Annotated in this window: 41 protein-coding genes and 1 riboswitch (1 of these 42 running past the window's edge); of the genes, 20 read left to right on the top strand and 21 right to left on the bottom strand. The window is 68.5% G+C overall.

Annotated features, from left to right (window positions below; translation table 11 throughout):
• Positions 1 to 390: 390 nt before the first annotated feature.
• Together SCNU_RS13460 and gltB are read right to left on the bottom strand one after the other, a co-directional pair.
• On the bottom strand, positions 391 to 1,845 hold the full coding sequence (locus SCNU_RS13460; RefSeq protein ID WP_009679930.1) for a glutamate synthase subunit beta: 1,455 nt from the start codon (positions 1,843 to 1,845) through the stop codon (positions 391 to 393).
• Positions 1,838 to 6,436, bottom strand: coding sequence for a glutamate synthase large subunit (gltB, locus tag SCNU_RS13455; protein WP_009679929.1), 4,599 nt, complete (start codon positions 6,434 to 6,436; stop codon positions 1,838 to 1,840). Before gltB ends, SCNU_RS13460 begins: the two co-directional genes overlap by 8 nt.
• A gap of 211 nt (positions 6,437 to 6,647) precedes the next feature.
• Here gltB and SCNU_RS13450 point away from each other — a divergent pair, with 211 nt between their 5' ends.
• The 4 genes from SCNU_RS13450 (at position 6,648) to SCNU_RS13435 (ending at position 11,702) form a co-directional block, all read left to right on the top strand.
• Positions 6,648 to 7,643, top strand: coding sequence for an alpha/beta hydrolase (locus tag SCNU_RS13450; protein ID WP_009679928.1), 996 nt, complete (start codon positions 6,648 to 6,650; stop codon positions 7,641 to 7,643).
• A gap of 124 nt (positions 7,644 to 7,767) precedes the next feature.
• Entirely contained in the window at positions 7,768 to 9,222 is a 1,455-nt protein-coding gene (locus SCNU_RS13445) for a catalase (protein WP_009679927.1), read from the top strand.
• Positions 9,223 to 9,296: 74 nt separating this feature from the next.
• Positions 9,297 to 11,069 (top strand): DUF2207 domain-containing protein, encoded by a 1,773-nt coding sequence (locus tag SCNU_RS13440; RefSeq protein WP_009679926.1) that lies wholly within the window; start codon positions 9,297 to 9,299, stop codon positions 11,067 to 11,069.
• Between the two features lie 69 nt (positions 11,070 to 11,138).
• Entirely contained in the window at positions 11,139 to 11,702 is a 564-nt protein-coding gene (locus SCNU_RS13435; RefSeq protein ID WP_009679925.1) for a LemA family protein, read from the top strand.
• A 34-nt stretch (positions 11,703 to 11,736) separates the two neighbouring features.
• On the opposite strand, the gene SCNU_RS13430 is transcribed toward SCNU_RS13435, so the two are convergent.
• Entirely contained in the window at positions 11,737 to 12,000 is a 264-nt protein-coding gene (locus SCNU_RS13430; protein WP_040518429.1) for a hypothetical protein, read from the bottom strand.
• 34 nt (positions 12,001 to 12,034) lie between these two features.
• On the opposite strand from SCNU_RS13430, the gene SCNU_RS13425 reads away from it, so the two are divergent.
• Complete coding sequence (locus SCNU_RS13425; RefSeq protein ID WP_009679923.1) at positions 12,035 to 12,427, top strand: YccF domain-containing protein; 393 nt, start codon at positions 12,035 to 12,037, stop codon at positions 12,425 to 12,427.
• Between the two features lie 201 nt (positions 12,428 to 12,628).
• On the opposite strand, the gene SCNU_RS13420 is transcribed toward SCNU_RS13425, so the two are convergent.
• The 5 genes from SCNU_RS13420 to SCNU_RS13400 form a co-directional block, all read right to left on the bottom strand.
• Positions 12,629 to 14,332 carry a SulP family inorganic anion transporter gene (locus SCNU_RS13420; RefSeq protein WP_009679922.1) on the bottom strand — a complete coding sequence of 568 codons (1,704 nt, stop codon included), beginning with the start codon at positions 14,330 to 14,332 and terminating at the stop codon, positions 12,629 to 12,631.
• On the bottom strand, positions 14,322 to 14,951 hold the full coding sequence (locus SCNU_RS13415) for an MBL fold metallo-hydrolase (RefSeq protein ID WP_009679921.1): 630 nt from the start codon (positions 14,949 to 14,951) through the stop codon (positions 14,322 to 14,324). Before SCNU_RS13415 ends, SCNU_RS13420 begins: the two co-directional genes overlap by 11 nt.
• Entirely contained in the window at positions 14,948 to 16,036 is a 1,089-nt protein-coding gene (locus SCNU_RS13410) for an S-(hydroxymethyl)mycothiol dehydrogenase (RefSeq protein ID WP_009679920.1), read from the bottom strand. Before SCNU_RS13410 ends, SCNU_RS13415 begins: the two co-directional genes overlap by 4 nt.
• 18 nt (positions 16,037 to 16,054) lie before the next feature.
• Entirely contained in the window at positions 16,055 to 16,630 is a 576-nt protein-coding gene (locus tag SCNU_RS13405; protein ID WP_009679919.1) for a Rho termination factor N-terminal domain-containing protein, read from the bottom strand.
• Between the two features lie 129 nt (positions 16,631 to 16,759).
• The gene (locus SCNU_RS13400; protein ID WP_009679918.1) at positions 16,760 to 17,917 is read right to left on the bottom strand and encodes an N-acetylglucosamine-6-phosphate deacetylase; all 1,158 of its coding nucleotides are present in this window, start codon (positions 17,915 to 17,917) and stop codon (positions 16,760 to 16,762) included.
• Positions 17,918 to 18,111: 194 nt separating this feature from the next.
• Between SCNU_RS13400 and SCNU_RS13395 the strand changes: the two genes are divergently transcribed.
• Entirely contained in the window at positions 18,112 to 18,687 is a 576-nt protein-coding gene (locus tag SCNU_RS13395) for a DUF2812 domain-containing protein (RefSeq protein WP_009679917.1), read from the top strand.
• A 58-nt stretch (positions 18,688 to 18,745) separates the two neighbouring features.
• Positions 18,746 to 19,225 (top strand): TY-Chap domain-containing protein, encoded by a 480-nt coding sequence (locus tag SCNU_RS13390; protein ID WP_009679916.1) that lies wholly within the window; start codon positions 18,746 to 18,748, stop codon positions 19,223 to 19,225.
• A gap of 159 nt (positions 19,226 to 19,384) precedes the next feature.
• On the opposite strand, the gene SCNU_RS13385 is transcribed toward SCNU_RS13390, so the two are convergent.
• Complete coding sequence (locus SCNU_RS13385; protein ID WP_009679915.1) at positions 19,385 to 23,131, bottom strand: nSTAND1 domain-containing NTPase; 3,747 nt, start codon at positions 23,129 to 23,131, stop codon at positions 19,385 to 19,387.
• 221 nt (positions 23,132 to 23,352) lie between these two features.
• Between SCNU_RS13385 and SCNU_RS13380 the strand changes: the two genes are divergently transcribed.
• Together SCNU_RS13380 and gdhA are read left to right on the top strand one after the other, a co-directional pair.
• Entirely contained in the window at positions 23,353 to 24,030 is a 678-nt protein-coding gene (locus SCNU_RS13380; protein ID WP_009679914.1) for an MspA family porin, read from the top strand.
• Positions 24,031 to 24,252: 222 nt separating this feature from the next.
• On the top strand, positions 24,253 to 25,596 hold the full coding sequence (gene gdhA, locus SCNU_RS13375) for an NADP-specific glutamate dehydrogenase (RefSeq protein WP_009679913.1): 1,344 nt from the start codon (positions 24,253 to 24,255) through the stop codon (positions 25,594 to 25,596).
• Between the two features lie 70 nt (positions 25,597 to 25,666).
• Here gdhA and SCNU_RS13370 read toward each other — a convergent pair whose 3' ends face one another.
• The 7 genes from SCNU_RS13370 to SCNU_RS13340 form a co-directional block, all read right to left on the bottom strand.
• Entirely contained in the window at positions 25,667 to 26,395 is a 729-nt protein-coding gene (locus tag SCNU_RS13370) for a hypothetical protein (RefSeq protein WP_009679912.1), read from the bottom strand.
• Positions 26,396 to 26,554: 159 nt separating this feature from the next.
• Entirely contained in the window at positions 26,555 to 27,259 is a 705-nt protein-coding gene (locus tag SCNU_RS13365) for a hypothetical protein (RefSeq protein WP_009679911.1), read from the bottom strand.
• A gap of 85 nt (positions 27,260 to 27,344) precedes the next feature.
• Positions 27,345 to 28,079, bottom strand: coding sequence for a (2Fe-2S) ferredoxin domain-containing protein (locus SCNU_RS13360; protein ID WP_009679910.1), 735 nt, complete (start codon positions 28,077 to 28,079; stop codon positions 27,345 to 27,347).
• Entirely contained in the window at positions 28,076 to 28,891 is an 816-nt protein-coding gene (locus tag SCNU_RS13355; RefSeq protein ID WP_009679909.1) for an ABC transporter ATP-binding protein, read from the bottom strand. The genes SCNU_RS13360 and SCNU_RS13355 overlap by 4 nt, the downstream gene beginning before the upstream one ends.
• A complete protein-coding gene (locus SCNU_RS13350; protein ID WP_009679908.1) occupies positions 28,888 to 29,928 on the bottom strand; it encodes a FecCD family ABC transporter permease in 1,041 nt (346 codons plus the stop codon). Before SCNU_RS13350 ends, SCNU_RS13355 begins: the two co-directional genes overlap by 4 nt.
• A complete protein-coding gene (locus tag SCNU_RS13345; RefSeq protein ID WP_009679907.1) occupies positions 29,928 to 30,893 on the bottom strand; it encodes an ABC transporter substrate-binding protein in 966 nt (321 codons plus the stop codon). Before SCNU_RS13345 ends, SCNU_RS13350 begins: the two co-directional genes overlap by 1 nt.
• 29 nt (positions 30,894 to 30,922) lie before the next feature.
• A riboswitch (cobalamin riboswitch) is annotated at positions 30,923 to 31,108 on the bottom strand.
• Positions 31,109 to 31,164: 56 nt separating this feature from the next.
• Positions 31,165 to 31,968, bottom strand: a complete 804-nt coding sequence (locus SCNU_RS13340; RefSeq protein WP_009679906.1) for a thioesterase family protein — start codon at positions 31,966 to 31,968, stop codon at positions 31,165 to 31,167.
• A gap of 50 nt (positions 31,969 to 32,018) precedes the next feature.
• On the opposite strand from SCNU_RS13340, the gene SCNU_RS13335 reads away from it, so the two are divergent.
• The 6 genes from SCNU_RS13335 to SCNU_RS13310 all read left to right on the top strand — a co-directional run bounded on the left by SCNU_RS13335 (position 32,019) and on the right by SCNU_RS13310 (position 37,952).
• Positions 32,019 to 32,576, top strand: coding sequence for a TetR/AcrR family transcriptional regulator (locus SCNU_RS13335; RefSeq protein WP_040518428.1), 558 nt, complete (start codon positions 32,019 to 32,021; stop codon positions 32,574 to 32,576).
• Between the two features lie 95 nt (positions 32,577 to 32,671).
• Complete coding sequence (locus tag SCNU_RS13330; protein WP_009679904.1) at positions 32,672 to 33,223, top strand: TetR/AcrR family transcriptional regulator; 552 nt, start codon at positions 32,672 to 32,674, stop codon at positions 33,221 to 33,223.
• A complete protein-coding gene (locus SCNU_RS13325) occupies positions 33,220 to 34,770 on the top strand; it encodes an MFS transporter (protein ID WP_009679903.1) in 1,551 nt (516 codons plus the stop codon). Before SCNU_RS13330 ends, SCNU_RS13325 begins: the two co-directional genes overlap by 4 nt.
• 65 nt (positions 34,771 to 34,835) lie before the next feature.
• Entirely contained in the window at positions 34,836 to 35,960 is a 1,125-nt protein-coding gene (gene galT / locus SCNU_RS13320; protein ID WP_009679902.1) for a galactose-1-phosphate uridylyltransferase, read from the top strand.
• Position 35,961: 1 nt separating this feature from the next.
• A complete protein-coding gene (locus SCNU_RS13315) occupies positions 35,962 to 37,086 on the top strand; it encodes a galactokinase (protein ID WP_009679901.1) in 1,125 nt (374 codons plus the stop codon).
• A 5-nt stretch (positions 37,087 to 37,091) separates the two neighbouring features.
• Positions 37,092 to 37,952 (top strand): SCO6745 family protein, encoded by an 861-nt coding sequence (locus SCNU_RS13310; protein WP_009679900.1) that lies wholly within the window; start codon positions 37,092 to 37,094, stop codon positions 37,950 to 37,952.
• A 15-nt stretch (positions 37,953 to 37,967) separates the two neighbouring features.
• Here SCNU_RS13310 and SCNU_RS13305 read toward each other — a convergent pair whose 3' ends face one another.
• Positions 37,968 to 38,432 carry a carboxymuconolactone decarboxylase family protein gene (locus SCNU_RS13305; protein ID WP_009679899.1) on the bottom strand — a complete coding sequence of 155 codons (465 nt, stop codon included), beginning with the start codon at positions 38,430 to 38,432 and terminating at the stop codon, positions 37,968 to 37,970.
• Between the two features lie 98 nt (positions 38,433 to 38,530).
• On the opposite strand from SCNU_RS13305, the gene SCNU_RS13300 reads away from it, so the two are divergent.
• On the top strand, positions 38,531 to 39,358 hold the full coding sequence (locus SCNU_RS13300) for a sigma-70 family RNA polymerase sigma factor (protein WP_009679898.1): 828 nt from the start codon (positions 38,531 to 38,533) through the stop codon (positions 39,356 to 39,358).
• A 373-nt stretch (positions 39,359 to 39,731) separates the two neighbouring features.
• Here SCNU_RS13300 and SCNU_RS13295 read toward each other — a convergent pair whose 3' ends face one another.
• Both SCNU_RS13295 and SCNU_RS13290 read right to left on the bottom strand, forming a co-directional pair.
• On the bottom strand, positions 39,732 to 41,081 hold the full coding sequence (locus SCNU_RS13295) for a lipase family protein (RefSeq protein WP_009679897.1): 1,350 nt from the start codon (positions 41,079 to 41,081) through the stop codon (positions 39,732 to 39,734).
• The gene (locus SCNU_RS13290; RefSeq protein ID WP_040518427.1) at positions 41,078 to 42,346 is read right to left on the bottom strand and encodes a hypothetical protein; all 1,269 of its coding nucleotides are present in this window, start codon (positions 42,344 to 42,346) and stop codon (positions 41,078 to 41,080) included. The genes SCNU_RS13295 and SCNU_RS13290 overlap by 4 nt, the downstream gene beginning before the upstream one ends.
• 288 nt (positions 42,347 to 42,634) lie before the next feature.
• Here SCNU_RS13290 and SCNU_RS13285 point away from each other — a divergent pair, with 288 nt between their 5' ends.
• From SCNU_RS13285 to SCNU_RS13275, 3 genes are all read left to right on the top strand, one after another.
• Entirely contained in the window at positions 42,635 to 43,837 is a 1,203-nt protein-coding gene (locus tag SCNU_RS13285) for a CaiB/BaiF CoA transferase family protein (RefSeq protein WP_040518444.1), read from the top strand.
• Between the two features lie 88 nt (positions 43,838 to 43,925).
• Positions 43,926 to 44,651: a hypothetical protein gene (locus tag SCNU_RS13280; RefSeq protein ID WP_009679894.1), complete on the top strand. Its 726-nt coding sequence runs from the start codon at positions 43,926 to 43,928 to the stop codon at positions 44,649 to 44,651.
• Between the two features lie 180 nt (positions 44,652 to 44,831).
• Positions 44,832 to 45,713 (top strand): crotonase/enoyl-CoA hydratase family protein, encoded by an 882-nt coding sequence (locus SCNU_RS13275; RefSeq protein ID WP_009679893.1) that lies wholly within the window; start codon positions 44,832 to 44,834, stop codon positions 45,711 to 45,713.
• A 43-nt stretch (positions 45,714 to 45,756) separates the two neighbouring features.
• Here SCNU_RS13275 and SCNU_RS13270 read toward each other — a convergent pair whose 3' ends face one another.
• Together SCNU_RS13270 and SCNU_RS13265 are read right to left on the bottom strand one after the other, a co-directional pair.
• On the bottom strand, positions 45,757 to 46,533 hold the full coding sequence (locus SCNU_RS13270; protein WP_009679892.1) for an SDR family NAD(P)-dependent oxidoreductase: 777 nt from the start codon (positions 46,531 to 46,533) through the stop codon (positions 45,757 to 45,759).
• 183 nt (positions 46,534 to 46,716) lie between these two features.
• On the bottom strand, positions 46,717 to 47,427 hold the full coding sequence (locus tag SCNU_RS13265) for a TetR/AcrR family transcriptional regulator (RefSeq protein ID WP_009679891.1): 711 nt from the start codon (positions 47,425 to 47,427) through the stop codon (positions 46,717 to 46,719).
• A 96-nt stretch (positions 47,428 to 47,523) separates the two neighbouring features.
• Here SCNU_RS13265 and SCNU_RS13260 point away from each other — a divergent pair, with 96 nt between their 5' ends.
• Positions 47,524 to 47,844 carry the beginning of an FAD-dependent monooxygenase gene (locus SCNU_RS13260; RefSeq protein ID WP_009679890.1) on the top strand. 861 nt of this gene lie beyond the right edge of the window, so 321 of the gene's 1,182 nt are visible here — the first part of the coding sequence; the start codon lies at positions 47,524 to 47,526; the stop codon falls past the right edge of the window.

Here is a 47,844-nt window from a genome sequence, read left to right as displayed (position 1 = left end):
CCGAACTCCAGCAGACATCTGCAATTATATTGCGGCCACCCCGTCCCCGGAGCAACCCCACCAGCCTAACATGATCTTCCGGCTCTCCCTAATCGGTGATTCCTAGTGGAATTCACTGAAGAGTTGAAGCAATCGGACCAGATCTGGCCGACCCCGCACGAAATCGCCGCGATTTGATCGCGGCGATCGAAGTTCGGGAGTTCGTCTTCGCGGCCGGGCCGCTCTGACTCCAAATAAGTTACGCACACATGGACGCGAGGTCAAATTCGCGGCGGTGTGACCTGCGACAAGTTCTGCAGGCGGTGAACGCGGGAACGACAGGAGAGAACGACAAAGGGCGGCCCAGCCTTTCGGCCGGACCGCCCCTTGGGCGAACTATCGCTGGGTGAACTATCGCTGGGCGACGAGCGTCGGAACGATCGGCGACGGCAGCTGGGTCGAGCCCATCAGGTAGGCGTCGGCGCCGGCCGCAGCCGAGCGGCCCTCGGCGATCGCCCACACGATCAGCGACTGCCCGCGACCGGCGTCGCCGGCGACGAACACTCCCGGCAGTCCGGTCGCACCGAAGTCGTCTCCGCGCGCGACATTGCCACGGGCGTCATAGGTGGCACCCAGCTTGTCGAGCAGATCGCCACGCTCCGGGCCGACGAAGCCCATCGCGAGGAGGACGAGATCGGCCTTCAGCTCGAAGTCGCTGCCCTCCACCTTCTCGAATCGGCCGCCCGCCATCTTGACCTCGTGGGCCTTGAGCGCGGTGACCTTGCCGTTCTCACCGACGAACTCCTCGGTGTTCACGCTGTACACCCGCTCGCCGCCCTCTTCATGGGCGGACGAGACGCGGTACATCAGCGGGTACGTCGGCCACGGGGTCGACTCGGCTCGCTCGATCGGCGGCTTCGGCATGATCTCGAACTGGTGCACCTGGGCGGCACCCTGACGAAGCGACGTGCCGAGGCAGTCGGCGCCGGTATCACCGCCGCCGATGATCACCACGTGCTTGCCTTCCGCGGTGATCTGCCCGTCTACGACGTCGCCGTGCTGGACGCGGTTGGCCTGCGGCAGGAACTCCATCGCCTGGTGGATGCCGTCGAGCTCGCGGCCCGGGACCGGCAGATCGCGGCCGATGGTGGAACCGTTGGCCAGGATCACCGCGTCGAAGTCACCGCGGAGCTGCTCGACGGTGAGGTCGACACCGACGTTGACGCCCGTGCGGAACACCGTGCCCTCGGCCTCCATCTGCTCGAGACGGCGATCGATGAACCGCTTCTCCATCTTGAACTCGGGAATGCCGTAGCGGAGCAGACCACCGATGCGGTCGGCGCGCTCGAACACCGTCACGTCGTGGCCCGCACGCGTCATCTGCTGAGCGGCGGCCAGGCCGGCCGGCCCGGATCCGACGACCGCGACCTTCTTGCCCGTCCGCTCGGTCGGCAGGACCGGGGTGACCGTGCCGTCGCCCCACGCCTTCTCGATCAGCTCCACCTCGACCTGCTTGATGGTCACGGCAGGCTGGTTGATGCCGAGGACGCACGACGCCTCGCACGGCGCCGGGCACAACCGCCCGGTGAACTCCGGGAAGTTGTTGGTCGCGTGCAGCCGGTCCATGCCCGGACCCCACTGGTCGCGGTACACCAGGTCGTTCCACTCGGGAATCAGGTTCCCGAGCGGACAACCGTTGTGGCAGAACGGAACACCGCAGTCCATGCAGCGGCTCGCCTGCGTCTGCAGCGTGCCCTTGTCGAACTCGGTGTAGACCTCTTTCCAGTCCAGCAGTCGCAGTTCGACGGGCCGACGGACCGGTGTCTCCCGCTCGGTGTGCTTGAGAAAACCCCTCGGATCAGCCACGTGCCGCCTCCATGATCGCTTCGTTCACATCTCGTCCGGAGCGCTCGGCGGCGTCGATGGCGACGAGCACCTTCTTGTAGTCGCGGGGCATCACCTTCACGAAGTGCCCCTGGGCGACGGCCCAGTCGTCGAGGATGGCGGCGGCGACCGGCGAGCCGGTCTCGTCGCGGTGCTCCGTGAGCAGTCCCGACAGCACGGCGAGGTCTTCGGCGTCGAGCTCCTCGAGGTTCACCAGTTCTGCGTTGAGGTTCGCCTCGAACTCACCGTGCGGGTTGTAGACGTATGCCACGCCGCCGGACATGCCCGCAGCGAAGTTGCGCCCGGTGCGGCCCAGGATCACGGCGGTGCCGCCGGTCATGTACTCGCATCCGTGGTCGCCGACGCCTTCGACGACGGCCTGGACACCCGAGTTGCGGACGCAGAAGCGCTCGCCGACCACGCCGCGCAGGAAGACCTTGCCCGCGGTGCCGCCGAAGGCGATCACGTTGCCGCCGATGATGTTCTCCTCGGCGACGAACCCGGCCGGCGCGTTACGCGGCGGTCGGACGACGATCTTGCCGCCCGACAGCCCCTTGCCGACGAAGTCGTTCGCGTCGCCTTCGATGCGCATGGTGATACCGCGCGGCACGAAGGCGCCGAAGCTGTTGCCCGCCGAACCGGTGAAGTCGATCGAGATCGTCCCCTCCGGCAGTCCCTGGGCGCCGTAAGCCTTGGTGACCTCGTGGCCCAGCATGGTTCCGACGGTCCGGTTCACGTTGCTGATCGGCGACGCGAGCGTCACGCGTGTACCCGATTCGATTGCGGCACGGGCTTTCTCGATCAGCTCGTTGTCGAGCGCCTTGTCCAGGCCGTGGTCCTGCTTACCGGAGCAGTAGAGATCCTGATTCATGAACGGCGATTCCGGCATGGTCAGGATCGGCGACAGATCGAGCTTGCCCGCCTTGTGGTTCTTCCAGTGCGCCAGCGCCTTGTGCGTGTCGAGCGCCTCGAAGTGGCCGACCGCGTCCTGCAGGGTGCGGAAGCCCAGGCGTGCGAGCAGCTCGCGCACCTCCTCGGCGATGTACAGCATGAAGTTCTCGACGAACTCCGGCTTGCCCGAGAAGCGTTCGCGCAGAAGCGGATTCTGTGTCGCAACGCCCACCGGACAGGTGTCGAGGTGGCAGACGCGCATCATGATGCATCCCGAGACCACCAGCGGCGCGGTCGCGAAACCGAACTCCTCACCGCCGAGAAGCGCGGCGATCATCACGTCACGGCCGGTCTTCAGCTGGCCGTCGACCTGCACGACGATGCGGTCGCGCAGTCCGTTGAGCAGCAGCGTCTGCTGGGTCTCGGCCAGGCCGATCTCCCACGGTGCGCCCGCGTGCTTCAGCGAGGTCAGCGGGCTGGCGCCGGTGCCGCCGTCGTGTCCCGAGATCAGGACGACGTCGGCGTGCGCCTTGGAGACGCCCGCGGCGACGGTGCCGACACCGAGCTCGGAGACCAGCTTCACGTGGATGCGGGCCTGCGGGTTCGCGTTCTTCAGGTCGTGGATCAGCTGCGCGAGATCCTCGATCGAGTAGATGTCGTGGTGCGGCGGCGGCGAGATCAGGCCGACGCCCGGCGTGCTGCCGCGGACCTCGGCGACCCACGGGTACACCTTGTGCGGCGGCAGCTGACCGCCCTCACCGGGCTTGGCACCCTGCGCCATCTTGATCTGGATGTCGGTGCAGTTGCTCAGGTAGTGGCTGGTGACACCGAAGCGTCCCGAGGCGACCTGCTTGATCGCGCTGCGGCGCCAGTCGCCGTTCTCGTCGTGAACGAACCGGCGCGGGTCCTCGCCGCCCTCACCCGAGTTCGACCGACCGCCGAGGCGGTTCATCGCGATCGCGAGAGTCTCGTGCGCCTCGGCCGAGATGGAGCCGTAGCTCATCGCACCCGTCGAGAAGCGCTTGACGATCTCGCTCGCCGGCTCCACCTTGTCGATCGGGATCGGATCGCGATCGCCGAAGTTGAAGTCGAACAGACCGCGGAGCGTGCCCAGCTGGGCCGCCTGGTCGTCGACCATCTTGGTGTACTCCTTGAACACCGAGTACTGGCCGGTGCGCGTGGAGTGCTGCAGCTTGAACACCGTGTCCGGGTTGAACAGGTGGTACTCGCCCTCGCGACGCCACTGGTACTCGCCGCCGACCTCGAGCTCGCGGTGCGCGCGCTCGGCCGGGCGGTCGGTGAAGGCGAGCGCGTGCCGCCGGCCCACCTCGCCGGCGATCTCGTCGAGACCGATGCCGTCCAGCTGGCTGTTGAGTCCGGTGAAGAACTCGTCGACGACGTCCTGTCCCAGACCGATGACCTGGAACAACTGCGCGCCGGTGTAGGAGGGCACGGTCGAGATGCCCATCTTGCTCATCACCTTCAGGACGCCCTTGCCCGCCGCCTTGATGTAGTTGGCGCGCGCCTTGCAGAAGGTGGCCTCGTGATCGAGGTCCTCGGTGCCGGGAACCTCGAGGCTGCCGGACTCGAGCATGTCCTCGATGGTCTCGAACGCCATGTACGGGTTGATGCCGCTGGCACCGAACCCGATGAGCAGCGCCATGTGGTGCACCTCGCGGGCGTCGCCCGACTCGATGATGAGGCTGGCGCGGGTCCGGGTCCGCTCACGCACCAGATGATGATGCACGGCAGCGGTCAACAGCAGCGACGGGATCGGCGCGAGGGTCTCGTCCGACTCGCGGTCGGAGAGCACGATGACGCGAGCGCCGTCGGCGATCGCCGCCGACACCTTGCTGCGGACGCCGTCGAGTGCCCGGCGCAGCCCCTCGCCGCCCTCCGCGACCGGGTACAGGCCGTGGATGTGCACCGACGGGAAACCCGTCGCCGGATCGATCTCGATCAAGCGGGCGAGATCGTCGTTGTCGAGGATCGGCTGGCTCAGCACGATCTGCTTGGCCGAGCCTGCTGCGGGGTTCAGCAGGTCGCGCTCACCGCCGATGCGGCCGCCGAGGCTGGTGACGACCTCCTCGCGGATCGCGTCGAGCGGCGGGTTCGTGACCTGCGCGAACATCTGCTGGAAGTAGTCGAACAGCATCCGCGGACGGTTCGACAGGACCGCGACGGGCGTGTCGGTACCCATCGACCCGAGCGCTTCACCGCCGGTCGCCGCCATCGGCGAGATCAGCAGCTTCAGGTCTTCGGTGGTGTAACCGAAGACCTGCTGGCGCAGCGTCACGCGGTCGTGCGGCATGTGCTTGTGCGGCGGCGCAGGCAGGTCCGCCAGCGCGACCTGACTGCCGTCGAGCCATTCCTGGTACGGCTGCTCGGCCGCGAGGGAGTCCTTGATCTCCTCGTCGGCGACGATCCGTCCCTGGGCGGTGTCGACCAGGAACATCTTGCCGGGCTGCAGTCGCTGCTTGGCGACGACGTCGGCCGGATCGATGTCGAGGACGCCGACCTCGGAACCCAGCACCACCAATCCGTCCTTGGTGACCCAGATGCGCGACGGGCGCAGACCGTTGCGGTCCAGGACGGCGCCGATCACGGTGCCGTCGGTGAAGCACACCGACGCCGGTCCGTCCCACGCCTCCATCAGTGCGGAGTGGTACTCGTAGAACGCCCGGTGCTCGGGCTTCATGTCCTCGCTGCGCTCCCACGCCTCGGGAACCATCATGAGCACCGCATGCGGCAGCGTGCGGCCGCCCAGGTGCAGCAGTTCGAGGACCTCGTCGAAGCGTGCGGTGTCCGAGGCGCCGGGGGTGCAGACCGGGAAGATCTTGTCGAGGCTGTCGCCGAAGGCGTCTGTCTTGATGAGCGCTTCGCGGGCACGCATCCAGTTCTCGTTGCCGCTGACGGTGTTGATCTCACCGTTGTGAGCGACGCGGCGGAACGGGTGGGCCAGCGGCCACGACGGGAACGTGTTGGTCGAGAAGCGGCTGTGGACCATGCCGAGCGCGCTCTCCACACGCTCGTCCTGCAGGTCCAGGTAGAAGTCACGCAGCTGGGGCGTGGTCAGCATGCCCTTGTAGACGAACGTCTGCCCCGACAGGCTCGGGAAGTAGACGGTGTCGCGTCCCGGGCCGTCCTGTCCGGCGCCCTTCTCGCCGAGCTCGTACTGCACGCGCTTGCGGACCACATAGGCCTTGCGCTCGAGCTCCATGCCCGACGCGCCACCGAGGAACACCTGGCGGAACGTCGGCATCGCGTCGCGCGCGAGCGCACCGAGCGAGCTCTCGTCGACCGGGACATCGCGCCAACCGAGCAGCGTCAGGCCCTCGGAGGCGATGATCTCCTCGACGCCGCGGACCGCCTCGGCGATGTCACCGGAGGCCTGCGGCAGGAAGGCGATGCCGGTGGCGTAGTCGCCCTCGGCGGGGAGCTCGAACTCGACGACCTCGCGGAGGAACCGGTCCGGAACCCCGATCATGATGCCCGCACCGTCACCGGTATTGGGCTCAGCGCCGGCCGCGCCGCGATGCTCGAGGTTGACCAGCGCGGTGATGGCCTTCTCGACGATGTCGCGGCTGCGACGTCCGTGCATGTCGACGACGAAGGCGACGCCGCACGCGTCATGCTCGTTGACCGGATCGTAGAGCCCGACGGGCCCCGGCAAGTGCTTCATGAATCTGCCTACTCCGCACGCGACGCTGCGTACTAATACGTACTGGAGAGAGTCCCGGTCAGAAGTCAGTGCGAACCAGCGCACCGCCCGGGGATTCAGCTTCATTGCTGGCCCGCTCAAGTCGCAGGGGGTAGCCCATCGACGCAAGCGCAGTACGCCCAGTATTCCACTTCGGCCCGGTTGAGGCAAAAAGCGGATACAGTCTCTCACCGTGTACTCCACGTCACACGAACTCGCGGCACGCGCGTCTCTCCGCGCCCGGGCGTTCTCGAAGACGACGGTCGCCTCACGACCGTTGATGTACGCGCTCGGCCGTGGTGCCCTCGCCGGCCCCCGGCTGCTCACCGCGACGCGACCGGCGGTGAACCTCGGACTGTCGTTGATGAGCCCGGTTCCACGTGAAACCCGGACGACCACGATCCGCGAGACCACCGCCGACGGCCAGGTGCGCGGCGAGTGGATCCACACCGACGGCGGCCTCGGCGTCCCTGACCCGGCGTCACCGGCGTCGATCGTGTACTACCTGCACGGCAGCGGTTACGTGATCTGTTCGCCGCGCACGCATCGCGGGCTGGTCGCTCGGCTGACACGGCGGGCGGGCATCGGCGCCTTCAGCCTCGACTACCGGCTCGGCCCCGAATACCGGTGGCCCAGCGCGGGCGACGACGCCGTCCGCGGCTACCGCTGGCTGCTCGCGCAGGGCTTCGACGCCGAACAGATCGTCGTGGCGGGTGACTCGGCCGGCGGTCACCTCGCCCTCGACCTTCTGGCTGCGAACCACCGCGACGGCGTGCCACAGCCGCGCGCGATGGCGCTGTTCTCCCCGCTCTACGATCCGACGTTCCAACTCGCCCGCGACCTCGAGAGCCGAGGCGTGCGGGACCCGATCATCGACGTCACCGGTGCCGCGCGGTTCCTCGGCCTGTACACCGCCGGCGCCGACCCCGACCACCCGCGAATGCGGATCAGACTCACGCCCGACATGGACCTGCCGCCCACTCTGATCCAGGTCGGCTCCCGCGAGATCATGGCCGACGACGCACGGACCATCCATCGCCGCCTGCTGGACGCGGGTGGGCTGTCCGAACTGCAGGAATGGCAGGGACAGGGGCACGTCTTCCAGATGTTCCCGTACTTCACGCCCGAGTCGGGCAAGGCGGTGCGCGCGGCCGCGGAGTTCATCGCCGAGCACAGCGTCCTGCCGTGACCGATCACCGTCGTCGGCCCGTCGAGCGGGCGGCGAATCACCCGAACGGGCGTTAGGCTCGGGTCGGGCCCGTCGCATGGCCTCGGGTCCGACGACAACAGTCCAACCTTCCTGGGAGGGTGAGATGCCTGAGGAGAAGATCCCCTACACGCCCACCGACTCCGGAGCGCCCGCCGGCAGCGACGAGCACTCGCTGACCGTCGGCCCGGCCGGCCCGATCGTCCTGCACGATCACTACCTGATCGAGCAGATGGCTCAGTTCAATCGCGAGCGCATCGCCGAACGGCAGCCGCATGCCAAGGGCAGCGGAGCGTTCGGCACCTTCGAGACGACCGCCGATGTCTCGAATTACACCTGCGCGTCGCTGTTCCAGCCGGGAGCGACCACTGAGATGGTGGCCCGATTCTCGACCGTCGCCGGCGAGCGCGGCAGTCCCGACACCTGGCGCGACCCCCGCGGTTTCGCGCTGAAGTTCTACACCGACGACGGCGTCTACGACATGGTCGGAAACAACACTCCGGTGTTCTTCATCAAGGACCCGATGAAGTTCCAGCACTTCATCCGATCCCAGAAGCGCCGCGCCGACAGCAACCTCCGCGACCACGACATGCAGTGGGATTTCTGGACGCTCTCGCCGGAGTCCTCCCATCAGGTCACCTGGCTGATGGGCGACCGCGGGATCCCCCGTACCTGGCGCCACATGAACGGGTACAGCTCCCACACGTACCTGTGGGTGAACGCATCCGGCGACAAACACTGGGTGAAGTACCACTTCCTGTCGGACCAGGGAGTCGAGTGCCTCACCCAGGACGAGGCCGATCGGCTCGCGGGCCGAGACAGCGACTTCCACATGCGCGACCTGTTCGACTCGATCGCTCGCGGCGAGCATCCGTCGTGGACGCTCAACGTCCAACTGATGCCGTTCGACGACGCCGTCGGCTACCGTTTCAATCCGTTCGATCTCACCAAGGTGTGGCCGCACGCCGACTATCCCCTGCATGAGGTCGGGAGAATGACTCTCCATACGAACCCGACGGACAACCACGCGCAGATCGAGCAGGCCGCATTCGAGCCGAGCAACGTGGTACCAGGCATCGGTTTCAGCCCCGATCGCATGCTGCTCGGACGGGTCTTCTCGTATTCCGACGCCCATCGCGCTCGGCTCGGCGCCAATTACAAGCAGATTCCGGTCAACCGGCCCCGGAACGAGGTCCACAGCTACTCCAAGGACGGGGCGATGCGCATCGATCCGGTGAGCGACCCGGTCTACGCGCCGAATTCCAAGGGCGGGCCGGCCGCTGTGTACCCGGGCCAGGCCGAACCGCAGTGGGCGGCGGACGGCCCGCTGGTCCGCAGTGCCTACGTCGATCATCCCGCCGACGACGACGTCAGCCAACCGCGCGCACTGATCCGAGACGTGATGGACGACGGTGCCCGGGATCGTCTGGTCGACAACGTCGCCGGACATCTCCTCGATGGAGTGAGCGAGCCGGTACTCGCTCGAGCCTTCGAATACTGGCGCAACATCGACCCCGAGACCGGTGTGGCGATCGAGCGTCAGGTGCGCGCGGCGCAATGACGTCACGTCCTGTGCGGCGGCCCGTCGTCATTCATCGAGCGGAGAACTTCCGGGCCGCCGCATAGGATCGCCGCATGAAACGATTCGTGCTGTCGCTCGTGGTGGCGATCGCCACGGTGATCGGCCTCTTCTGGCCGGTGATCGCGAACTCCAGTCCGTCGGGCGACACGACGGTCGACACCGCCGTCATCACCGATTACAACGCGGACTTCACACTGGCGCGCGACGGACAGCTCACCGTCGACGAGGTCCTGACAGTCGATCTGCCGTCCGGCAAGCACGGCATCTTCCAGTTCTGGGACGTCTCCGACGCCGACCCGGCCAACAAGGGCGTGCGGTATCGGCCGCAGGACATCGCGATCACGATGGACGGCCAGCCGGTCCCGTTCGAGCTCAGCGAGGAGCAGGGCGGCCGATTCAAGGTCGCGCGGATCGGTGACGCGAACTCCTTCGTCACCCCCGGCGAGCACCGCTATCAGATCTCCTACCGCGTCGCCGACACCATCGGCGGCGGCGATCCCGGCCGGTTCATCTGGCGAGTCGTCGGAAACGGCTGGCGGATGCGGATGGAGAAGAGCACCAGCACCGTCCACTTCCCCGAGAACCCGACCTCGTTCGCGTGCAGCACCAACGACGGGTCGCCCTGCGAGGTCGCCGAACCCGACGCGACGACTCGTGTCGTCACCACCGGGCCGCTGGCACCGAACACCGGTGTCGCGGTGAAGGCCGAGCTTCCCTTCGCCGGACCCGGCCGGACGCAGTTGCCATGGTCGGTGTCGATGGACGTACTCCTCGGCAACTCGAGGCTCGTTCCGATCGTCTCGGTCCTGCTGTCGCTGCTGACTTTCGCCGCCGGATTCCTCTGGATGCGCCGCAGCCGCGAGGACACCCCGCTGCTGCCGGTGATGTACGAACCGCCTGCCGACCCGCAGAAACCGTCGCGCAAGCTGGGGCCGGTGGAGACGTACTACGTCGCCTACGAGTCGATGCCGAGGAAGGCCCTGGTCTCGACGTTGTTCCACCTCGCCGAACAGGGACACGTGACGCTGAACCGGACGACGAGCTCCGACTGGACTGTCGTCTCCCAGCTGACGCCCGGGCGGTTCGCATCGCTGGACCCCGCGTCGAACGCGGTGGTCGCGGCGCTCGGACTCTCGCAGGCCGGTTACGTCTTCGAGGCCGACGGGTCCAAGAGCGCCGGGCAGAAGCTGTCGACCGCGACGAAGGAGATGGAGGCCGCGACCCGGAACTGGGGTCTGCAGAGTGGATCGCTCGAGCGGAGCCGGTCGGAACTGTTCGGGCGAATCGCCGTGGGTGCGGCCCTGGTCGTCGCCGCGGTCCTGCTGATCTTCCAGATTCTGCCCGCCCAGATCATGGCCTTGCCGATCGCGGCATTCGTGATCGGCGGCGCCGGGCTGTTCGTGCCCGGCGTCGGCACGCGGCGCACCCCACTCGGCCGGGAGGTGTGGTCGCGGTCCGGCGGTTTCGAGCGCCTGCTGTCGACGACGTCGAACCAGGAACGCCTCGACTTCTCCGCCCGCAAGGAGCTGTTCACCAGCTACATCCCCTATGCGATGGCCTTCAACTGCGCCGACGCCTGGGCGGCCAAGTATCGCTACGCGACCGGCCAGGAGCCGCCCGATCCGGTCTGGCTCCCGGGGTTCTACGTCGGGTCGACGTCGCACGGTCTGTTCGGCGGCGGCTCCGGCATGGACAGCTTCGAGTCCAGCCTCTCGTCATCGTTGTCCGCGTACAGCTCGTCGCAGTCTTCGTCGGGCAGCGGTGGCGGCTTCGGTGGCGGCTTCGGCGGAGGCGGCGGCGGTGGAGGCGGCGGCGGCTCCTGGTGAGCCTCGCGCCATCGCCCCACCCGGCATGACATTCTCTGTGCAAGTCCCCAAAAGAAAGAGGCACCAATCGTGATCTGGGCATTGATCATCATCGTTGTCCTGCTCGTCCTCCTCGCCGTCTTCGTGATGGTCGGCTTCAACAAGCTGCGCAAGGCCGACATCACCGCGCAGGAGGCACTGGGCGGCATCGACGTCCAGCTGACCCGACGTGCGGATCTGATTCCCAACCTGGTCAACACCGTCAAGGGCTACGCGGCGCACGAGTCGGGCGTCCTGGAGGCGGTCACCGCCGCGCGCGCCCACATGCAGCAGGCCGCGCAAGGGTCGTCGGTCGCCGACAAGGCCGCCGCTGAGGCTCAGATGAGCGGCGCCCTCGGCCGGCTGTTCGCCGTCGCCGAGAACTACCCGCAGCTGCAGGCCGCGCCGAACTTCATGGCGCTGCAGACCGAGCTCGCGGAGACCGAGAACAAGCTCTCGTTCGCGCGCCAGTTCTACAACGACGCGGTGTCACGGCTCAATCAGGCGGTCCAGACCATTCCGTGGATGCTGTTCTCGGGCATGGCGAACGTCCGGGCGCGGGAGTTCTACCAGGCCCCGGCCGGCCAGGAGCTGCCGCCGCAGGTGCAGTTCTGACACATGCGACATCGAGCCGCCGGGCGGGACCGACTCACGGTTCCCACCGGCGGCTCGTGCTCGGATAGCGCACCCGCAGATAGCTGTAGAGGTACCAGCTGATCGCCATCGCGAGGACCGAACCGACAGCCCACCAGAGCCAGGCGTTCAGCAGACTCGAGCGGACCGCGGCGACCAGCCAGGCGAACGTGAAGAAGATCGTCGCAATCGTCGCGAGAATGCGGACCGTCAGCACGACGATCGCGGCCAGCGACCAGATCGTGCGGCGCGCCACTCCGGGTTCCGGGTCATTACCCATTCCGAAAGCGTAGGCGACGCAGCACAATGGACGTATGAAGACGATCCTGAACGTGTTGTGGCTCGTTCTGTGCGGGCTGTGGATGGCCATCGGGTATGTGCTCGCAGGCATCGTCTGCTGCATCCTCATCATCACCATTCCCTTCGGCATCGCATCGTTCCGCATGGCGAACTATGCGCTGTGGCCTTTCGGGCGCACCGTGATCCGGAAACCGACCGCCGGTGCCGGGTCGACGATCGGCAACGTCATCTGGATCATCGTCGCCGGGATCTGGCTCGCACTGGGCCACCTCGCGACGGGATTCGCCCTGTGCATCACCATCATCGGGATCCCGCTGGGCGTGGCCAGCTTCAAGATGATCCCCATCTCGCTGGTTCCGCTGGGCGCCGAGATCGTGTCGACCAATGATCCGCGGGCGGCGTACTGAGTTCCGGTCTGGGAGTGTTCCGGCGTACTGGGTACCGGCGTGGAGTGCGGGGATTCGACACGGCGCAGAAGTGCGACCAGGACCTACCGCTGAGACTGACAGAGTCGGCCAGCACAGCATTGACCTCTCAGCCGCGACGTCCTCGATTTCGACGGATATCGCGGCTGAGCGGTCAATGCTGCGCGCGGTCGGAGCACTGCCCTAACCGGCCTCGGGATGCTCCTTCTCGAACGCGCGCACGGCGGAACCCACGCCCTGGTACACGCTGTCCGGCGAGAGATCGGCCATGATCTTGGCGGTTTCGAGGGAGTCCTCCAGTTCCGGGGTCACGCCGGCGAGGATGAAGCGCGCGCTCACCGAGTGCACGTAGTCGATCAGGTCGTGCAGCGCCATCGCCGCGGAGTAGTCGACGTCGGAGATCGCCGAGCAGTCCAGCACGAGCCAGCGGACGGGATCGGGGGCCGCTTTGATGAGCGCGGTCACGTCATCGCTGAAGCGGCCGATGTTCGCGTAGAACAGATCGGCGTCGTACCGGAAGACGATCAATCCGGGCAGCGTCTGGTGTCCCGGCCGCGCGCTCTCGTAGCGGCGCGTCCCGTGATCGCCGACCCCCACCACGAACCGTTCGGGCCGATACTGCCGGTGGATGATCTGAAGCAACGACAGGACCATCGCCGCCACGACACCGGTGAGCACGCCGAAGACGACCACCATCATCGTGGTGACCACGGCGATCGCGAACTCGATCCGGCGGATCCGCCAGATCCTCCGGAAGCCGTGCCAGTCGACGAGGTCGACGCCGACCATGAAGACGATCGCCGCCAGCACCGCCTCGGGCAGATCACCCAGCGGTCCCGCCGCGACGGCGACCACGGCGAGGGTCACGACCGCCATGGCGATGTTCGCCACCTGTGTCCGGCCTCGTTGCTGATCGAGGATCGCCGTCTTGGTCGGGCTTCCGTTCACGACGAACGATCCGGTGAGCGACGCAGAGACGTTGGCCGCCGACAGTCCGAGGATGTCGCGGTTCACATCGACCGGGTCGCCGTGCCGCTGAGCGAAGCTGCGAGCGGTCGCCGCACTCTGCGCCAGGATCACCAGCAGGCAGCCGAACGCGATGGTCAGGACGGTCGGGAACTTCGCGACGACGTCGTGCATCGGTGGAAACCGCACTGACGGAACGCCGGCCTCGATGGGGCCGACGGTCGGCACCCACCGGCCGAGGTCGAAGACCGTCACCACGACGATCGACCCGATCACCACGATGATCGGCGTCGGCAGCGACGGTCTCAACCGGCGCACCCCGACCAACGCGGCCAGCGTGACGACGGCGAACACCATCGACTGCCACTGCGCCGTACCGAAGTTCTCGAACACCGCCAGCCACTTGGCCAGGACGTGGCCGGAGTCGTGCTTCGGCTCGCCCAGCATGCCCGGAATCTGCTCGGTGACCACCAGGATCCCCACCCCGGCGAGGAAGCCGACGAGCACCGACGTCGAGAGGAAGTCGCCGAGGAATCCGAGTCGCAGCACCCACGCGATCAGCAGCATCACGCCGGTGACCAGGGCGATCAGACCCGCCCAGGCCAGCCACTCGCCGGAGTCGGGAGCGAGGCCGACGACGCCGAGGCCGGCGATGCCCGACGCGAGCAGCGCGGCGGTCGCCGAGTCCGCTCCCACGACCAGCAACCGTGATGCGCCGATCAGCGCGAAGACGATCGCCGGAACTATCAGCGAGTAGAGACCGGCGCTGAGCGGTACGTGCGCGATGGAGCTGTAGCCCATCGCCTCCGGAATGGCGACGGCTGCGAGCGACGCCCCGGCGAGGACGTCGGCTCGCAGCCAGGAACGCTGATATCCGCTCAGCGCGGGCGGGCGAATGCGGCGCAGCCGGTCAGTGGCCACGACGAATCCACTCGTCGAGGTCACCTGCCTCGGCACCGATCGTGGTCTCATCGCCGTGCCCGGTGCAGACGCGCGTCTGCGGGTCGAGCACCAGGATCCGGTCGCGGATGGAGGCGATGATGTCGTCGAAGCTCGAGAACGACCGTCCGGTGGCGCCCGGACCGCCCTGGAACAGGGTGTCGCCGCTGAACAGCACACCGGCGGACGGCGCCCACACCACGCACGACCCCGGCGAGTGGCCTGGCGTGTTGATCACCTCGAGCCCATGACGGCCGACGGCGATCCGCATGCCGTCCGCGAGCTCACCGTGCCGAACGCCCGGATGCGTCTGCTCCCAGAGCATCTCGTCGGCGGGGTGCAGCAGGATCGGCGCGCCTGTCGCGGCGGCGAGTTCGGGTGCGACGCCGATGTGGTCGTTGTGCGCATGTGTGAGGACGATCGCCACCACCTTGCGATCTCCGACCGCCGCGAGGATCGGCGCGGCGTCGTGTGCCGCGTCGATGATCACCGCCTCGGCGTCGTCGCCGATCACCCAGATGTTGTTGTCGACGTCCCAGGTGCCGCCGTCGAGCGAGAAGGTGCCGGACGTGACGACCCGGTCGACGGTCAAGTCCGTCACAGCTCCACCACCGACCGCAGCACTCGTCCGGACTCCATCGCCTTGAATGCGGCGTCGACGCCGTCGATTCCGATGCGTTCGGTGACGAACTTGTCGAGCGGCAGTCGTCCCTGCAGGAACAGGTCGATCAGCATCGGGAAGTCGCGTTCGGGCAGACAGTCGCCGTACCAGGACGACTTCAGGGCACCGCCGTGGCTGAAGAAGTCGACCAGCGGCATCTCCAAACGCATCTCCGGCGTCGGGACGCCGACGAGCACGACCACGCCTGCGAGGTCGCGGGCGTAGAACGCGGTCTGGTAGGTCTCCGGACGACCGACCGCGTCGATCACCACATCCGCGCCGAACCCGCCGGTGAGTTCCTTCACCGCCTCGGCCACGTCGGCCGTCGCGGAGGCGTCGACGGTGTGGGTGGCGCCGAGGTCCTTGGCCCAGTCGAGCTTGTTCGGGTCGCGGTCGACGGCGATGATCGTGGTCGCGCCGGCCAGCTTGGCTCCGGCGATCGCCGCGTCTCCCACGCCGCCGCAGCCGATGACGGCCACCGAGTCGCCACGGCCCACCTGCCCGGTGTTCATCGCGGCACCGAGGCCCGCCATGACACCGCAGCCGAGCAGACAGGCGACGGCGGGATCCGCGGCTTCGTCGACCTTGGTGCACTGCCCCTCGTGGACGAGGGTCTTCTCGGCGAAGGCGCCGATGCCCAGCGCCGGAGTGAGCTCGGTGCCGTCGGCCAGCGTCATCGGTCGGCTGGCGTTGAAGGTGTCGAAGCAGTACCACGGCCGACCGCGCTTGCAAGCGCGGCACTCGCCGCACACGGCGCGCCAGTTGAGGACCACGTAGTCGCCGACCTCGACGTGCGTCACGGCGTCACCGACGGTCTCGACCACACCCGCGGCCTCGTGCCCGAGGAGGAACGGGTACTCGTCGTTGATGCCCCCGGTCGCGTACGCGAGGTCGGTGTGGCAGACACCGCACGTGCTGATCTTCACCACCACGTCGTTCGGTCCCGGATCCGGGATCGTGATGTCGACCAGTTCGGTCGGCGCGTTCTTTGTTCGGGAGATGACTCCCTTGACGACGGTGGCCACAAGATCTCCTAGCGCGGGTCAGCCGAGAGCGGCGATGAGTTCTGCTTTCTTCATCGTCGAGTATCCCTTGATTCCCGCGGCCTTGGCGTCGGCTCGCAGATCCGCGACCGTCTTCGACGCGTTGCCCGACTTCCCGGCGGGCTTCGACGCGGCGGGCTTGGCTGCAGCGGGCTTCGAGGCGGCCGGCTTCGCGGCGGCAGCCGTTGTCTTGCTTGACTTCTCGGCCGCAGACTCGGCCGCCGAGGCCTTCGCCGGGGCAGCAGGCTTGGCGGCCGCGGGCTTCGACGCGGTCGGCTTCGAGGTAGCAGGCTTCGACGCGGCAGGCTTCGCGACGGGCGCCTTCGCGGCAGGCTTCGAGGCAGCAGCGGGCTTCGAGGCACCCGGAGTCGGAGCCACCTTCGGTGCGGATTCCTTTGCCGGAACGGGCTTTTCGGCAGCAGGCTTGGCCGGAGTCGAGGGCGCCGCCGGCGCCTCGTCCTTCTTCGGCAGAAGCGGCGAACGCGCGAGCACCGTGTCGCGGAGCGCCACCACTTCGCCGGAGAGGCGCTTGACCTCTTTCTCGAGTCGCTTGATCAGGCTCTTCTTGCCACTCATCACTGGTGTCCTCCCATAAGTCCGTGGCTCCAGCCGGAGTGCCCGACCGGGTCAATTGTGACCCTACTGTGAGAAAAGACGACTGAGCGACTACTGGTGACGCATCGAACGCGGCGAAGTGCCCGGCGTTCAGCCGCCCGAGAGGACTTCGGCCACGCGGAAGTCCTCGTCGAGCACCACCAGATCGGCGCGCCGCCCGACCGCCAGGACGCCGATGTCGGGTCGGCGCAGCACTCGCGCCGGGTTGCCCGCCGTCATCGCCGCGGCGCCGATCAGCACGTCGTCGGACGGTGCACCGCCGTTCCCGGCACCTGCCGAGAGACCTGCGACGGTACGCGCGAACAACCGGTCCATCGTCGCGGTGCTGCCCGCGATCGCACCGGTCTCGGCTACCCGGGCGACGCCGGCGTCGACGGTCACATCGAGCGAACCGAGACGGTACGCGCCGTCGGGCATTCCGGTGGCGACCATCGCGTCGGTGACCAGCGCGGCGCGGTCGAATCCGACCGCCCGCTGGACGTCCCGGACGACTGCGGGGTGCAGATGCACCCCGTCTCCGACGAGCTCGACCACCACTCGCGGATCCTCCATGAGCGCCAGCGGCGGTCCCGGCTCCCGATGCCCGAGGGGGGCCATCGCGTTGAAGAGGTGCGTCGCGACGCGAGCGCCGCGCTCGATCGCCTCGCGCACCTGGTCGTACGTCGCGTCGGTGTGCCCCACCGCGACGGTGACCCCCGCGGCGACCAACCTGTCGACCGCATCCATCGCACCGGGCAGCTCTGGAGCGAGCGTCACCATCGCGACGGTGCCGTCGGCGAGATCGAGGATCTCGTCGATCTCGGACGATTCGGGGTTCCGCAGCGCACCGGGGTCGTGTGCGCCGCATCGGGCGTGGCTGATCCAGGGCCCCTCGAGATGAATGCCGGCGCTGACGCCCTCGACGACCAGCTCCCGAAGCCGCGGGACGATGGCCCGCAAGTCCGCGCGAGTCGCGCTGACGGTGCTGGTCACCGTCGTCGTGGTGCCGTGAGTCCGGTGAAAGGCGGCCGCCGCGCGGACCTGCTCGTCGATGCCGTCGGTGTACGACGCCCCACCCCCGCCATGCACGTGCATGTCGACGAAGCCGGGCACCAGGAGTCCGCGGGGGTGGTCGGAGTCGGCGGGCCTGGGTGGACTCCCCGCCCCCACACCGATGATCCGCCCGCCGGACTGCTCGACCCAGCCCGGGCGATGGACGACGCCGTCGGCGACGACGACACCGGCCGCGACGATGGTCGTGTCACTCACGGCAGTTCCTTCCGCGGGGCCGACGGGCAGGCTCCCGTCGGTTCGGAGTGTATCCCCGCGGTCCGACGATTCGTCCCCCAAACAGCCGGGAGAGACGGATCGTGAGTTCAGTCTCAAATCCCTTGACCGGGTGCGGATCCGCGCGGACCGTGGAGACATAAGTTCACTCATGCCGTTCTCCTCTGGAGGTTCCGATGAGCTCCTCGTCGTGGTTCGTTCCGTTCCGTCACCCGTCACCCACCGACCTCGAACTCTGGCTGGAGGACCAGGCCGCCGACGGTCGGATCCTCACCGGTTACTCGCGGTGGAGCCCGGTGCGGATGAAGTTCACCGATTCGGCCCCGGCGACCGTGCGGTACGCGGTCGAACGTCGCTCGGTCCCCGCACCGATCGACTACTTCCGCTTCCGCGAGGCTCAGGGCTGGGAACACGTCGGGAACGCCGCCGACTTCCACATCTGGAGCCGGCCGTACCGCGGCGCACGCCCGACCGGTTTCATCGGCGAGGACCTCGACCGGCGCGCATCGCTGCTCGGCATCGGCCTGGGAGTGTTCGCCGCCGTGGCATTCGCACTGGCCGCCGTCCTCGGTGCGCTGGCCGGGCTGGTGACCTTCGAGTCGCTCTCGCCCGCCGGCCTCTGGGCACCCGCGGTGGCCGCCGGGATCGTCGGACTGATCGCCTGCAGCGGCGCGGTCGCGCTGCGGTCATCCGGCAGCAGCGCGTCGTCGAAGGCCGTCGAAGCCGACGAACGGGCGAGAATCAGCGTCTGACTCCCCCGATCTGTCGGTATCCGCTGTTACCGTGGGGCCATCCGCTCAGGAGGTCACGATGGCCGATGCATCCGACGTCTTCTCCGAGTCCGCGTTCGACGCGGCGATCGATCGGGTGTGGGTTCGCTTCCGCTGCGAACTCGCCGATCAACTGGACAGGCTGCGCAGCGGCCACCCGATCACCGTCTACGCTCTGTGGACCGAGATGTTCGGGCCGCAGCCGACGATCGTCTTCACGCACACGGGGAACAATCGGCTCCGGCTCACCGTCGCCGACTGCGACCTCTACCCGTATGGACCCGAGGACCAGGATCGCATCGACATGCTGATCGCGGACGGGTGGCGATCCCTGCGCGACGGGACGTGCATCCGCGAGTTCGCGCAGCGCCGGGTGGACGCCGCGGCGATGTGCGCCCAGTACGCGCTCCGTGAGGTGTGGGGCGTCCCCGATCCGAGTTACCTGGTCTCCGACAACGACGATGTCCTGCGCACGTTCATCACTCCCCACGCCGCCGCGCGTGAGCCGAAGATGCGCTGACCCTCGACTCGTATCAGGGCCGCCTCGTTCCAGTCGCGATCGCCTCGCTCCAGCGCAGGTCACCGGGTTTCGACACGGACCTCCGCTGCGCTCCGGTCCGGCTCAACCGGCGAGGGGTCCGACCAGCGATACGGGGCCGACAGCCGGGAGGCCGGGACGTCAGCAGCCGTCGTCGGCGGATAGGCGGCCGAGGTAGCGATCCCGCTCCGCCGGACTGAGCGGATCGGTGGTCCGGCAGATCCACCCGAGGGCCTCGGTGCGGTCGGTGGTCTGGAGGTAGACGACCCCGGTGCCGTCACCGGCCACCGGGTACTGCGGACCCGCACCGGCGTCGGCGGGCAGCACCCAGTTCGAGACGCTGCGCGAGCCACCGAGAACGGGCGAGATGGTGGTGCCCCGTACCAGCGTGCCGTCGTCGCCTACCCGATAGTCGGTCACTTCGCGCGTTCCGGTGCCGATGAGCAGGCGGTCGCCGAGGCGGCCGATCGTGACAGCGTGCACGCCGCGAGCGCGGCTGACCACCTCCGGACGGCCGTCGGCGCCGATGCGCCAGACCGCGAGATCACCGGCCGCGACGACGATGCGGTCGCCGCGCGTGAACACGGCCGCCGTCGCCTGTTCGCCCATGGGCAGCACGACCGGAGCACCACCGGGCAGGGCGTACAGGTAGGCGTTGCCGTCGTCGGACGCGACGACGACACGGGTGCCGTCCGTCGAATAGTTCACGCTGCGGATCAGGTCGCCGGGCCCGGAGAGGACCTCGCCCACCGGCCTCGGAGCTGCCGGATCGGATACGTCCCAACGCTGGACGCGGCGATCGTCGAGGCCCGTCGCCAGCTCACGCCCGTTCGGCGCGAAGGCGATCTCGTTGGTGTACCGCGTCCCGACGCGGATCTCCCCTGACCGACGCGGATGCTCGGGATCGGCCAGATCCCACAGCTCCACGAGCCCGCCGTTGTTGTTGGCGGTGGCCGCCGACGACCCGTCCGCGGAGACGACCACGCGCGGCCTGTTGTTGGCCCGCCGATCGATCTCCGTACTGGACCGCTGATGCCAGCCGGTCTCGTCCCTGGTCCAGACGTTCATCCGCGCGTCGGAGCCCACCGTCACCATCCGGCTGCCCGACGCGCCCTCGTCGAGCCCACTGATCGGCGAGCCTCGATCCGGCAACAGACCGGGCGGCAGGGTCCACAGGTCGACGCCGCCGTCGGAACGGCCGACCACCAGTTCACGTCCGTCCGGGCTGAACTCGGTACTCACCATCCGCACCGCACCCGGCGCCACCGACCGCTGAAGCTCCCACAGCGGAAGCGGATCGGAGATCGACGTCGTATTCCAGACGTCTACGATCCCGTCGCTGCCCGCTCGGGCGAGGAGCGGGCGCGTGGGATCCGCCGCGATCGACCATGAGCCCGACGTGACACCGGCCAGCGACGTGTTGTCCGGACGCGGGGCCGCCGGGTCGGCGACATTCCACAGCTGAACGTTCGCACTGTCACCGGTGACCGCGAGCACCGTGTCGCCCGCCATGAACGCCAAGGCGTGCGTGATGCTCGGGAAACCGCGCAGCGGCTCACCCGCGGGTTGCGGACTGTCGCTGTCGGCCGCCGTCCAGAGACGGACGGTCTGATCCTCGCCGCCGGTGGCCAGGACGGTGCCCGCCGCATTGAACGCGAGCGATCGGACCGATCCCGTGTGGCCGCGCAGCACCGCCGTCTGCGCCGGCGGACGATCGCCTTCGACGCGGTAGACGGTCACCGTGCCGTCGTCCGACGACGCGGCCAGATGTCTGCCGCTCGGGCTGAACCGCGTGAGGTAGGCGGCGCCCCGACCGGGCCGCAGGACCGAGACCGGCACCGGTGCCATCGGATTCGTGATGTTCCACAGACGAACCGTGCCGTCGCCGCTCGCCGCGGCCAGCAGTCGTCCGGTCCGGTCGATGGTCACCGAGGTCACGAACGAGCCGAAACCGTGGAGCGTCGCGACCGCCCGGAAGGGTTCGGGTGCATCGTCGGTGCGGCGCCAGAGCCGCACCGTCCGATCATTGCTCGCCGTGGCCAGCAGTCGTCCGTCATCGGAGAACACCACGTCGTAGACGGCACCGGTGTGGCCGGTCAGCGATCGCGCGAGCGGCGAGGTGTAGGCCGCCAGCACGCCGCTGCGGATCTGCGCATCGTCCGGGTACCGGAGGTCGGCGACCGCCAGCATGCGTGCTGCCAGTGACGGATCCGAGGTGATCAGCCCGTCGATGCTCGACATGACCGCGGCGTGTTCGGCACTGTTGCGCTGGCGGGCCAGATCCGAGGCCTGCCGCGTCGCGATGACCGCGGTGATCGCCGACGCCAAGCCGAGCACGATCACCAGCGCGATGGAGGCGAACCGGACTCGTTTGCGCAGACGCCGCTGACGAGCCGCGGCGTCGAGGAAGTCGGCCGCTCCGGCGGGCAGCAGTACCTGCCGGTGTTCGCCGAGTTCGGCCCGATTCGCCTGCGACGTCGCGAGCCGCGCACCGCTGTACAGGTAGTCGGTGCGGCGGTCACCGGCGATCCACGTTCCGGTGTCGACGGCCAGTTGCTGCATCCATTGGATGAGATCGGCGTCTTCGGCGATCCAGTCGGCCATCCGCGGCCACGACGACATCACCGCCTCGTGGATGAAGGCCACCGAATCGGCGCTGACGGTCAGCAGTCGCGCATCGGCGAACGCATCGACGATCCGGGCCGCCGAGTCCGGGAACCGCTCGCGCAGTTCGGCGGGCGAGACGACGGTCCGCATCGGCGTCCGGCGGGGCCCGAACTGCATCAGCGCCAGGAGCAGGGCACGTGCCTCCTCGTGATCGGCCGGATCGAGCGCCGCCCACGTCTGCTCGGCGGTGTCGGCGAGCGCCGAGGTGATCCCGCCCGCTGCCCGATACGAACCGACGGTGAGACGGTTGCCGCTGCGCCGCGTCCACATCACCTGCAGTGCGTGGGCCAGGAGCGGCAGTCGGCCCGCTCGGTCGCCTTCGGTCGAGGCCTGGTGCAGGTCGTCGATCATCAGGTCGGCGAGACCGTCGTCGATCCGGCCGCCGGCCATCCGCACGGGTTCGACGATCACCTGCCGCAGCTGGTCGTCGGACATCTCGGAGAGGATCATCGAGCGGTCCTGCCACGCCTGCGCCAGCAGCGGGATCTCGACGCAGGCGCCGAAGAAGTCGGCGCGGATGCCGAGCACCACCACGCTCCCGGCGTCCGACAGCTTCTCGACGTCGTCGAGGACTCGCCTGCGCTGCGCCTCGTCCTCCAGGGCGAAGGTCTCTTCGAACTGATCCACGACCACCAGATCGGTGCCGGTCGGCACCGGCTCCCCGGCGAGCCCGTCGGCGCTGACGCGGAGCCGCACGGGCGCGTTCCACGGTTCGGCGGCACGCGCGAGTCCCGCACCGAGCAGCGACGACTTGCCCGCGCCCGACACTCCCGTGACGACGACGATCCGGTTGCCCGCCGATTCCCGCGCCTCGCCGAGCAGGTCGACGAGCGCGGCGATCGTGTCGTCTCGCCCGAAGTAGCGGTCACGGTCGCCCGCCACCATCGACGCCAGTCCGGGGAACGGCGTGTCGAGGCGCGCGCCCGAGACCGGGTCGTGGTGCCTGCGCCAGAGGCGCCGCCACTCGGGCATGGAGACCAGGTCCGCGACCCCCGCGTCGAGCGCGCGGCGGTTGAGCCACATGATCAGCGGCAGCACCGTGTTGAAGTCGCGCGGCACGTGCCTGCCGTTGCGCCAATCGCTGATCCGCTGCGGGGTGGCCTCACCCCGACCCGTCTTGGCCATGCCCTCGGAGGCGGCGCGCAACGTCGGCTTGCCGGCCTGAACGAAGAGCCTCGCGAGCGCCGGACCGAACTCGCTCTCCGGCGGCGTAGAGGTCACTCAGAGAGATTATCCGAGGGGCGATGCGGCCGCCGGAGACGACCCTCCGACCGGACAACCCTCCGGATTTCTCCGGAACGGAAAACCCGTACAAGCCGTTGACCTGCATAGATCCTTCATATTCGGCGGATTTCATTAGTTCTTCCACATTCGCGTTCCTAGTTTGGTAGGTGCACGCCACCCGGGCGTCGCCCTTCCCATCTACCGTCGGGGTTTCCAGAATGACCAAGCGTCTGTCCACATTGATCGCCGTGCTGGCCGCGTTCTTCGCGACCGCCGCACTGCTGCCCGCCACCGCGTCCGCGGCCACCCATCACACCCGCGAGGGCGTCACCATCGACCTGGCGACCAGCCAGCTGTCGGCGAAGAAGATCCCGCCGCTCGACGGATCGCCGACCTCCGCCGAGGCCCTGCTGTCGTCGGACGTGCACGCCGCGCTCACCGGAATCAAGGGCAAGAAGGTCAGCGCGACCCTCGAAGTCGGCTACCAGATCGGCTACCCCGTCTCGATCGCTCCCGGCGGCGTCAAGATCACCGCGCACACCCCGGACCTGAAGCTCAGCGGCGGCGTCAACGCCAAGATCAACCCGAACGTCTCGGTGTCCGGCACGGGCGGCGGCGGCTCGGTCGGCGAGATCGGCACCGAGCTCGGCGCCGAGTCGACGATCATCCCCGCCGCCGACCTCGAGTTCGAGGTCGGGGCCGGAAAGATCACCACCGTCTCGCTCGCGAAGATCGCGCTCACCAAGCCGACCGCCGACATCGTGCTCTCCGGCGTCGAACTCCACGCGACCAACGCGATCGGCCCCATCTCGGTGCGGCCGTTCACCAAGATCTCGGTGACCACCGAGACCGGCGTGTACGTCTACTACGCCTACGGCACGACGAGCCGGATCTGATCGGACGTCTCAACGGCGACGGGACCGGTGCCTCGCGCACCGGTCCCGTCGGCTTGTAATCGACACTTAACACTGTGGTCAAACCCACGAAACAGCCGTCCAGTTTCTGTCGATCGCACGCGCGCGGCTAGAGTGACTCACGGAAATTGGCCCAGTGGACCGAAATTTTGCGGTGCGCGCCGAGCCCAGCTCGTGCAAACGCACCAGTTGGGAGTACTACACATGACTGCATGGGACAGCGATCTCCAGGGTTGCTATGACACCGTGATCAACCGCAACCCCGGTGAGCCCGAGTTCCACCAGGCCGTTCAGGAAGTCTTCGAGTCGCTGAGCCCCGTCATGCTCAAGCACCCGGAGTACCAGGACGTCCTGACCCGCATGTGCGAGCCGGAGCGTCAGATCATCTTCCGCGTGCCGTGGATCGACGACTCGGGCCAGGTCCAGATCAACCGCGGTTTCCGCGTCGAGTTCAACTCGGCCCTCGGCCCGTACAAGGGCGGCCTGCGCTTCCACCCGTCGGTGAACCTCTCGATCGTCAAGTTCCTCGGCTTCGAGCAGATCTTCAAGAACGCCCTCACCGGCCTGCCCATCGGCGGCGGCAAGGGCGGCTCGGACTTCGACCCCAAGGGCCGCTCCGACCTCGAGGTCATGCGTTTCTGCCAGTCATTCATGACCGAGCTGTACCGCCACATCGGCGAGTACACCGACGTCCCCGCCGGCGACATCGGCGTCGGCGGCCGCGAGATCGGCTACCTGTTCGGTCAGTACAAGCGCATCACCAACCGCTACGAGTCGGGCGTCCTGACCGGCAAGGGCCTGTCGTGGGGCGGCTCGCAGGTCCGCCCGGAGGCCACCGGCTACGGCGCAGTCTTCTTCGTCGACGAGATGCTGAAGGCCAAGGGCGACAGCTTCGACGGCAAGAAGGTGCTCGTGTCCGGTTCGGGCAACGTCGCGACCTACGCCATCGAGAAGATCCACCAGCTCGGCGGCAAGGTCATCGCCTGCTCGGACTCGTCGGGCTACGTCGTCGACGAGAACGGCATCGACCTGGAGGTCCTCAAGGAGGTCAAGCAGGTCCGTCGCGCCCGCCTGAGCGAGTACGTCGAGCTGCGCGGCGGCGGAGCGCGTCTGGTCACCGAGGGCACACTCTGGCAGGTTCCGGCCGACATCGCGCTGCCCTGCGCCACCCAGAACGAGCTGGACGAGAAGGATGCCGAGGCGCTGGTCCGCAACGGCTGCAAGATCGTCGCCGAGGGCGCCAACATGCCGACCACGCCGGACGCCACCAAGGTCCTCCTGGCCGCCGGTGTCGGCTTCGCGCCGGGTAAGGCCGCCAACGCGGGCGGTGTCGCCACCTCCGCGCTGGAGATGCAGCAGAACGCCTCGCGTGACTCCTGGAGCTTCGAGTACGCCGAGGAGCGCCTGAGCTCGATCATGCGCACCCTGCACCAGAACTGCCTGGAGACCGCTGACGAATACAACGAGCCGGGCAACTACACCCTCGGCGCCAACGTCGCCGGCTTCGTCAAGGTCGCCGACGCGATGAACGCATTGGGCGTCATCTGAGCCGACGCCTCGACGAGAAGGCCCGCCGCGGGAAACCGCGGCGGGCCTTCTGCGTCATTCGCAACGCGGCCTACGCCGTCTTCTGCGCCACCTTGTCGACCGACTTGGCGAACACCTTGTTGAACGCCGCGAGGTCCGGCGTCGCGCCCGGGGCCGCCTCACTGGCCTGAACGCTCACCAGGTAGCCGTTGACCATCGCATAGCCGATGATCATCGAGGTCTTGGTCTTGGTTCCCTGGAACGTGATGGTCGAGTTCTGCTGCACCACGATCGCCTCGTCGGCGCTGGTCTTCGGCGCGTCGACGATCTTCGACACGACGACGCCCTTGGCACCCGCCGCCTGGCCCTCGGTGATCTCGATGTTCAGGTTCGCGCAGTCGCCGGTCACCGCCTTCCGGTAGTCGTCGATCGAGCTGTCGACGACCGACACCGTCTCGGCGAGTACCGACGTAGACTTCATCGCGACGATGAAGCCCGTCTTGCCGACGTCGATCTTGTCCGGGAAGGCGCTGAGCTGCATGCAGTTCGACGGCGTCACCTTCGCGCTCTTGGTGGAGCTCAGGATCGACTCGGAGACCTTCTGGATCTGATCCTTCGGCACGTCCATCACCTGGTATCCGGCCGGGAGGTCTGCCTTGCCGATGATGAGGGTGGGCGCCTTGGTCGCGTCCACCGCCGATGCGGTCGTCGTCTGCGTCCCGGGCACGGGCGCGCCGTCGTCGGTCGAACTGCATCCGGCGATGAGCGTCGCCGCGGCACCGGCCGCCACCGCCGCTCCGGCGATCCTCTTGATTGTCATCACGTGTCGTCGTCCCTATCTACGTTTCTCAATCGACGGGACAATCCTGACCGATGCCGGACGCGGCGCTCACACCGGAGTCGTCCATCCGAATGGGCGCCGCCGGATTCGGCTCGGATTCCGAGTTCACCGCTCAGCCGAGCGGCACCGATTCCGACCTCACTTCGCGGCCTTGGCGACGGCTTTCGCGAAGACGTCTGCGAACGCCGCGCGGTCCAAGCCGCCCGACCCGTCGATGGGACTCATCTGAACGGTGACCAGGTAGCCGTCGACCAGGGCGTTGCCGACGAGAAGATCCATCGAACCCGATTTGGAGCCGTTGACGGTGCGACTGCGGCTCTCGACGACGAGCACGTCGTCGGCCCGGCCCCTCGGTAGGTCGAGCACCGAGTACGTGACGTCGATGTCGGATCCCTTGACCGGTCCGGCCGTCACGGCGACGTGCACCGTGCCGCAGTCGCCGGTGACCTCGCGGCGCGCGGTTCGCAGGTCCACGCCGCCGTCGACGTCGTCCGCGAACTGCACCGACTCGCTGACCGCGACCTCGGCGTTCGTCGCTGCCATCACTCCGACGGTCGCCGTGTCGATCTTCTTGACCATCGCTCCCGGAGCCACACAGTTCGCCGGCGTGACCTGTGCCTTCTTCGTGGAGTCGACGAGCTGGTCGGTCATCTGCTGGAGTTCGTCCTTGCCGAGCTTCGCGGCGTGGAAACCTGCGGGCAGGTCGGCCTGGGTCAACGTCACGTCGACGGCCCGCTGCTGCTCGGGACTGACCGCATCGGCATCGCTGCATCCGACGGCGAGCGCGAGCACCGCGGCTGCCGACACCATCGCGCCCGACGTCCGGATCGCCCTGCTCGCCATGTGTCTCCTTCGGCCGAAGTCTTCGGTACTGAATGTACTTGGCTGGTGCTCTGCGGGTCTGCGCGCACGGACCGGTGTCCGCGAGTCACGGGCGCGAGGCACGCTCGCCGATCCATCCGCGGATCGGTTCGCCGCCCACCAGATGCTGTTCGACCACCGTCGCCACGCGGTCCGCGGTGAGCCCGGCGTACCAGACGCCGTCCGGATACACCGCGACCACCGGGGCCTGCGAGCACGGGAACAGGCATCCGGTGAGGGTGACGAGCACGTCGTCGTCGCCGAGGGCCTGCGCCTCGAGCGCATCGGTGAGCGCCGCCTGCGTCTCAGGGGCACCGTTCGCGGAGCATCGCGGCCCACGGCAGACCAGCACGTGCCGGGAGAAGGCCGGGATCTGCTCCCACGCCCGGCACGCGAGCGGGGCGGTCGTATCGCGGGCCGCGGCGCCGCCGTGAACGGCGACGTCTTCGACGAGGTCCGCGTATCTCTCCGCATCGGCGAGCGAGCCGCCGATGCGGACTTCGGGTGCGGTCCCGGCCGGCTGCTGCCGCAGCCAGTGTCCGATGACCCGTCGGAACCAGGCGTCCATCCTCCGGTCGGCGAGCGTCTGCCCGCTGAGGACCATCACGGAGGCCGCACCGGCGCGGACCGCGTCGTCGAGCACTTCGGTCACCGTTGACGAGCCGCCGCCCAGCACCGCCGACCGGAACGTCACGGCCTGATGCCGCGCCGCCAGGACGGCGAGTGCGGGCTCCAGCACGACCGCTGGATCCGCGCCCCGGTCGGTCGGCGCGGTGACGATCACCCAATCCGCCTCAATCATCGCTGTCCCCTCTCCGAATCATCGGCCACGCCGCACATCACGATCAGCGGACCGCCGGTGACCGGGTGTCTCATCACCTGGGCGTCGAGGCCGTACACCTCGGCGAGTAGCTCGGGCGTCAGGACTTCGTCGGGCGTCCCCACCGCGTGCACCCGGCCGTCGTCGAGCACGATGAGCCGGTCGCAGTACATCGCCGCCAACTGGAGGTCGTGCACGGCCGCCAGAACCGTCAGGCCGAGCCCGCAGGCGACGTCCAGGAGGTGCAGCCCCGCCGCGACGTCGAGATGGTTGGTCGGCTCGTCGAGCACCAGCACCTGCGGTCGCTGGGCGAGCGCCCGCGCCATCTGCACCTTCTGCCGCTCGCCGCCCGACAGGGTCTGCCAGGCTCGCAGGCGCAGGTCCTCGATGCCGAGGGTCCGGAGGGCGTCGTCGACGTCGGCCGAGGCCTCACCGAGAGGTCTCCCCCACCCCGAGGCGTTCGGGATCGTTCCGAGTTCGACGATCTGCTCCACCGTCAGTTCCAGGACGGTCGCCGAATGCTGCTCGACCTCGGCGACCATCCGCGCGAAGTCGCGTCGACGGATGTCGTGGACGTCGCGCCCACCGAGCAGGACCCGGCCGGAATCCGGCCGCTGCCAGCGCATGACCATCGACAGCAGCGTCGACTTGCCCGAGCCGTTCGGCCCGATCACCCCGGTGAACCGGCCCGCCGGTGCGACCGCCGTGACATCGCGGAGGATGTGTTCGCCGCCGCGTACGAAGTCGACGCCGTGGATCTCGATGCCGGGAGCGCCGTCGGACGCCGCGGTCATTCGGTCCCCCGCTGCCTGCGCAGGAGATAGATGAACGCTGGAACACCGATCACCGACGTGACCAGGCTGAGCGGCAGCTCTCGATCGGGCATCACGCTGCGGGCGATGATGTCGGCCCAGACCACGACGAGGGCTCCGGCGACGACGGTCATCGGAAGGACTCGGTAGTGCAGCGGCCCGACCAGGAATCGCACCATGTGCGGGACCACCAGGCCGACGAAGCCGACGATCCCCGCCAGCGCCACCAGGACCGCCGTGCACAGCGAGACCAGTGTGTACAGGGTCCAGCGAGTGCGCGCGACGTGCGTGCCGAGGCTCGCCGCAGCGCGCTCGCCGAACGCGAAGGCGTCGAGGGTCCGCGAATGAGCGAGCACCGCGGCGACGGTCACGGTCGTCACGATCGCGGTGATCGTCAGGCTGTTCCAGCGGATTCCCGACACCGAGCCGAGGGACCAGTACATCACCCGCTCCGCGGTCCCGTGCGGCCCGAAGTAGACCAGCGCCGAGCTGAGCGCCGAGGCGAGCTGGCCCACCGCGACACCGGCGAGGATGAGCCTGCCGGGCAGCAGCGCGCCGCCGCGGGTGACGGCGATGCCGAACACCAGGAGGAGTGCGCCGAGCGACCCGATGAACGCGGCGAGCGAGACGACCGATCCGCCCGCCATCGTGCCCAGACCGAGTCCGGTGCTCAGCACGACCACCGCGCCGAGCGACGCACCGCCCGACATGCCGAGGATGTACGGGTCGGCCAGCTGGTTTCCGGTCAGCGTTTGCAGCACGGCACCGCACACCGCCAGTCCGGCGCCGACGAGGGCGGCGCCGACCACTCGCGGCAGTCGTAGCTGGACGACGATGTTCTCGTCGATCACGTCGGAGGTACCGATCCCGACACTGCTGCCGATCGCCCGCACCACCGTCGCGAGCGAGAGGTCCGCCGACCCGATCGCGACGCCGACCATCATGCTGAGCAGGAGCAGAACGGTGAGTCCGACCAGCCAGAGGATCGAGACCGGCGTCCCGCGCAGCCGTTCGCGCATTACTTCGCGAACGCGTCGGACAGCTTCGTCGCGCCGTCGATCAGTCGCGGCCCCGGCGTGCCCTCCGCGAACGGGATGACCACGAATGAACCCGTCCCGACAGCCTTCAGATCCTTCAGTGCGGGGTCGGACTCCAGGTACTTCTTCTTCGCCTCCGCGGTGTCCCAGTCGGCGTCGACCAGCACGATCATGTCCGGGTCGGCTTTCAGCACCGACTCCCAGCCGGCGTCGGCCCAGTTGCCGGGGACGTCGGCGAAGATGTTCTTCGCGCCGGTCGCCTCGATGACCAGTTGCGGCCCGCCCTGCCCCGCGCCGACGTAAGGCTTGTCCGTCGCCGAGTCCCACCACAGGACCGTCTTGCCCGCGCCGGTCGATCTGGCCGTCAGATCGGCGAGCGTCGCCCGCATCCGGGCGTTCACCTCGTCCGCCTCGGCGGTGCGGCCGAACAGGACACCGTAGTCACTGTTCTCACCCGCCACCGCGTCCCACGACGACTTCGGCCGCGTCGAGGCGTCCTCGCACGCGAACGGCGAGACGTAGGTGGCCACGCCGAGGTCGGCGAACGACTGCTGTGTTCCCAGGGTCTTGTCGGTGAAAGCGCTGCTGTACGACGCCGCCACCAGGTCCGGATGCTTCTCGAGAACCGCCTCGCGCGTCGGGTACTTGTCCGAGAGCACCGGGACCTCGGCGTACGCGTCGGCCCACTGGGGAGCGATCGCACTGTCGAGATACGCGGTACCGGCCAGCCGGCCGCCTGCGCCGACGGCGAGCGCGGACTCGGTGGCGCCCTGGTTGACGGTGATCGCCGCTGTCGCCGGCTGCTTCATCGAGACGGTGCGTCCGCAGTTCTGCAGACTGATCGCGCCGCCGGCGGGATCGGCCTCGGAACTGCTGTCGGAGCAGGCTGAGACGGTGAGGACGATCGCGGCGCATGCCAGGACCGCCGTATTGTTCAGGGTGCGCAAAGCGACCCCCCTTCCAGATACTCGTGGAACTTCGGGGTTACGCCGCGGCCGGTCTCCTGGCTTCACAGGGCTGCCGGCGGTCGCGCCTTCCCGGGCGACGAGCACCCAGTGGCTGGAGTCTTGCACTCCCGGCGACTACCGGACCTGTTCACAGTGGCGAGTACCGCGCCGGCGTTTCACCGGACTTCCCGAGCACCGTGACGTATCTCGGCGAGTCTATCCGGCGCGGATCGAAGTGCCGATTCGCGCCGGTCGACTCACCGCAGACGTCTCAGGCGGGGTTCTTGAAGTAGACGAGCTGATGCGTCGTCGCGAGCAGCACGTCGTCGGACCAGATCTGGCCGTACTGATCGAAGTGCCCGTGCCCGAATCGGGCGGCTTTCGCCGTCGCCAGCACGTGCCGTGCACCGTGGGCGGCGAGTTCCTCCGCGGTCGCATGGAAGTACGTGGTGAGCGTGATGGTTCCCGCGGGCATGTACGTCCCGTGCCGCAGGAAGGCGCGCGGGAAGAACGAGTCCGTCATCGCCGTGAGCGCCGGGAAGTCGAGCGGACGCGCGGGCTCGTCGCGCAGCCAGTAGGTGGACGTCGAATCGTCGGACTTCGCGTCGATGCCACCGACGACGAAACGCTTGTCGTAGCTCTTGGCCCACGCGATGAAGTCGGGGAAGTCCGACGGCTCGACGTCGTCGACCGGCGGCACCGACGGCGGTGTCGACTCGGTGTCGCCCCAGGTGTCGCGGACGGTCCCGAACACCGCGGTGCCGGTCGCGACCGTTTGATCGGCCTGCCGGATCGCGAACGTCCAGTGCTGGTTGGTGCGATTGGTGCGCACCGGCTCGAGCGCGAGGTCCCACTCACCTTCCGCGATCGGGGCCGCATAGTTGATCGTCAGGGCCAGCGGATCGCCGAGTACCTCGGGATGCCGCTGGATGCCGTTGACGACCGTCGCCGCGGTGACACCGCCGAACGGGCCGACCATGTTGTTGTAAGCCGGATGCGTGGTGGCGCGGACGACGTACTCCGGCGCGGGTGCGATCGGCACCAGCGCGATCGCCTCATCGAAAACGTGTGTCATACTCACGAAACTAACAGAATGATCGTTCTACTTGCGAGTACACTGTGTCCATGACCACGCCCCCCGTCCGCGAACGGCTGCTGCTCTCAGCGACAGTGCTGCTGCGGAGCAAAGGCGCCGACGGCTTCGGCATGTCCGAGCTCATGGAGCACAGCGGAGTCGCCCGGCGGTCGATGTACCAGCACTTTCCGGAAGGCAAGGGGCAACTGCTCGCCGAGGCGACCGCCGAAGCCGGTCGGTTCGCATCGACCCGGCTCGCGTCCGCCCTCGCCGACCGCACGGCCGTGGACGGCTTCGTCATCACCATCGAACGATGGAAGCGGATCCTGCGCTCCAGCGACTACGAACTCGGCTGCCCGCTCGTCGCCGCCTCCATCTCGGCGACCGACTACCCGGCGGCCGCACAGCAGGCGGCCCGCGCCTTCCGGACCCTCTCGGACCAGGTCGCGGCCGCTTTCGAAGCGGACGGCACGCCGGCCGACGATGCTCGGCGGGCGGGCGAGTTCCTCGTCGCCTCGATGGAGGGCGCGATCATCACCTCCCGCACGCTGCGTTCGACCACCCCTCTCGATGCTCTGATCGAGCACGTCCGGCACGTCTGGGGCTGACAGCCGACCACCCCCGCATCCACCGGCCATGTGCCGTCTCGGCGCAATTCCTGTACAAATGTACATGTACATACGTACAGAACCAGGAGGCGACCGTGACGAAACGAGATCCGGAGGCACGTCGTGCCGCGATAGTCGAGGCTGCGGCCGATCTCGTCGTCGAACTCGGCCCGGAGCGACTGACGCACCGACGGGTCGCCGAACGTGCGGGTGTGCCGCTCGGCTCCACCACGCAGTACTTCTCGTCCATCGACGACCTCCGCACGCAGGCACTGGCCCGGTTGGCCACCGAGATCGACGACGATCTGGACGCGGTGCGACAGAGTCTCGCCGACTCCGGCGGATCCGTCGAGGTGCTCGTCGAGCAGATGCACGACTACCTGACGAACAGCCGCAACGTGTCCGCCGACGTCTCGCTGATGTCGGCCGCGGCCTTCGACGCCGAACTCCGCACCCTCGCCCTGCGCTGGCAGCACAACCTCGTCGACATCCTGACCGGCTACGTCGGCCCGGACAATGCACTCGCACTCGCGATGCTCGCCGACGGCGTCACCGTCCACGCCGCCCTGCACGACGCCCCCGTCTCCAAGCAGTTCCTCCACACCCTCGTCGCGCCCTTCATGGCGCAGAAACGATCACTGTCATGACCACTTCGCCGACCGCCGAAGGCGCAGGCTTCTCCACCGTGCGCGCGTGGATCGCCACCGCGGTCCTCAGCGCCAGCCTGCTCGTGATCGTCATGGACATGACGATTCTCAACATCGCACTGCCCGCGATGTCCGCCGACCTGGAGCCGACCGCGACCCAACTGCTGTGGATCGTCGACGTCTACTCCCTGGTGCTCGCGGGTCTGCTGGTGCCCGCGGCGTCGTTGGCCGACCGGTGGGGGCGCAAACGCATGCTGCTGGTCGGGTACACGATCTTCGGCGGGGCGTCGTTGCTGGTCCTGGTCGCCGAGTCGGCGCCCGCGGTGATCGCCGTCCGCGCGCTCCTCGGCATCGGCGGCGCGTTCATCATGCCGACCACGCTGTCGACGATCCGGGTGCTGTTCGCCGATCCGCTTCAGCGAGCGCGAGCCCTGGCGGTCTGGGCGTCCGTCGCGGGTCTCGGCGCCGCGATCGGACCGCTGATCGGCGGCTTCCTGGTGGAGCACTTCTCCTGGCAGTCGGCGTTCCTGGTCAACGCCCCGCTGATGGCGCTGGCGGTCGTCGCCGGACTGTTCCTGCTGCCCGAGTCCCGGTCGTCCGACCCGGGCGCCTGGGACTGGCTCGGCATCGCGCTGTCGTTCTCCGGGATGGTGCTGCTGATGTGGTCGGTCAAGCACTTCGGCGCCGAGTCGAGCCTGCTGGTACCGGAGGGCTGGGCGGCTTTCGTCGCCGGTGTCGCCCTCCTCACGCTGTTCGTGCGACGCAGCCTGCGGCAGGAACGGCCGATGCTCGACGTCGGTCTGTTCCGCAATCGTGTCTTCACAGGCGGCATCGCCGCGGCACTCGGCTCCATGTTCGCCATGGCCGCCGCGCTGCTGCTCCTCGCGCAGTGGCTGCAGGCCGTCGAGGGCAGCTCCCCGATCCGCGCGGGTCTGCAGCTGGTGCCGCTGGCGATCGCCGCGGCCGCGGCATCGCTCGCCGCGCCCGCCCTCGCGGAACGGATCGGGCCGCGCACCGTGATCGCCGGCGGAATCGCCGCCGCCGGTATCGGGATGATCCTGGTGTACCTGATCCCCGGCGAGCTGCACTACGCCTCAGCGGTGGTGTCGCTGATCCTGGTCGGCATCGGCATGGGCGCGCTCGCGATCGGCTCCGCGCTGATCATGTCGGGCAGTCCGGAGAACCGGGCGGGCAACGCGGCGGCGATGGAGGAGACGTCGTACGAACTCGGCAGTGTCATCGGCGTCGCCTTGCTCGGCAGCGTCGCCGCCGTCCTGTACCGCGGACAGCTGGACGCATCCGGCGCTCTCGACACGCTCGATCCCACCCTGCACGACGCCGCACGCGAATCCATCGGCTCCGCAGCGGGTATCGCCGAGCAGCTCGACATGCCGGAGCTGGCCGCCCGGGCCGGCGCCGCATTCACCGAGTCGATGCAGGTCACCAGCCTCATCGGCGGCATCATCATGGTCGCCGTCGGCGCGCTGGTCTACGCGCTCGTCCCGGCAGGCACCCGGATCGACGCGAAGGTCGACGCCGCGCACTGACGATCCGTGCCGTGCCGGCCGGTTCGAACGGGCCGATCCTCGCGCGCCGGTGATAGGTTCGCGGCGTGTCAGCAGGCAGGACTCTCCCCGAACCGAACCGCGGACGGCTCAGCGACGGCCGCGAGATCCTGCTGTTCGACGTCGGCGCCCCGCCCCCGCTCGGCGTCGACCGCCGCGACCTGCCGCCCCGGCCCGCAGCCCCGCAGACGGTGATCCGCCGCGACCCCGTCACAGGCGACGAGGTCGTCATCTCGCCGGCCCGTCAGGATCGAACGCATCTGCCGCCGCGGCGCGAGTGCCCGCTGTGTCCCGATCCCGACGGTCTGACCGGTGAGATTCCGGCGGCGGATTACCGGGTCGCGGTGTTCGAGAACCGCTTCCCCTCGCTCGCGGGCTCGTCGGACCCCGGGTCCGCGGTCCCGGCACCCGCCGACGACCTCCGCGCCGAACGGCCGGGGGTGGGGCGCTGCGAGGTCGTCTGCTTCACCAGCGATCACGACGGCTCCTTCGGGTCGCTGCCTCCGCGACAGGCCCGCCTCGCCATCGACGTGCTGGCCCACCGCACTGAGGAACTCCTCGCGCTCGACGAGGTGACGGAGGTGCACTGCTTCGAGAATCGTGGTGAGGAGGTCGGCGTGACGCTGGCGCATCCGCACGGACAGATCTACGCCTATCCGTTCATCACCCCGCGGACCGAGTCGATGATGCGTGAGGCGGCCCGGCATCGCGCCCGGACCGGCGACGATCTCTTCGACTCGATCCTCGCCCACGAGGTGGACGACGGCGAGCGCATCCTCGTCCGCACCGCCCTCACCACCGCCTTCGTGCCGTACGCGGCCCGCTGGCCGGTGGAGGCACACGTCTACCCGAACCGCGGGGTCCGCCGGCTCGCCGAACTGACCGACGACGAGGCCGACGACCTCGCCGCGGTCTACCAGTCGATCCTCCGCGCCTGCGACGCGCTCTACGACCGCCCGCTGCCGTATGTGGCGTCGTGGCATCAGTATCGGATCGGCGCCGCCGAGGGACGGCTGCACGCCGAGGTCTTCTCGATCCAGCGGAGCGCGGAGAAGCTGAAGTATCTCGCGGGTTCGGAGTCGGCGCGGGATGCCTTCATCACCGACAAGACGCCCGAGGACATCGCGGCCGGACTGCGTGCGGCTCTCGACCCGGGGGTGCACCATGGATGACATGGCTGAGGCGCCGCCCGACCGCTCCGCGCCCGGAACCGCGACGATCCGCGCGTACGCACCCGGGCGCGTCAACCTGATCGGCGAACACACCGACTACAACGAGGGCTTCGCACTCCCGATCGCACTGCAGCTCGGCACGACGGTCAGCTTCGTCCCCGATCCGGCCACCGACTCGATCACCGCCTCCTCCGACCTCGAATCCCACTCCGTCCGCATCCCTCTGAACACTGCGCCGGGCGGCGTGACCGGATGGGGCGCGTACGTCGCCGGCTGCGTCTGGGCACTGCGCGAGCGCGGCACAGACGTCCCGGGTGGGCGGATGTCGATCAGCTCCGACCTCCCCGTCGGCGCCGGACTGTCGTCGTCGGCGGCCTTGGAGTGCGCGGTCCTGCGAGCGCTGACCGCGGCTGCCGCGACGAACCCGGACCGGCGCACCCTGGCGTTGCTGGCCCAGCGCGCGGAGAACGATTACGTCGGCGCGCCGACCGGTCTGCTCGACCAGCTGAGCAGCCTGTTCGGCGAGGTCGACACCGCGCTCCTGCTCGACTTCCGCTCGCTGCAGGTCACTCCGGTTCCCGTCGACCTCGGCACCACGTCCCTGCTCGTCATCGACTCACGCGCGCCGCATCGCAACGTCGCGGGCGAGTACCGCAGCCGTCGCCTGGCGTGCGAGGAGGCGGCGCGCCATCTGTCCGCGCACAGTCTTCGCTACATCCACGACGACGGCTGGCGCGAACTCCGCGACGACGTGCTGCGGCGCCGCGCTCGGCATGTGCTGACCGAGAATCGACGAGTGCACGACGCTGCTGCCGCGCTGCGCGCCGGCGATCTTCCCGGCCTGGGACGGCTGATGGACGCCTCGCACGCGTCGATGCGGGACGATTTCGAGATCACCACCGAAGGAATCGACCTCATCGCCGAAACAGCAAGGAAATCAGGCGCTTTCGGCGCACGCATGACCGGCGGCGGGTTCGGCGGCAGCGTCGTCGTGCTCGCTCCGGCCGAGGCCGCGCAGCGAATCCGAACCGCTCTGCCCGACCGCGTCGAGCAGAGCGGGCTGCCCCGTCCGACAGTCACTCCCGTCCGTCCCGGCGGCGGAGCGGGTCTCCAGATGGCAAGGTGACTCAGATGAGCACCGACAACGCCGCCATCGCACGCCGCGCCTACCAGTCACTCGAGCCGTATCACGTTCTCGCGTACTTCAATCCGGGTCTGGGCGCCGCGCAGACCGACCTCGGACTCGACGGCCACGCCTTCTACGTCGGCGCCCGCGCGGTGCCGCTCGGCGAGGCGGCCGGGCCGGTGGTCACCGCCGCCTTCTACAACTTCTCGCCATCGCTGACCGAGTCGGCGTGGGAGCGGGCCCGCGCCGCCGGGCTGGCCGCGATCGACGAGCGCCGCTACGCCATGCTCGACGAGCAGTACCGGTCGATCCTCGGCGACGCCTGCGACGAGATCGCGCCGCTGCTCCCCGAATTCGAGTCGCTGCTCGACGGGCTGCCCGTCTCGGGTCGTCCGTTGGGCGCGGCCTGGGCGGCGTCGGCGATTCCCGAGGCACCGCATCTCGCGCTGTGGCGGCACCTGTCGGTGCTGCGCGAATGGCGGGGCGACAACCACATCGCCGAGCTCATCAGCCACGGTCTCGACGGCATCGACGCCGGCGTCTTCCACGAGGCGCAGCTGCCGGAGGACGTTCCGCGTCGGGTGCTGGGCCATCGCTTCTTCCTGCTGACCCGCGGATGGTCGGAGGACGACTGGAATGCCGCCGTCGACCGGCTCGCCGACCGCGGCCTCGCGGAGCGCGTCGGCGACGACCACCGGCTCACCGCTGACGGGTACGCGATGTACCAGGACATCGAGGCACGCACCGATCAACTGACCGGAGCGAGCCTCGACGCGAGCTTCGCCGATCTGATCGAACGCACCCGACGCTTCGTCAAGCCGGTGATCGACGCGGGCGTGCTGCCCGGAACCCGAAAGAAGGCCTGACGGCCCGTCCCGTGTTCACGGCTTCCACGAGCCGCCGACCTGGCGCGTCGCATGGTTCACGCGGTTGTAGAGGTTGATGTTGCCGATCGCGACGACGAGTGCGGCGAGCTGCGCCTCGTCGAACTCGTCGGCGGCGCGCTCCCACAGCTCGTCGGAGACCGCTTCGGGCTTGTTCGAGAGCTCGGTCAGTTCCTCCGCCATCTCCAGCGCGATGCGCTCGGCGTCGGAGAAGTACGGCGAGTCCCGCCACGCGCCGACGGCGAACAGCTTCTCGTCGCTGACGCCGAGCTTGCGGGCGATCCGCCAGTGGCCGTCGAGGCACGTGCTGCAGCCGTTGAGCTGGCTGGCCCGCATGTTCACCATCTCGCAGAGGTCCTGCGGCAGGCCGGTGTCGGCGACGGTCTTGTGGATCGCCATCAGGGCGTCGAACACGCCGGGAAGCAGCATCACGGGGTTGGTCATCCGTGCGTTCATGGTCATGTCTCCTTGCGTCGGTCCCGGCGGCGCCGGGCGTCTGTCACATGCGGAGCGACTGCCCCGTCACTCATATGACGGATCAACGGAGAAGGATGTGACACATGCAGACGGAAATCTTTGAGAACGCTCGTCCCCGACTGATGTCGGTGGCCACGCGGATGCTCGGCGCGCCCGCCGATGCGGAGGAGGCGGTGCAGGAGGCCTGGCTCCGCGCCATGGATGTCGACGACGAGATCGACAACCCGACCGCCTGGCTGACGACGGTCGTCTCCCGCATCTGCCTCGACATGCTGCGTGCCCGCCGCGACACCGCGCCGATCGAGGACGCCGACCGGCCCGACCCGCGCACCGGGCCCGCCGATGAGGCGCAACTCGCCGAAGCCGTGGGGTCCGCGATGAGCGCGGTGATCGACAACCTCGGGCCCGCCGAACGCGTCGCGTTCGTCCTGCACGACGTGTTCGGGGTGCCGTTCGACGACGTCGCCTCGATTCTCGGAAAGTCGCCCGCGGCCACCCGCCAGGTCGCGAGCCGGGCACGCAAGCGAGTGTCCGCGGCACCGCCCGACGCGAGTTCCCGCCGCGCGAGCGCCGTCGCGGCGTTCCTGTCGGCTTCCCGCGACGGAGACTTCGGCGCGCTCGTCGAACTGCTCGATCCCGACGCGGTGTTCCGGACCTTCACCGACGACGAGCCGCCCGCCCTGGTCAACGGCGCGCCGGCGATCGCGGAGGCATTCATGTTCCGCGCCAAGTCGGCGCTGACGGTGCTGCTCGACGGCAAGATCGGCGTGGCCGTGCCGCACCCGTCCGGCACCGACGCCATGCTCCTGGTCATGGACGTCTCGTTCACCCCGACCGGATCGATCGCCGCGATCGATGCGACACTCCGGGCCGACGAACTCGCGGTCGTCGAGGTGCAGGCGGCCGGGTAGCCGAGAGCGCCTTCCCCCGATGGTCGAGTAAGCCGAGGAACGAAGTGACGAGGCGCATCGAGACCGCCCGACACCCCGAGTCTCGACACGCTCGCACCCGGGTTCTCGTGAGCTCCGCCGAAGGGTTCACGGGCTACTCGACACCCCTTAGTGGTGACTTGCGCGTCCCCGTGAGGAGTGTTCGCGGACTATATGTCCATCAGACGTGATGGCGGGGACGCGGAGGACGGCGGCGGCCGGCGGCGGCCTCGCTCCGGTCCAGAATCTACTAGGGCAGCGAGTGCCCCGAAGTGGTCGACCTGGGAGGGACTCACTGCCCTCGTGACGGGAGCGGTGACCTGCGGTAATAAGAGACCGCCTTGCAGCGCTCCGTCTACTTCAGGTGCGCGGCCAGCCAGTCGACGGTCTGCATGCCGAAGAGATCGGTTCCCCAGCCGTAGATGTCGGTGATGGCCTCGACCATGCTGCAGTCGGTCGGCTGGTAGTCGACCAGGCCGCCGCGGCTGCGCCAGTCGTGGACGAGCTTCCGCGAGTCGGCCGCGGGCACCAGCGACATCGGCGAATCGTCGGCGGCACACGACGCCACCAGCGTCTGCACGCCCTTCGCGGGGGTGCCGAGACCCATCACGTTGTCGCGATAGGCGCGTTGGAACGACGCGATTCCCGCCGGTGGCTGATCGCCCTTGAACAGCGTCCGCAGCGGCACCAACGGCAGCGTGAAGTACCCGGGGCTCTGGCACTGGGTGCGGTAGTAGTCAGCGACCGCGCGGCCGGCGTCGTTGAGGTGATCGTTCAGACGCATGTCGGGATAGTGCGGCTCGAGACCGAGCAGCGTCGCCATCGCGAATCCGGACCCGACGGATCCGTCGGCGGTCGCGATGAAGTTGCGGTAGTTCGGCACCATGCCTTCGAGCACGGCCGCCTTGATCTGGAGTTCGGGCGCGTAGCGATCCTTCATCTCCAGCGCGTGGCCGGTGCCGACGCCGCCGCCCGCGATGCCGAACAGGCCGATCGGGGCCGTGCGCGAGAGGCCGGCGTCGGTGACCGCGAAGGCCGCCCGGATCGCGTCGAGGCTGGTGCGAGCGTTGTACTTGCCCGCGAAGACGCCGTGTGGATTCGGGTCGCCGTTGTTGCCGACGTCGGACATGACGACCGCGTATCCCTTGCCGAACAGTTGCGCCAGCGGGCCGAGCGCCGACATCGCGGCGCCGTCGAGCGGATCGGCGCCGGTCCACATGGCCGACGGATGGCAGTTGCCGCCGACGCTGTCGTTGGCCATCTGGTAGCTGACGATCGGGCGCTTCGCATCGGACCGCCCGTCGCGCGGGATCATGATGAGCCCGGTGCTGACGTCCGCGGTGCCGTCGAGGGCGGTGGTCACGTACATGATCTTGTAGGCGGTCACGTCACCCGGGCGGAAGCCGGTGTACTGCACGGCGACGGGCTTCGACTTCAGCAGGGTGCCGGGCTTCTCCGTGCCGGACAGCCGCGGCTCGCGATAGAACGGGTCGGTGGCCCGGAGCGGCTCCAGGATCTCGTCGGGACCCGCCATCCGACCGTGCGCGAAGGTGCCGATCACGAAACCGTTGAAGACCTCGCCGAGCGCAGGTGTCCGGGTGCGCGGGCCCGCGTGAGCCGGCGCGGCGAGGATCGACGCGGCGAGGATCGACGCGACGACGGCGACCGCGGCCACCACGGCGGACGCGCGCCTGGCCGCTGTCATCGGACTTCCGCCTTCAGCGTGTCGAGCGCCGACTGCATCATCGGCAGCAGGTTCCAGATCGGTCGATGCTGCTCCATCTGCGCATCCGCGGGGATCACCAGCTCGCGGCGCAGGTCCGACCAGCGGTTCTCCACCTGGTAGCGGTACTTCGGGAGGAGCTGATCGGTGATGTAGTCCCAGCGCTGGTCGAACACGGACCAGTTCCACGACGGCAGCGGCACCGTCACGGTGACCACGCGGCGGTCGGGCGTGGTGCCGGTGAGCTGGAGCGGCTTGTACGACCGCAGCGGCAGCACTCCGGCCACCGACGGCGAGCCGGCGAGGGTGCTGGCGTAGGTCATCGCCTCACCGATGTCGCCGCGGTAGGCGCGGACCGCGTCCCACTGCTTGCTGACGATGTCGCCCTGCTCGCGCTTGAGCAGCCTGGCGTTGCCTGCCGCGATGCCGTCGGGGGTCTTGGTGGCGACCTGCTCCCACGCTCGCATGATGTCGGCGGGGAACAGTCCCGCGTCGTACATCTCGCGGAGTGCTGGGAGCCCGCCAGTCACGTATGCGCGATGCATGGGCATGAGATCGCTGAAGATGTTCTTCTGCATCACCAGGATCGAGCCTTGGACGTACTGGAGGTCCGCGGGCGTGATCGTCGCGCCGACGCGCGCGAGAGCGCGAAGGCCGGTCGGCAGCCGGTCGATGATCGCCGGGCCGAACGCGCGGTTGGTCTCGGTCACGATCGCGTTCGCCACCGGTGCCAGTCGAGTGAACGCGTAGACGTTCGTCGCCAGCTCGAAATCGAGAAGGCCACCGCCGAAGTCCGCGCCGACGAGACCGCCCATGCCCGCCCACTGCAGTTCTCGGTGGTCGAGCTGGAGATTCTTGTAGAACTGGTACGACTTCGCGAGGTTCCCGCGGTTCGCGGTCACACCGGCGCGCGGATTCCACGACTTGAGATCGATCCCGGCCGCGGCCGTCGTGTCGGCGAGCCGGTACTGCAACAGCAAAGCCTGGTACGACGTCGGCGCGACCCCTCGTTCGCGCGCCTCGTCGAGCAGACCCCGCAGCACGGCCGGATCGGTCGGCAGCGCCGGATTGACGCCGCCCGGACCGTGATCGGCATCGCGGTTGACCATCGGCAGATTCAGGTACCGATCGAGCTCCGGCGCGGCCGACGCCCGCGGCGAAGCAAGCGCCGCCCCGCCGACGGCGACCGTCAGCACCAACGCCGAGACGAACACGGCCCGAATACCCGACACACTAATCGACCGCATCGGTCACCTCCTCCGGCCCGCGCACCGCTGTTCTGCGAGCGGCACAGTCTCCATCGGGCCCCGGACAGTGAAACACTCCGATGTCACAATGCAAAATGGCACGATCCGTCTCATCACGCAGGTCACAGCACGATTCTCCGTCGAACGCGCTGGTCCGAACAACGAAGGATGCCGGATATCGCTTCGGCGGCAACCGGATCCGCGCCGCACGAATCGCCCGAACATGGGACGGTGCCGGGTCCCGCCGCGGGCGCCGGGCCGACCTCCGCCGATGCGACACTGATTCGCATGGCACATGTCGAATCCCTGCTCCCGCTCGACGGCGTGACGGTCGTGACTCTCGAGCAGGCGGTCGCCGCTCCCCTCGCCTCGCGGCACCTCGCCGATCTCGGCGCCCGCGTCATCAAGGTGGAGCGGCCGGACGGCGGCGACTTCGCCCGCGCGTACGACGAGGCCGTGCACGGCACGGGCGCCCACTTCGTCTGGTTGAACCGAGGCAAGGAGTCCCTGGCCGTCGACCTCAAGTCGGCCGAAGGTCGCGACATCGTCCAGACGCTGATCGCGAGCGCCGACGTCTTCCTGCAGAACCTGGCGCCCGGTGCCGCCGCGCGCCTCTGCCTCGGGTCCGACGAACTGCGAGCCGCCCATCCCGGACTGGTCACCGTCGACCTGTCGGGCTACGGGACCGGAGGGCCGTTCGAGCAGCGCAAGGCTTACGACATGCTGATCCAGGCCGAGAGCGGTCTCATCTCGATCACCGGCACCCCCGACGACGCGGTCAAGACCGGGATCCCGACCGCCGACATCGCGTCCGGAATGTATTGCGCGCAAGCCGTTCTCGCGGCGCTGCTGCGCCGCTACCGGACCGGCGAGGGTGCCGCGATCGAGGTCTCGATGCTGGAGTCGACCGTCGAATGGATGGGCCACTCGCTCTACACGCAGATGTACACCGGGCAGCAGCCACCGCGGATGGGCGTCAGTCATGTCTCCATCGCGCCGTACGACTCCTACCCCACCCGCGACGGCCAGATCCTGATCGGCGTGCAGAGCGACGGCGGCTGGCGGGCTCTCACCACGGTGCTCGGTGTTCCGGAGCTCACCGACGATCCGCGTTTCGCCACCAACATGAGCCGCGTCGAGAACCGAGCCGCGTGCGACGCCGCGGTCGCCGACCGCACGCGCCTCTGGACCACAGCCGAGCTCGACGCGAAACTGGCGGACGCCGGAATCCCCGCCGCCCAGATCAAGCAACTCGGCGATGTCGCCGACCATCCGCAATTGGCCGCCCGCGACCGCTGGCGTACCGTCGGCACCCCGTTCGCCCAGGTCAAGGCACTCCTTCCCCCGGCGACGTTCGGCGATGTGGAGGCCTCGATGGGCGATGTCCCCGCGCTCGGCGCCCAGACCGCCGCGCTGCTGGCGGAGGCGGGCTACGCCCCGGCGGATGTGGACCGCCTGGCCGACGCCGGCGTGGTTCGCCTGGGCGGGTGATCGGAGCGGGCGGTCGTCGGCGATCCGGCAGTACTCACGCCGATTGTCTGATTCGATCAGGGTTCGGCAAACGACGAACGGGCTCCCGATGCGACGAGAATGGACTCGCGACGACCTCCTCCGTGACATGACCGCCGCGGCGTGGATCAATGACCGCCTCGCGCCGCCCTACGAGGGCACCGTCGCCGAGTTGGTTCCGTCCGGCTATGACCGATATCTCCGGGTGCTTCATCCCGTCGAGCGGACGATCGACGACCAGCCGATCGAGCAGTTCTCATGGTCCGACGTCGCCCGGGTGAACGGGCGGATCGCCCATGCCGAGATGCAATGGACGAACATCTCGACGGGCGGCGCCGACGAGCTCGTCGTGCCCTGCAACAGTGGACCGTCCTACATCGACTTCGCGCCAGGCACGATGATCGATGAGATCGCCCGACTGCTCACCGGCGACCGCACCGACGTCTCGTGCACCTTCGCATTCTGGGAAGGCAACACCGCACACGAGGACATCGCACGCGATTTCCCGAAGGCACGCATCGGGGCCTTCAACTTCTACCTGACGTCCGGACCGTCCAGTCGCGCTGCCGAGAGCCTTCACGGGCTGCGCGCGAACATGTGGTGGCCCGAGGATCGCAGCTGGTACGTGTGCTCACACTTCGATTTCATCTGCACCTACATCGGCGCGAGTTCCGCGGCAGCCGATCGGATCCTGCTCAGCTCGGCTGTCGAGGCCTGGCCCGCCGCACCGAACCACCGGATCACTGCGGACGGGGACAAGCTGAATCCGGCCCGTCCGATTCGAGGGCGGGGCTGACCCACAAACAATCCGTCGCCTCAGCGGCCACCGAGGGCAATCTGCCCTCGGTGGCCCCTTCCAGGGCAGATTCTTGCGATGTCTGATCGCAGCGTCCCCGTAAGGCGCCCTTCTAAGCTGCAATCACCGGCCTTCGACCGCCCCGTGAACGACACTTTCGACACCAGGAGCAAGCACCACATGGAACTGACGACACTGACACAAGAGAACGAGGACGGAATCCTGATCGTCCGCCTCAACCGGCCCGAGAACCTCAACGCGTTCACCGTGAAGATGGGACAGGAACTGGAGGCCACGTTCCGCGCCGTCAACGACGACGACTCGGTCCGCGCGGTGATCGTGACCGGTAACGGTCGTGCGTTCTGTGCGGGAATGGATCTGGCCACCGAGGGCGAGAACGTCTTCGGCCTCGACAACTCCAAGCGGCCCGGGCTCGCCGATCTGGAGGACCTCGACGATCCCGAACTGGCCCGAGTGCGCGACACGGGCGGCCGGGTGACACTCACGATCCACGACTGCCGGAAACCGGTGATCGCCGCGATCAACGGCGCGGCGGTCGGGATCGGCGCCACCATGACCCTGCCGATGGACGCGCGACTGGTGTCGACCAAGGGCCGGATCGGTTTCGTCTTCGGCCGTCTGGGCATCGTCCCCGAGGCGGCCTCGTCGTGGTTCCTGCCGCGGGTCGTCGGCCTGCCGAAGGCGCTGGACCTGGTGTATCGCGCCGACATCCTCGACGCCCAGGCAGCTCTCGACGCCGGTCTGGCCCAGAGCGTCCACGAGCCGGACGATCTACTCGACGCCGCGCGCGAGCTCGCCGACGCCTGGACCAAGGGACGGTCGCCGATGGCCGTCGCCTTCGCCCGCCAGATGCTGTACCGGAACTCCGCGCAGGATCACCCGGTGGAGGCGCATCGCATCGACTCGCTGGCGATGTTCTACACGAGCATCGGCGATGGCGACGACGGCGTGCGCGCGTTCCTCGAGAAGCGCCCGGCCGACTTCCGCTCGAAGGCTTCTCAGATGCCGGAGTTCTACGAGGAGTGGACCGAACGTCGATAGGCAGATGACCGGCGACGATGACGTCGCCGGGCATCAGACCAGCTCAGGCCGGATCGCCGGGCAGACCCGCGTAGTAGACACCGGACGACCAGCCACCGTCGACGGCGATCTCCGCGCCGGTGATGTAGGAGGCCTCATCACTGGCCAGGAAGGCGCTGACCGCAGCGACCTCTTCGGGGCGACCGATCCGCTGGAGCGGAACCGCGCCGTAGTGGGCGTCCAGACTCGCACCCGTCTCACCCATCGGGTTGCCGAGCTCGGTGTTGACGCCGCCCGGGTGCACGGAGTTGACCCGGACCTTGTGCGGCCCCAGCTCCAGCGACTGCGCCTTGGTGACGCCGCGGACGGCCCACTTGGAGGCGACGTACGAGCTCAGCCCATTGACGCCGCGCAGGCCGTCGACCGATGAGATGTTGATGATCGAGCCGCGGCCGGCGGCCGTCATCGCCGGAGCCACCGTCTTCACACCGAGGATCGTGCCGACGAGGTTCACCTGCAGCACCTGATTCAGGCGATCGAGCTCGATGTCGGCGACACCCGCCATGTAGAGGATGCCTGCGTTGTTGACCAGCGCATCGACTCGTCCGTGCTTGGCGACGGCGCCGTTGACGACCGCTTGCCACTCCGACTCATTCGAGACGTCGAGGTGCGCGTACTCGGCGCTGTCGCCGATCTCGGCCGCGAGGGCCTGTCCGCGCGCGTCGTCGACGTCGGCGATGACGACCTTCGCGCCCTCCCTCGCCATCAGCCGGGCCGTCGCCTCGCCCATGCCCTTCGCGCCACCGGTGATGATCGCGACCTTGTCTTCCAACCGGCCCATCTGTGTACTCGCTCTCTGTCCTCGATCGCCGACTGATCGTCGGCGCTGCCGCAGGTCGAAGGGGTTCTCGACGCCGCGTTCGGCACACGCTACGCCGCGATCGACCGACCGGGGAGTCTACGAGCCGAACCTCCCGCTGGGAGGAACCCGGTGTCCGATTCGAACGAGATCCGGGATTCAGCCTCAGTCCGCCGACCGTCGTTCGGCGACGAGCGCAGCGGTGCCCGCGAGAATCCGCTCCACCCCGAAGTCGAGCGCGGCGTCACGGCTCCCCTCACGACCTGCCTCGACGAAAGCGCTCGCCGTTCGCGGGTAACGCTCGCGATGGTGGGCGAAGATCGCGGCGGTACGTCCCGCCAGATCCTCCTCCGGCGTCGCCGATCCGACGCGCTGGCGCACCAGCGACAGCGCGTGGCCCGACAGCAATGCGAGGAGGTCGAGCCGCTCCCCACTCTCGAGCGGAAGCGATGCCGTGGCTTCCAGACCGGTCTCGAACCACGTCATCTCCTCGGGCCCGGGGAGATGCGGTCGCTGCGCGAGTTCGACCGCCCACGGATGCGCGAGCGCGCGCGTGAAGAGGGTTCGGGTCCAGACGGTCAGTCCCTCCGCCCAGTCCCCCGGCTCGACGGCGGGCGACGGCCCGAGCGCGCGGTCGAGCATGACTGCGTCGAGGTCGGATCGGCCCGGCAGATACCGGTACAACGCCATCTTCGTGGTTCCGAGTCGCGCCGCGACCTGCTGCATCGTGACCGCTTCGAGTCCGTCCTCATCCGCGATGGACATGGCCGCCGCGGCGATGCCGTCGAGCGTGTACCGCGGCTTGGGTCCACGCCGCGGCGACGTCGAGGTCCGCCACAGCACGCCGGCGTCGGATCCGTCTGCCTCGTCGTTCACTTCCACAGCACCTCCCGAGAAACTATTGCGTCCAAGATACGCTATTAGTTACTGTGTCCATAGGACGCAATAAGACGAGTGGAACGGAGACGATCGATGAACAGCACCAAGGTCCTCATATCCGGGGCCAGCATCGCCGGGCCGGCCCTGGCCCGTTGGCTCGGGCGCAACCGATTCGACGTCACGGTCGTCGAGAAGGCCGGCGCGGTCCGCCCCGGCGGTCAAGCCGTCGACTTCAAAGGCCCGACTCATCTCGAGCTGCTCGCCCGCACCGGGATCCTCGACGATGTCCGCGCCGCGCAGACCGTCAAGACGGACTGGCGGATGGTCGATGCCGACGACCGCGTCAGAGCCGTCGTCCCGGGCGAGTTCATCGGTGGCGACCTCGAGATCCTCCGGGGCGACCTGGCCCAGATC

The organism is Gordonia neofelifaecis NRRL B-59395 (genome assembly GCF_000192435.1).
Classification (GTDB): domain Bacteria; phylum Actinomycetota; class Actinomycetes; order Mycobacteriales; family Mycobacteriaceae; genus Gordonia; species Gordonia neofelifaecis.
Note: the sequence above shows the minus strand (reverse complement) of the source record. Positions and strands in the feature narration are given on the sequence as shown.

What these genes read in the sequence shown, in the direction of transcription:
- gltB (WP_009679929.1), bottom strand. Translation starts at nt 6,436, where the DNA reads ATGAAGCACTTGCCGGGGCCCGTCGGGCTCTACGATCCGGTCAACGAG.
- SCNU_RS13445 (WP_009679927.1), top strand. Translation starts at nt 7,768, where the DNA reads ATGCCTGAGGAGAAGATCCCCTACACGCCCACCGACTCCGGAGCGCCC.
- SCNU_RS13440 (WP_009679926.1), top strand. Translation starts at nt 9,297, where the DNA reads ATGAAACGATTCGTGCTGTCGCTCGTGGTGGCGATCGCCACGGTGATC.
- SCNU_RS13430 (WP_040518429.1), bottom strand. Translation starts at nt 12,000, where the DNA reads ATGGGTAATGACCCGGAACCCGGAGTGGCGCGCCGCACGATCTGGTCG.
- SCNU_RS13425 (WP_009679923.1), top strand. Translation starts at nt 12,035, where the DNA reads ATGAAGACGATCCTGAACGTGTTGTGGCTCGTTCTGTGCGGGCTGTGG.
- SCNU_RS13405 (WP_009679919.1), bottom strand. Translation starts at nt 16,630, where the DNA reads ATGAGTGGCAAGAAGAGCCTGATCAAGCGACTCGAGAAAGAGGTCAAG.
- SCNU_RS13395 (WP_009679917.1), top strand. Translation starts at nt 18,112, where the DNA reads ATGAGCTCCTCGTCGTGGTTCGTTCCGTTCCGTCACCCGTCACCCACC.
- SCNU_RS13390 (WP_009679916.1), top strand. Translation starts at nt 18,746, where the DNA reads ATGGCCGATGCATCCGACGTCTTCTCCGAGTCCGCGTTCGACGCGGCG.
- SCNU_RS13380 (WP_009679914.1), top strand. Translation starts at nt 23,353, where the DNA reads ATGACCAAGCGTCTGTCCACATTGATCGCCGTGCTGGCCGCGTTCTTC.
- gdhA (WP_009679913.1), top strand. Translation starts at nt 24,253, where the DNA reads ATGACTGCATGGGACAGCGATCTCCAGGGTTGCTATGACACCGTGATC.
- SCNU_RS13370 (WP_009679912.1), bottom strand. Translation starts at nt 26,395, where the DNA reads ATGACAATCAAGAGGATCGCCGGAGCGGCGGTGGCGGCCGGTGCCGCG.
- SCNU_RS13365 (WP_009679911.1), bottom strand. Translation starts at nt 27,259, where the DNA reads ATGGCGAGCAGGGCGATCCGGACGTCGGGCGCGATGGTGTCGGCAGCC.
- SCNU_RS13360 (WP_009679910.1), bottom strand. Translation starts at nt 28,079, where the DNA reads ATGATTGAGGCGGATTGGGTGATCGTCACCGCGCCGACCGACCGGGGC.
- SCNU_RS13355 (WP_009679909.1), bottom strand. Translation starts at nt 28,891, where the DNA reads ATGACCGCGGCGTCCGACGGCGCTCCCGGCATCGAGATCCACGGCGTC.
- SCNU_RS13350 (WP_009679908.1), bottom strand. Translation starts at nt 29,928, where the DNA reads ATGCGCGAACGGCTGCGCGGGACGCCGGTCTCGATCCTCTGGCTGGTC.
- SCNU_RS13340 (WP_009679906.1), bottom strand. Translation starts at nt 31,968, where the DNA reads ATGACACACGTTTTCGATGAGGCGATCGCGCTGGTGCCGATCGCACCC.
- SCNU_RS13335 (WP_040518428.1), top strand. Translation starts at nt 32,019, where the DNA reads ATGACCACGCCCCCCGTCCGCGAACGGCTGCTGCTCTCAGCGACAGTG.
- SCNU_RS13325 (WP_009679903.1), top strand. Translation starts at nt 33,220, where the DNA reads ATGACCACTTCGCCGACCGCCGAAGGCGCAGGCTTCTCCACCGTGCGC.
- SCNU_RS13315 (WP_009679901.1), top strand. Translation starts at nt 35,962, where the DNA reads ATGGCTGAGGCGCCGCCCGACCGCTCCGCGCCCGGAACCGCGACGATC.
- SCNU_RS13310 (WP_009679900.1), top strand. Translation starts at nt 37,092, where the DNA reads ATGAGCACCGACAACGCCGCCATCGCACGCCGCGCCTACCAGTCACTC.
- SCNU_RS13305 (WP_009679899.1), bottom strand. Translation starts at nt 38,432, where the DNA reads ATGACCATGAACGCACGGATGACCAACCCCGTGATGCTGCTTCCCGGC.
- SCNU_RS13300 (WP_009679898.1), top strand. Translation starts at nt 38,531, where the DNA reads ATGCAGACGGAAATCTTTGAGAACGCTCGTCCCCGACTGATGTCGGTG.
- SCNU_RS13295 (WP_009679897.1), bottom strand. Translation starts at nt 41,081, where the DNA reads ATGACAGCGGCCAGGCGCGCGTCCGCCGTGGTGGCCGCGGTCGCCGTC.
- SCNU_RS13290 (WP_040518427.1), bottom strand. Translation starts at nt 42,346, where the DNA reads ATGCGGTCGATTAGTGTGTCGGGTATTCGGGCCGTGTTCGTCTCGGCG.
- SCNU_RS13285 (WP_040518444.1), top strand. Translation starts at nt 42,635, where the DNA reads ATGGCACATGTCGAATCCCTGCTCCCGCTCGACGGCGTGACGGTCGTG.
- SCNU_RS13280 (WP_009679894.1), top strand. Translation starts at nt 43,926, where the DNA reads ATGCGACGAGAATGGACTCGCGACGACCTCCTCCGTGACATGACCGCC.
- SCNU_RS13275 (WP_009679893.1), top strand. Translation starts at nt 44,832, where the DNA reads ATGGAACTGACGACACTGACACAAGAGAACGAGGACGGAATCCTGATC.
- SCNU_RS13270 (WP_009679892.1), bottom strand. Translation starts at nt 46,533, where the DNA reads ATGGGCCGGTTGGAAGACAAGGTCGCGATCATCACCGGTGGCGCGAAG.